Here is a 57,671-nt window from a genome sequence, read left to right on the forward strand (position 1 = left end):
GACTTTCAAATTTTATTGGTTGGGGAAATACTGTTGCCAATTTCTCAATCGTCACAGTTTTATGAAATTGCAATAGCATCAGCAAGATTTCCAGCATCTTGTACTGTGTGGGTATCAGTAGATTCTGAAAGCAGTTTTGGTAGAATTTAGGTAACATTATCATTTGATAGGTCTTGTTGAGAATACCTGACCTATGTTTTTTTACCCCAAAACGGTCACACTCTTATATTTCCTCGGCTTTAGCCCCTTTGTCACCCCTTCAGCTTCATGATTTTTAACCATGCCAGCTTCATCGTGTAGCTGACAGAAGTCTCATAATCCAATAGGCTGATCTTAAAGTGGTTGATTTTGAACTAAGCTCATCTGCACAAAAAAGCTAGGCTTCGTTGCCCAGCATACTTGGATATTTGTGTATAATATATTTCCTGTCTTAATATCATCACTTAATCGTTAACAACTAGCTATTAATACGAAAAATGCCCCTTAAAATCGTCCAGAACTTTGATAGTAGTTTCACTCTTGAAGCACAAGCTCAAGAAACTTTATTCAATTTATTGACCAGCGAGGCTTTCTTAAACCAAATTCGTCAACAGTTACAGTGTGAGCAAATTAAATTTACAGAATTACTTTTCCAACCAGTTCCTTACAGCTTAAGTACTACTAAAGGAATGCCAGCAGAATTTGAAAAGTATCATGAATCTGATGAATATACTATTATCAACGTACCACCAAATTTAATGTTTAGTGCTAAGATTTTTAAACCCAGTCGCCTTTGTGCAATTTACCAAAAAGTGGATAAAGGGTAATTTTAAAGATAGTTTTTTCCTAATTAGCAATTCTTAATTCTGAAGGCAAATACAAATAGTAAGTTTAATATTTGATGTATGGCTCTTGAAACGAATCTTTCTTCTTTGGCAGCCCTAAAATACATTCCTTACATTGACGATCGCGGTCAATTACCTGAACAATTTCAGGGTCAAATCGGGGTCTATGCTATCTTTGACCAGAAAAAAGTACTGCAATTTGTAGGATACTCCCGTGATGTTTACCTCAGCCTCAAACAGCATTTAGTCCGTCAGCCACAGCAATGCTATTGGGTAAAAGTTCAAACTATTGAACGCCCTAGTCGCACAATTTTAGAAAATACTGAAAATGCTTGGATTGCTGAAAATGGCAGTGTTCCTTGGGGAAATGGGGATCAAAAGGAAAAATGGACTCATCCCATTGATGTCAAAGTCGTAATGACACCTGAAGAACAGGCTAGTTATCAAAATCCAGCTAATGATGAATTAGCACAAATAAAAATTCTTAAAAATGTGGCGCGGAGAGTAGAAGCAGAAATTTCAACCCATTTATTAGAAGTGCGTGGTTTGCAAATGCAAATTCGCTTCAATCCGAAATTAAAAGAAGAAGGATTACTAGATTTGAAATGAAGGGTAAGAATTCAAAACGGGCTAAACCTTAGCTCTTTGCTAACAGGAGTCAGAAGGCATAATTTATAAAATATTTGATACCACAAGTACATTCATCCCTTCAACTTATCTCCTGATATTTCCACTATTCTGACTCCTGAATTCTTACAATGAAGGTAGTTTTGGGGAAAACTACCTTAAGAATATTGTTTGTAATTTCCCATGACAATACAGCTGCTGAACGATCGCTATCAAGTAATCCGCACACTGGGCGCTGGTGGGTTTGGTGAAACCTATCTAGCGGAAGATACTTATATGCCTTCAAAGCGCCGTTGTGTGGTTAAACAGCTAAGACCGATTCACAACAATCCCCAAATTTACCAGTTAGTGCAAGAGAGGTTTCAACGAGAAGCAGCTATTTTAGAAGAACTCGGTGGCGCAAATGACCAAATTCCAGCATTGTATGCCTATTTCTCGTCAGGCGGACAATTTTACTTAGTTCAGGAGTGGATTGAAGGCGATACTTTAACTGCAAAAGTTCAAATGCAGGGGCTATTTAGTGAAGGCGCTGTCCAGGAATTATTCATGAATTTATTACCTGTCCTGGATTACGTTCACTCTAAGCATATCGTTCACCGCGATATTAAACCGGGTAACATCATTGTGCGTCATCGGGACGGTAAACCAGTGCTAATTGATTTTGGCGCTATACGCGAGTCGATGGGAACAGTGGTAAATTCTCAAGGCAATACTACCAGTTCGATTGTGATTGGTACACCTGGCTATATGCCGAGTGAACAAGCCGCAGGTAGACCTGTTTATTCGAGTGATTTATACAGTTTGGGAATGACAGTAATTTATTTGCTGACTGGTAAACAGACGCAATAACTAGAAACGGATTCCCAGACGGGTGAAATCGTGTGGCGACAGTACGCGAGTCATGTTAGCCCAATTATGGCAGGAGTAATTGATCGGGCGATCGCTTATCATCCGCGCGATCGCTATCCTACAGCTAGAGCAATGCTGGATACTTTGCAGAGCATAGCAAATTCAATTCCACCGACGTAACCCTTCTTAACTCAACCGAGTATAGTCTCTGCACCCCCACCCCAGACAGCATCTGTCAAGCCACAGTCTAACCCTCAAGGCAGTAGTCAGAATAATATCCTTTTCGGTAGTTTGATTACAGGTGGGCTAATCGGTGCATCTGTGATTATTAGCCAAGTGTTACCAAAATCTTCTCAATCTACAGCAGACAAAACGGTATTACCTTCACAAGCGCCGTCAACTGGCACAAGCCCGGTGATAGAAACTCCTAAATTTATACCAACTACCCCATTTCCAACTCAATCTACATCTTCCCTAAATGCAGATGCTACCACAGATGTCAGTACTTATTTCTGGCTTTCCCAAAGACTTGTAACTGATGCAGATTTGGATGGTAAAGACGGTTTTGAGCTAGATATTATGCGAAATTCGATTTTTGCTAATCACGGTCGCCGTTTTGATACTCCTGAAATACAAGATTACTTTAATAAGCAACCTTGGTATCGCCCTATATATTCACCAAAAGCATTTCCACCTAAATTGCTGTCAAAATTAGAGCAACAGAATGTAGAGTATATCAGCAAATATCAAGTTCGTTACGGCTTGAGGTATTTTAATAAATAAGATTTTTTGAATTATACCATTTTTTTGTAATTAAACCATTTTACAAAATATTTGATATATATATAACGATTCTCCTTTGCATAAACTACTTTTTTAAACCTCACCCCCAATCACTCTCCTTAGCAAAGAGAGAAGAGTATTTTCACGCCTCAAATACGGGGTGAGGTTCAGACTGTATTGCGCCCAAGTGAGAAGCGCAATATTGGTAGGGGCATACTGCTGTACGTCCTTACACACTATACATTTATTGCAAAATATTCTTATAAATGGTATAAATTCTAAGTATATTAGCTGGGACTTATCAAAGGATTTATTGCTACTTATTAGATAATATCTAGGTTAGCTAGTGTAACATACCAGACAGATTACTAGATATTTAATAGCCTAAAATCGCTAGATATTATTGGTTAATCCTAGCGAAGTCTATATGGAGTTAGAGCTAAACTGTTCTTTTCTTACCCAAACTCCATCTCTAGATACTAGGCAGTTTTAGAACCAAGCATTTATATATAATATATAAGATTGCTATCTCGTAGATTAGCAATCCATAAGTTAAAGAAATGCCATTTTTATATTTTCTTTGTTATTTTGTATTTAACGGGACAGTTCTTCCTGATTTGGTGGGCTTAAATAACAATTAGTTAAACAATTTCCCCCCAAAGATGCATGTAAATTATTTGCCTTGTGCTTATTTTTCTTCCTAAATTTACAAGCACAATGCAAATTGGTTAAACAGATTACATGTTAATATTGCCAATCGGCGAATAGTTCATCTACACAAGGAAAACCTTGCCTACGACTATGCTTAAAACAATTAATCAACGTATTTTTCTGCCTGCTTTTGTTAGCCCTTTAGAAGAAAAGAATCAAAAAGGTAGTAAAAAGCGATTTGCTAGACCTAAATTAGATTTACTGCAACCATTACGTCAATGGCTCGACAAAATTGAGATTCAGAATCGGAAATTAGCCAAACTTATTGCTAAAGTAATTCCTGCCCAATGTCCATTTGAGCGCGATCTCATGCTGTTTGGTCGCAAAGTAGGTCACATTCCGCCAATGTGCAAACTTAATCCGCTTTATAACGAACTTGTCTACTTGCGTTTTCGCGCTTTGTGTTATTTAGTAGATCAGTGTGGAGAGGATATTCAATCCTACTGCTGAACATAACTAGATAAAACACAATATGGAAATTAAAATTGAGCATAAACCCACGCAAGAACGCCTCAATGAATTGGGTGTGTTTAAATGGGATATTTGGATAAAGGAAGTCTCAAAATTTCCTTGGATTTATGATTCTCAAGAAACTTGCTACTTTTTGGAAGGCGATGTTCTTGTTACTCCTGATGGTGGACTGCCAGTGCAAATGGGTAAAGGCAATTTGGTGACTTTTCCTGCTGGCATGTCCTGCACATGGGAAATTACAAGCAACGTGAAAAAACATTATTACTTTGATTAGTCAACCGAAAAGATTGATCCCCGTGGTCTAGTTGATGATCCCTAATACCAACATTTCATAACTTAATTTAGATTTCTACTATAAGGGGGTTCGCAACGATTGTCGTAGGATAAAGTGGCAGAATCGGTAAATTCCTTATATCCATATCTGTCGAAACTTGTTACGACTCCATCCCCTAAACAATATTCATAGAAATAAATAGTCTCATTACCTCCAAATTTGGCAGAAAGTTCTTGCCAGATTGGTGGCTAATAACTAAAAATATAGTTGTAAAATTTTGCTGCCTCAGCTTGGTCGTAATTATAACTTCGTTGGGATTGGGAAAAACCACTGTTGAAATTTAGCTTGATATATTTGGCCTAATTGTTCACAAAGACAATCGAGTAATTGTCTTTAGGAAACTGACGAAATGGCCGCTGAAAGGTTTGTGGAGAATATGTATAGCTAACAGTATCGCCATTGGTTTGTTTGGTAATATAACGGCCAAAATAGCGCTCGATTCTTTGAGACGTTTGGTTGAAAACATAGCGTCCCGCCATAGCAGAAGGGCTATAAATACTGTTGATGAGCAAAAATATTCCAGTTAATCCGATAAAAGTTTGGCAGAGATGATGGAATTTCATAGCGATCGCCAACACAGAAAATCCAGAGAGTTCATAATCATCTTAGTGGGAGTTTAGCAGAAAAAGGTTTCGTCCCACTGCCATTTTATTGAGGAAAATCATCAAAAATGTTACTGCATTTAAGTACTTGGCAAGAAGTCGAAGCTTATTTACAGCAGTCAAAGGGGATTATTTTCCCTATTGGTTCCACAGAACAACATGGGCCAACGGGGTTAATTGGCACTGATGCCATTTGTGCAGAAGCGATCGCAGCTGGTGTAGGTGATGCAACTCAAGCGATCGTTGGCCCTACAATCAATGTGGGTATGGCACTGCATCATACTGCTTTTCCTGGCTCAATCAGTCTGCGCCCCAGCACTTTAATTCAAGTAGTGCGAGATTATGTAACTTGTTTAGCCAAAGCTGGTTTTAGCAAGTTCTACTTTATCAATGGACACGGTGGTAATATCGCCACCCTGAAAGCCGCTTTTTCAGAAACTTACGCGCATTTAGAAGATTTGCAGATTCCCAATGCTCAACATGTGCAATGTCAAGTGGCAAACTGGTTTATGTGCGGTTCGGTATATAAGCTAGCTAAAGAATTATATGGGGATCAAGAAGGTTCTCATGCAACGCCAAGTGAAGTAGCACTCACCCAGTACGTTTATCCAGATGCGATTAAGCAAGCATATCTTTCACCAGAAGTTGCAAGCGGACATCGGATTTATAGCGCAGCTGAATTTCGAGTGCGTTATCCAGATGGACGTATGGGATCAAATCCGGCTTTAGCAACGCCTGAACATGGTAAGCAATTTTATGACTTGGCGGTGAAAGAACTTAGCAGTGGGTATTTCGAATTTGTGAACGCACAATAAAAGTCGTAGAAAAACGCTGTAGAGATGCGAGTAAAATTGCGTCTCTGCATAAAATATCTTGAGAATTTAGATACTTTCGAGAGCTTTGAGTACCTCTACTGCTGACTGATATCGTTGACTAAAGTCGAAATGTACCATTCTATTTAAAATAATAACTAACTCGTTCGTAGCATCAGTTAGTTCGCGCCAATGTTGCCAAATCTGTTGATTAGCATCAGCTTCAATTTGAATAATTATTTCACCAATATTTGTATCTCTGCGAAATTCTCTGGGATCTATTCCAGTTAAACCTTGTATTCCCATAATTCCCAACGCATAAATATCGCTGTTGAGTTTTGGCAAGCCGCTCATTTGTTCAGAAGGTGCATAACTAGGAGTGCCAATTGAAATTGTCTGAGCTTCTTGCTGCTGAGGTTGAATCTGCTTAACAGCACCAAAGTCAATCAAAACAATGTGTTGATCTGATTCTCGCCTAATCAAGTTACTAGGTTTGATATCTCGATGGATTACACCATAGCTATGAACAAAAACAAGCACATTTAAAACTTCTTTGAGCATCTCCACAACTTCAGCTTGTTTTAGTCGCTTGCCAGAGGATAGCTCTTTATCCATAGCGTGTCCTCGAACAAATTCTTGGACTAAAGAAAATTGCTGATTTTCTTCAAAAAAAGCTAGCAGTTGGGGAATCTGTGGGTGCTTACCCAAAATTTCTAAAATTTCTGCTTCTGCGTTGAATAAGCGTCTGACAACATTTAAATATTCTGCATCTTGGTGGGGAGGTAGCAACTGTTTAACCACACACTGCGGATTACCAGGACGCTGGATATCATCAGCCAAATAAGTATTGCTAAATCCTCCAGAACCTAAGGGTTGAGTAATTTTGTAGCGGTTGTTTAGTAGTGTGCCTATTGCAATTTCTTGCCCGATGGAATCAGTAATTACCATTGGTGCTTCATTTGAGGCGTTGCCACGCTGCCGTAAAAGACCTTGCAATTCCGCAATTAATTGTTGGTGTTCTTGAACCCGTTGGGTAATTTCTTGTTGCTCTTGCTTGGTTTGATAAGCACTATAGGCGAGGGCACTCCCGGCGGTAAATACTAACCCCAACGCCGAAGGTATGACTGGAAACCATCCAGCTTGGGTAAAAATGAAAAAATTGGCTCCAAATAACACTGCAAGTGCTGTTGTTCCTGCTAATCCTAAGCCTAGTGGATGTTGAATCCGCCATACCAGCAACCCACCAACTACAGTCCATCCCCATATCCAAAGGATTTTACCCCACTCAGGCAAAAACCAAAATAGAGGTTGTTTGTTAAGAACAGCGCTGAGAATTTGACTAACGCTGTGGGCGTGAATTTCAATTCCGGCCTTTTTGCCAGAATTATCTGATTTTCCACTAGCAAATGGCGTATTAAAAATATCATTTAAACTATTGGCTGTTGAACCAATTAAAACGATGCGGTCTTTTACTAAATCTGGTTTAACTTGATTTGCAAGTACTTCTGTAATAGTTACCTGCTGGGCGACCTGATGACCCGAACGGTAGTTAAGTAGGATTTGGTAGCCATTTGTATCCGCTTTCTGATAACCACCAGCGTTACTTTGTAGGGGTTTAAATACGGTATCTCGTAGTTGTAGTTCCTTTTTTGGGGTAAATTCTGGTTGGATGCCTCCAACTTCTAAGTATTTGAGTGCTAGTTGTAAGCTAAAAGAATAAGTACTTTGACAAGAATCAGATTCTTCTGCACTTACCAACAATAGGTTGCGGCGAATTGTAACGTCAGTATCTTCTACGACATCATTAAATCCTACTCGTTCTGCTTCAACTCCCTTTGGGGGCGCTATTCCCGGATTGTCAGAACCAGAATGTTTGCAGATAGGAATGATGATATCGCTCTGTTGTAGGCGTTGCAATAGTTTGTCATGACCTGGCTGTACTGGTAAGTCACGAAAAATATCTAGACCAATAGCTCGCGGTTGATATTCTTCAAGTTTACCTAAGAGCCGGTCTAGAAGTTCACCAGACAGAGGCCAATTCCATTTTTGGATATCTTTTTCAGTTAAAGCAACAATCAACAAACGAGAGTCTGGGCCTGGGTCGGCACGTAATTGCATCATTTGGTCGTAAACCTTCATTTCCAGAGGCTCGAAAACCCCCAGTTTTTGAATGCCCACTAGTAAAATAGTAGCGATCGCACTTGAAATAACAACTGGCTGTCTAAATAAACTTTTAAAATTTGCAACCATGTTTTTAAATAGGTTTTACTTTAAAATATACGTATATTTTTAGCTTAATTTTTATCATTGAAATTATTCTATGCAATTTGCAACTTTTCAAAAAATATAGTAATCATATTTTACTTGTAAAATCTCAAAACTCAGATTCCCGACTTCTGCAAAAAATCGGGAATCTTGTTGTTTATATATGATCAAGTATGTTTATATCTGTTTAAGATAATGCACGATCGCCTCTGCTGTTGGCAAATTAGTTGCTAATAAAACTTGATTAATAGTGCATAATCTCAGCAGTGCTTCTTCATTTGCTTGACCAGTCTGAGGTTGCAGCAAATCTCTCAGAAAAATAACTGCTAAAATTTCTCCTGCTCCTACTAATGAAGCAATTGTTTGATATCCTCCAGAAGTTGGTGCGGGTGTTTGTTGACTAATAGTTATCCCTGCTTGCTGATGTAAGACTTCGCTAATAGATGGCCACGTAATTGTAAAGCTCTGCGAGAAAAACTCCTGATGCTGAGATACCAATTCAGCAAGTTCCGATTTCTTGCTTTCATGAGCAATGAGTACTATATTTCTTTCAATGACCATTTGCGGAGGTTCACTGACATTTATGTCTTCTGGAGTTTCATCAGGTTGAGTTACTTCTACTTCAGAAACATCTTCAATAGTTTGACTGATACTCTCAGAAGATCCACTTTCTATTATTTTCCAAGATTGAATATCAACTAACTCAGAAACTTCACTTTCTTGTGTAGAAACATCATCAACATCTAAACTGATTTCTTCAGTGTTTGTATTAGTCAAATCAATGTATTGATTGCTGAAAACTTCCGGGAAATTATCATCAGGCGCAGTAGATGCTTCAGGAACATCATTGACTGTTTTATCAGCAGTGGAACTAGGTTCTACTTCGTTAACATCTGTAGTGTCTTCTGCTGTAATTGGCGTATTTAAATCTATTGCTTCATCGCTAACATCGTGTGTAACTTGACTTGCCTCTAACAATTGGCTCGATGTTTCTTGCGGCTGAATATCCGCGTATTCAGGAACTTCATTGACCAACTCCTCAACATCTGTACTAATTCCTTCTACGACTGGCGTATCCAAATCTACTGTTTTATCATGAGTAGCTTCTGGAACAGCGCTTTCCTCCTCAGATACTTGGTGGAAAATATCACGAGGCTGTACGAAGGTAACTTCTGCTGCTAGCGCCGCCTCAAATTCTGCATCTTCAGCATCAGTAGCTTCGGGAATAGCAATTTGTGCAGGAACTTCGCCGAAAATATCACGAGGCTGTACGAAGGTAACTTCTGCTTCCAGCGCTGCCTCTAACTCTGCATTCTCATCGTAGGTAGCTTCGGGAATGGCACTTGTATCACGCCGTTGTACAAAAGTAGATTCTGCTGCCAGTGCTGCTTCCAAGTCTGCAACCTTATCATCAGCTGCTTGGGGAATAACACTTTCCTCTTCAGGAGTTTTTATGATGTTTTCAGGTACAGCTATTGATTCATTTGGTTCACTCAAAGAAACTTCTGAGGCTTCGTTGACTTCTGGAACTTCTACTTCCTCACCATCTGCGCTGACTTCTGGTACAACTAATGTATGCAAATCCACAATTTCATCACGAACATTGTGTAGAACTTCGCTGACTGCTTCTGGTGACTCAGTTATGTTTTCAGGGGCAATTATCTCAACAACCGGGATGACATCATTACTTTGAGTAGAAACAACTTCTAAGACTTCGCTGGTTTCTAAAGAAGGAACATTAATTTCAGGTGTTTCTACTTCTTGGCTAACTGGCTGTGGAACTTGGTTGACTACCTGTGGGGCTGGAGTAGCAACGTTGGCGGTACTGATATTTTCAGGCGATCGCGGCCGAGAAAACAGTGAAGGATCTATAATTCTAAAGACTGTTTCTGGTTGCTCATAAACGGGAGCAACTGCTTCCAAAATCAAAACATAATCTGCAATCCGAATAACATCTCCATCGCTCAATGAATATGGTCGATCTTTTTCAGCTTGTTTCCCGTTAAATATTGAGCCATTTCTACTGCCAAGGTCACAAAAGTAGTAATTTCCACCTTTCACAAAAAACTTAGCATGTACCCGACTGATATCAGGGCTGTCTAGGAGTAAATCAGAATCAGGAGAACGGCCTATTAGCCATTCTCCTCTCCTTGGAGTTTCTATGGTAAGGTCAACCTCATTTACTTCACTTAGATTTGGTGAGTAGCTAACTTTTACTTTCATATTAATTTTTGGTTAATTTTATTGATTTCTGCTACCCAGCGCTGACGGGTAGTATGTTCTAAATTTAAAATATCATCTTGTGACCAGTGGAAATGATAAGCAATAAAAGCTACCTCCTCATATAAAGTATCAGAGGGGTAGCTTACGACTCCCCCGCTAGTTCTAGCTCCACTGAAAATTGAGTATTGCAGTGGGGACATTGTGTCGGAATGTGTACATTACCTTGCTGATTGATTCGATTATAAAATTCTCGCAGATAGGCAATGTCATGTAAGAGGAGTCCTTCGAGTAAATCAGGGCTAACAGAGTTGAAACTGCCTAAGCGAGTAATTACCCGTGCAAGCATAACCAAAACACCGTAAGCTGGATTTTCCTGAACTTTGCGCTCTTGTTGCACCAAAATTTCATCTTTGGCGGTGGCTAAACGCATCACCCCATGACGATGTACTCGGTGTTCCTTATCACTCAATCCTCTAGGAAGAGTGAAAGCAAATTCTGTGCAGAGAGTATCCTTTTTACGGGGCATAGGTAATTTGGGAATTGGGGATTGGGGATGAGTCTTTGATACTCGGTGACGAGTCTTTTATACTCGTGAATGAGTCTTTGATACTCGGTGACGAGTCTTTTATACTCGTGGATGAGTCTTTGATACTCGGTGACGAGTCTTTTATACTCGTGAATGAGTCTTTGATACTCGCTAACGAGTCTTTAAACTCCGTTAATGAGCCTTTGATACTCGCTGACGAGTCTTTGATACTCGTGAATGAGTCTTTAATACTTGTAAATGAGTCTTTGATACTCGCTGACGAGTCTTTAATACTCGTGAATGAGTTTTTTCTCTATTCTCTTACTCCCTCATCCCAATCCCCAATGCCTAATTCAATTATGAAGAAGTGCTTCGGGCGAATTTACTGTATCTTCTGGTATGGAAGTTTCGCCTTCCAACCCATTGATTCGACGGTAAAAATCTTGGAGGTAATTTAAATCTTGGGAAAAAAAGTTTTCCACTATTGCCGGAGTCACTTCTGATAAAGCACCCAAGTGCGTAATCACCCGCGACAAGATAATAATTGTGGCATAAACAGGATTAGCTTTAACGCGTGGGTCACGCAAGGGTGCAATCTCGTCTATCGCCGTTGATAACCGCATTACACCTTTGCGGTGGAGGTTGCCTTCCGAGTCTAGATACCCCTTTGGCAGTACAAATTCAAACTCTGTTGGAAACATAATCCTCCTGATTACTTCACGCGTTTAAATTCCTCAAAAGCAACCTCCACTTCCTCAATTTCGATGTCATGGCTGCGGGCGTTGACATCGGCAATTTTGTAACTTGCAGGCCAAGCACCGGCTAATTCAAATCTAGCCACTTCTTGATTTGCCTGATTATAAATAGACAAAGCAACCAGCCTACGTTGCTGTGACCAATTACCCTGTTGGACTTTTTCAAACCACTTCCAAAAATCCATAGAGTTGGTGGTACCTCTACGCAGAATGAGATTACCACTCTTAGGATTGCTAGGAAGCTTAGTTCTCACCACTTGACCTTTTGACTGCCCTTTAGTACCCCAGCTTTGAGAAGTAACTTCACAAATTTCAATTACTTCTTGTGTTCTTTTAAAGCCTTGACACTCCAAAAAGAAACAATTGGCATCGTTTTGACCTTCTAGTGTCAGTTCTAAATAGAACCGATGGGCTGTAAGAACTTCTGGAATTCGGCTTGCGGATTGTACCACTGTTATTCACTGCAAATGCTAATTATTTAATCCGTTTAATTCCTTCGTGAACCAATTCAACAGTCTCATTTGCCATATCACCACCAGAGGCTGTTAAGGTAGGCCCAGTGTATTTGCAGGGATAGCAATTGACAATGTTCCAGCGTGCCTTTTCAGAGCCTTGTTGGTCATAAGCAACCACCGAACCAGTTTTACGATTCTGTGCCCACTGACGAGGATCACCCATGTCTTCGTTACACTTTTGATACCAAGTATAAAGGTCTATATCATCTGTAGCGATGACTTTTACTGTAATGTTGGTAAATTTCACAACGGTTGGTGTAGCTTGGCGCATTAGTTTAGCGCCTTTAGATGAACCGTGAACTTCTTGCGCTGGAGTGTTTTCAACGCCTAGCCCACTAATTTCTTTGATAAATTTATCAGTAATCCCATCAGCCTCGAAGTAAAATTTACAAGAGGTTAAAAATTCGCCTGCCATACTTTTAGACTCCTTTGTGTGTAGTTAATTTGGGAATGGGGAATGGGGAATGGGGAATGGGGAGTTATAAGAATTTTTTCTTCAATGCCCCATACGCTAACTTAGTGTTACTCGCTATCTTCAATGCCATTCCATTGACTGATGCGGAAAACAACAAATTCAGCAGGTCTAACGGGACAAACGCCGACTTCGATGTACAAACGTCCTAAAATTCTGGTTTCTGGTGGGTTCAATTCTTCGTCACACTTGACATAAAATGCTTGTGCTGGAGATGCCCCAAATAAAGCACCTTCACGCCAGATGCGTTCTAAGAAATTACTGACGGTGCGGGTGACACGCGCCCATAAATCTTGGTCGTTGGGTTCAAAAACTACCCACTGAGTCCCCAGTTCTAGGGATTTTTCGATATAGCTAATTAGCCGACGCACACTGATGTAACGCCATTCTGTTTTATCTGGCTCAACTAATGTGCGTGCCCCCCAAATGCGGATACCTCGATTGGGGAAGCTGCGAATGCAATTTATCCCCAAGGGGTTTAATAGCTCTTGTTCGCGGAAGTTTGTGTCATAACCTAAACCAATTACGCCTCTAGGAACTTCATTTGCAGGGGCTTTGTAAACTCCTCTGGTTTCGTCAGTGCGGGCCCAAACACCCATCACATGACCACAAGGAGGTACTAAAATTGGATTACCGCGATCGCGTGGATTCGGTACTTTAATCCAAGGATAATAAAGGGCCGCAAACATGGAACGGCGGTTAAACCTATTCAACCACTCCACTACTTGTTGAGGTTTGACGGCATCCGGTGGCGCATCAAGTACAACCATGCGGTTGGGCGGGTTGGGAATATCGCCACTAGCAGAACCCTCGCACATACTAATCATCAGTTCGATGATGCCATGAACTTGATCTAAATTAAGTACCTGCTCTTGATAAGCCCGCATCACATCAGGACAAGCCAGCATTGTGATTTCATCAATTTCAAAGATACCGCGTACCCCGGTGCGATCGTCTCTAACCCCTTCTAAATTTTGTGAAAATCTATCGGGTGGCGCGGCGACAATGGGCGGCGCTAGTTCATATTGACCATTAACGGGACGACGAGCTAAAGGCTGTCCACTTTGAGTTATGTCTTCTACGGTGATGTACATCGAATTTCTCAATGCCGCCACCGCATAAGTTGCTGTTTGACCAGCAGGCTCGCGGTTCATTGTCAAGTTCTCGTATTGTTCTAAAAGTTCATCTCCCCGACGAATTTGAATAGTGAAATATTCACCCGTATTTGGAGGCGCTTCTCCTTCAGTACCTTCGGGTAGGGCGCGGGGTGAACCATCAATAATGACGAGATTTACTAATCCGCCTGCTGCTTGTTCAGGACGCAAAGTAAAGCGAAGGGCTGGACGATTACCTCTAGAGTTGATTCTGAGGGTAGCCGGTTCTGCAGTTGCCGGTCTGGGTGCGCCTGGTAACTGAGTCCCGATGCTTGTTACCCAGCAACGGCCGCCACCATTCATAAAGTAGCCGTAGACTGAAAAGGGTAAATAGGCGTTGAAGTCGGTGAAGCCGTCAGAGTTGTCACGGGCAAAGTAGGTTAAATATTGCGTCCAAGTGGTTACTAGCATGGGTTTGTATAACTCAGCCCCACCACGAACGTCTTCTGTAAAGCCTACAAATCCGGCAACTGCCGTGCTAACACCTTCAATTGGTCGGCTACCCCGGTCAATTTCTTCAATGTAGACACCAGGAGCAAAGTAATCAAGTCTAGCCATGAAAGTTTCTCCAAGTCAGTAAAAATCAAATTATTCAGGAGTTAGAAATATTTCTTTGAAAGTATTACTTTGGTTATCTACCAATGCATTGACGTTTTGAGGTAAATAGCCAGGATGATTCAGAGCCAAAACATAATTACCTAAATGAAGGTCTTCAAAGAAGAACAGCCCTTCTTTAGTGGTTAATATGGACTTTTCAGTTCCCATCACAGCAACTTCTGTCGCTACCAACGGCAGATTTGTCACCGCGCTTTTGACAATACCCGCGATCGCAACTCGCCTGGTTAATACTAAACTGTCACTATCATGAGACAATTGATTTCGCAAATTGAAAATCCGCTCCCAAACCAAAGGCACTGGAGTGGGTTGTGGCTCGAAGGGTATTGTAACTGTCAAATATAAGGCTGAACGCAATGGAACATTGAGAGCGCTCCATAAAGAGCCAATCTCAATTGGTGGCTCTAGGGCAACTGTCATGTTCAAATTACCATAGCCCCGTAATTCAGGAACCAAAAACTCCTCTTCTAAGGTGCGATGGCGCAACAGCACGGTCAATGCCTCACTGATAAAGTGATGCTCACCTAAAGCTGTTCTATCCCAGGCTGTTAACAATAGCGAAACATCAAACCAAGCCGGTGCCCAATTTACAGTGGCAGGTTGTAGAGCGCGTGTTAGCTTGCGTTCAACTTGCCTACCAGAATGTTGTACCTGCTTACTCTCACGTATATCAAAAATGTATAAATTGAGAGTCGGGCCTGCTCCCTCTTCCCTTCGATTACCAGGATGGCTAAAGTCAATTTGCTCCGTACTGGTAAGTGAGGTTCCTCCAGCTAGAATTTCGGCTAAAGTTTGAAGAACGAAGATAAGCATGAAGATGTTTTGCTGGTAGCTAATCCACTGGTAGCTAATCCAGATGCATCTAGAATATATGTCTCAGTCTTCTAAAGTTAATTAGACTTTTGTCGATATTTTTTAGATGGAGCATTGGTTATTTTCCCTGTCCCATCTTCCTCATCCCCATTCCCTGCCTTACCCAGAATAATGATTGGGAAGGCTAGAAAATATTAGCTTTTCAATAATCCGAAAAGCAGCAACTTCAGTTTGTAGATTAGTTTAGAGCAGTTCTTACAGCAGAAATCATGTATTTGGACTACATCTGTCGTCGAGGCGCAATGCTTTGTGCCCCTACTACCTGGTCTATTTACCTGAAAATTGCAATTGTATGCGCTACATTTTTTTGCCGGGTGGGACGAAAAGCCTGCCTCAGTTGTCCACCAGACCAACTTTGATGGATGAATAGCAAGCTACGCGTAAGTATCTTTAAAAAGAACTTTAGCCAAGGCTTGAACGCTTTAGCGCTCACTACGAACCAAGCATTGTTGCCTTGCTAGAGTAGTACTTGTTTAAATATTACAAACAATAAATACTACGTACTTGTATATACCTAGAAAAATAGGAGATCCCTGTGAATATAAGCTTAATAATTCTTTGGATGAATTATCTAACAAGATAACTTAACAAAAAAATAAACATTACTGAGGCTGCATAATTTTATACTGATCAGTGGAAAAGTAAAAACATTTGGTTGCAAAAAGCGAGTGAAGCTATGACACTAGGCTTTTCTGTGCAAAAACTAGACAATGACTCAAATTATTTGAGTTCCTCAGACATCCAAAACTTTTGCCAGCTAGAGTCTGAGCAGTTAACTAGTCAATATCCAATTTTTTTCGTTCGTATTGTCTATCATGATTGCTTGCTAAAAAATCATCAGGAGGTTATACATTATGCTCAAGATCAAGCTCCTTTTTCCCCAAAAACTTTAGCTTATTTGCGTTCAGAAACATGGCTGACAGATTTTCCGCCTGCTTTTACTTTAAATGAATTTAGATTAAGCGGCTTTTCATCAATTTCTTACCTTTGCCCTATAGCCTATAGAAATCAGAAACCTGAATACATTCAAATCATTACTCATGAACCTCTGTCAAAGAGTTTGCAATTGTACGTAAAACGCTCTGCTATACTTCTGAGTAAATATGTAGATATTTACTTGAACTATGGAAGACAAAAAACGGAAATTCAACTCCTCGAAGATATCCTGCATAGAGTAGGACATCAATTGCGTAATTCACTAGGACTTATAGGATTGTATGCACATAATTTATGCTTAGGATTGGAGGACAATCCTTGGCAAGAACAAGCAACAATTATTGGCGAAAGCATACAAGATTTAGATACTAATTTAAACGAGCTTATTGATTGTGGACAAAGTGCAAAATTAAGGGTAACATTTCAAGATTTAAGAAGTTTGGTTGTTGAAAGCATCACAAATCTCCAACCTTTAATTAATCAGAAAAAAGTCAAAATATTCATTCCTGATACATCGACAACTCTGAAAATAGACAGACTACAAATGAAACAAGTTTTTGACAATATTCTGAGTAATGCTGTTCATTTTAGTCCTAATTCAGGAACTATTACTTGTAGCTGGCAAATTTTTCAAGATGAAGTTTTAATTAAAATCTCGGATCAAGGGCCAGGATTATCTAAAGAAGATTTACAAAAGGTATTTACACCATTTTATTCCCAACGTCGAGGAGGTACAGGGCTAGGTTTAACTATTGCTAAAAAAATTGTTTTAGATCACCAAGGAAGTATCTGGGCGCAAGTTTTGTCAGAAAGAGGAGCACAATTTTCTGTAATCTTACCTCGACCAAGGAGCGGAAATTAATTCATAATTCATAATTAAGAATATGGCTAATGATAATAAGAAACTTTCGGTTTTACTTGTAGATGACGAAGAACGCTTTCGTCAAGGTTTACGTACTCTGTTGAATTTTTATAGTATTAATTCTGCGTTACCTGTAGAAGTGATAGGTGATGCAGATTCTGTGGAGCAGGTTTTAAAGTTTACAAGCCAGAAGTGTCCAGATTTAATTTTGCTGGATATGCAATTGAAAGGATGTGATGGAATTACAGTTTTGGCACGTCTTAAGGAGACTGCTTACACTGGGAAAGTTTTAGTATTGTCGGCTCATCAAGAAGATGACTGGATTTTTAGAGCGATGCAGGCGGGAGCCGCAGGTTATGTGTTTAAAAATCGTTTAGCAACACAATTGTGTGAGGCTATTGACACTGTAACTAGGTCGGAAATTTATCTACCTTCAGAGGTTGCTAGTCTATTTTTCCGGTTTTTTCAGGCTTATTCAGATTCTTGTGTAAAAGCATGTCATGAAGTGCATTTAACCGAAAGAGAGCAAGAAGTTTTATATTGGTTAACTCAAGGTGCTTCTAATGAAGAAATCGCTAAACATTTATATGTAACAGTCGCTACTGTTAAGGCGCATCTCACAAGTATTTTTGAAAAGTTGAAGGTTACTAGCCGGACTCAAGCGATTGTGGCTGCTCTTAAGTTAGGATTGGTTCACGCTTGAACACGACAGAAGTAATTGGTGCAATTCACGAAACTCTTTGTATATGTCCTCATTTGAATCTTTTTATCAACAATACCCCTGCTCGTACAATTCTCCCTTAAATTGCGATCGCCCCTTCCAAACGGCACAGCAAATCAAGGGCGCTAAGTTTTGCTTGGAATGTGGTTTTCCAGCAACTTTACCACAGGAGGCTGAGATTAAAGGGAATCAGGGGACTTATCAAATAGCTAGTTTTATCGGTGTGCGGGGTTTAGGCCGCTTATACTCAGGTGTTAAACTTAAGGACAAACAGCCTGTAATTATTAAAGAATATCTATTACCCAATCGTTGTTTTAATGAAAGCGAAACTCAAAAGCGGAAAGAAACTTTCAAACGAGTGGGTGGAGTAAGTTTAGCCGATAGTCGAATTCAAAACTTCCGTCTTGTGGAAACTAAAGAAGCGATCGCTGATGAAAAAGGAGAGCGCTGTTATCTAATTACTCAAGGTATAGAGTCATCCCAATCTTTAGCTAAATATCTGATAGAAAAGGGAGCAATGACATCTTCTGATGTGCGTGAGGTACTAAATCAAGGTTTACAAACTCTCCAGTTTCTCCACACTCAAAAGCTGCGTTTTCCCTCCAATCAAATACAGATGGGTATCACTCATGGCAACATCAGTTTAGATAGTACTTTAATTAAACTAGAAAAAAATCAAAAGTTCTCTATATACTTTAGTGATTTAGCTATCTGGGAAAATTTATTTATTCCACCCATTATTACTCAACCCGCACCCGCCAGACCCGAACAAGATTTAGAATCATTAGGATTGCTAGCCTTTTCTTTATGGGTAGGGCAGACAACTAATTATCTATCCAATCAGCCTCTCGATCCTAGAGATAATCAACAATGGCCAGATACTGATAGCCATTTAAAGCAATTTATTTATCGGCTACTTGGACTGGAAAGTACTTTCGAGAATGCGGAAGCCGCACGTAAAGCATTACTAGAACTTCCCAAAGAAGATAATGGCAAAAGTTCAGTGCGTTCGCCAGGTTCTCAAGAAATAAAAAAGCCTTTGCCAATGCCCTTAATTCTACTAGGCATTCTAGCTTTATTACTACTTAGCGGCGGAATATTGTATTGGCTTTTGGGCAAGAAAACAGGTAGTACTAATCAATATATACAATGGTCTAGACTTGTGCGGAATTTCTCAGAAGTTCCCAACGTTCCTTCTGGACGATTTACTTACACAGGAGAAAAAGATAGTACATGGAGTTATGTTTTAACGCAACCAGTCGATAACAGTCGTTTAAGAGATTTATTGACCACACCAAAGCTAGATGCAACAGCAACATTTAACTATGAATCAGTTTTGTCATCAAATCTAAATAATCCCATTAAAAGTATCGAAGAAGTCCAAACAAGCAAAAAGGATTTTGCAATTACTAGTTTGGTAGAGAACATCACAGATAAACTTGCTAAAAAAACATTTGCTTATGATGGTTTACTTGTTTTTGTAGCATTTAATAAAAGAGACTCAAATCTGGCTAATGCTCTTGGGGGGCAAATCAATCTTGAACAATTGCGTCAAATTTACACAGGTAAGATTACTAATTGGCAGCAGATTAATCCGAAACTTCCAAATCTACCTGTGAAACCTTTTGCCCCTACTGAACCAGAAGCAGTCAGTAAATTTCAAGAAATAGTCCTCAAAAATGCTCCTCAGGACGAAGCTTTATTTACTGCAAAGGTTACTAAACTTGATACAACAAAAACCCAAAATCTAATACGCAGCGAGACTCTACAAGGGCGAAGCACTGGTATTATTAGTTTTGGAATTATCAGTAAAACTTCGAATCAGTGTACTGGGTATCCTCTAGCGATCGCAGATGATAAAAGGTCAGCGATTCAACCTCTATTTCAAAGGCGCGATCGCCGCTCTATAAATCCTTCAGATGATTTATGTCAACATGATGATTATTATGTTGATGTCACAACTTTCCAAAGCTATCCTTTGGGATACCCTATTTTTGTAGTGTACCCTAAAGACAGCACCCGCCTGCCTGGTGGTTCTACATTTGCCCAGATGCTAACCACTCGTCAGGGTCAGTGTTTACTTAGTAAAGTAGGTCTTGTAGCTTTACAACCTATGCCTGATGATATAAATTCCTATGCCTGCAAATCGGTGCCCTAATCCCAGTTGCGAATATTTTAACCGCGCCCTGCCTAACAATGCTAAGGTTTGTCCCTGGTGTTCAACTCCTATAGGTAATGTAGTTTCTCCTACACCACAACCGCCTAATCAACCACCACCTATTCAACAACAACCTAGTCAACCACCACCTGTTCAGTATCAACGGCCAGCAACCGATCAACCTAACTACCAGGTTCCTCAACAAGCTCCTGTTGATTATTCAACAGTCTATCAGCCACGGGTTTCTTATCCGCCAACACCGCCTGTTTATACCCCCCCGCCTCAAAGAGCGCCAGTCTTAAAGCTGGTTCATAGCACGGGAAGAGAATTTAACCTCGTTGGCGAAGGAGGTTATATTGGCCGTCGCAGTCAGAGTCCAGGAATAGCGCCGCCAGAAATTGACTTAACCGGCATTCCCAGTGAGGGAATAGTCTCTCGTCGTCATGCGCGAGTCGATTGGGACTGGTCGCAAAACGCATATATGATTGTTGATATGAGTACAAATGGTATTTATTTAAACAGCAATCCTCTAACTCCTGGTATGCAATATCGTCTGCTTAATGGCGATTCAGTAAAATTTGGTCAAGATAACCTAGTAAATTTCACTGTATATATAGTGTAGTAAAAAACTAGCTTTATCATGAGTATTCTCTGCGTACCTTTGCGCTTACCTCTGCGCCCCTAGCCTGCGGGAAGCCGTTCGCGTAGCGTCTCGTAGAGAAGCGCCTTTGCGTTTAAATTCTAAAATCCTTAGTTATTCACAAAGGACAAATGAGCAATGTATTTCGGGAATTCCTGCAAAAAGTAGGCAGTGGAAACCACACAGCCGAGAATTTAACTCGCGCCCAAGCAGCCACCGCAACTAAAATGATGCTGCTGGGTGAAGCGACACCAGCCCAAATCGGAGCGTTTTTGATTGCTCATCGCATCAAGCGCCCCACAGGGGAAGAGTTAGCAGGAATGTTAGATGCTTATGATGAACTAGGGCCAAAACTGCAACCAATAGCCTCTGGGCGGCCAGCGATCGCTCTTGGCATCCCTTATGATGGCAGAACACGCACAGCACCAATTAGTCCAGTAACAGCTTTACTGCTCGCCGCAGTTGGACAGCCAGTAATCATGCACGGTGGCGATCGCCTACCAACTAAATACGGCTTACCCCTGATAGATATTTGGCAGGGTTTAGGAGTCGATTGGACTACCCTACCACTGGCAAAAACCCAGCAGATATTTGAGCAAACGGGAATCGGCTTTATTTATCTACCTCAGCATTTCCCTTTGACTACAAGTATTTGGGAATACCGCGACCAACTTGGCAAACGTCCGCCCTTAGCGACAATGGAGCTAATTTGGTGTCCTTATGCTGGGGATGCTCATGTAATTTCTGGGTTTGTCCATCCGCCGACAGAAGGGATGTTTCAGATAGCTCTAGGGCTGCGAGGAGTAACAAAATTTACATTAGTGAAAGGATTGGAAGGTAGTTGCGACTTACCGCGCGATCGCACTGCAATCATCAGCTTATCTGCATCCATAGCATCCCAAGAGGTAGAACGATTACACCTCGTACCGCGTGATTACGGCTTTACTACCAAAAACGTGCCCCTTGGAACTACTGAAGAACTGGTGGCGGAGATTCAAGAGGTTTTGGCAGGTAAACCAGGTGAATTGATGCAAACAGCCTTGTGGAATGGGGGATTTTATCTATGGCGGAGCGGTATTTGTCCAAATATGCCAGAGGGTTTAGCTAAAGCAGAAGAATTATTAACCACTGGGATGGTAGCAGCTAAACTCCAAGAACTGATCCAATTAGTAAATTCCGTATCAGCAGATGTACCCTCTAGGGTGTCAACGACTTCTCCAAAATAGATTTTTGTTGCAACCAATCCTGACCCACTTGGATACTGATATCTGAGCCAAGGTTGCCAGTGCTTTCCACGCGCACTTCGCCAAATCCTAAAGTATTGCGAATGGATTCGGCACTGTCACCATCTCCTTGTTGGGCGACAATGTGAGTTACATCTAGAGGTTCACCCCATGCCTTGGCCACATAGATGTTCCGATATCCAGATTTTTCCAAAGCTCTAATTAACGGTCGCAAGTTAGAGCGATCGCCACCTGTACTATCTTGAATTGCTACACGTAAAGAGCTTGGGTCAGTTGTAGTTGCCAACTGTTCCTCTTCTGATTCCAAACCAAAGTGTTGAGCCATCAGTTTGGCAATACCATTTTTGCTGGGCAACCAATAGCTAGCACCGAACTCGCCTTTCTCGCTAAAGCGACCAGGCAGCATTAACATTTGCATATTAGAGCGATTTGTCCGCACTCCAAAACCCATCAGCGCCACTAACTCTTCAACAGTCAAGTTAGTATCAATGTGGTCTTTCACTACATCCAGAACTTTTGGTAATTGAGCGACAGTAGTTGGGTTGAGTGTTTGATCCATCAAAGCACGCATGACCATTTGCTGCCGTTGAATCCGACCAATATCACCGAGTTCATCATGGCGAAAACGCAGCAATTGTAGTGTTTGATCGCCGTTGAGATGCTGTTTACCGGCTTTCAAATTGATGTACAAATGCTGAGAATCATCTTGGTATTTCATATCTTTGGGGACGTATACTGTCACACCACCCAAAGCATCAATCAGCTTGCCAACTCCTAAAACGTTAATTCGGACATAGCGATCAATTCCTGCTCCACCTAAGAGATTACTGACGGTTTTTGCAGTCAAAGCTGGCCCACCTTCAAGATTGGCAGCATTAATTTTTTTCACTCCATACCCCTCTATTTCTGTGCGGGTATCTCTGGGAATGGAGAGCATATTTATTTTTTTCGTCTCTGGATCAAATTTGACCAAGAGCATGACATCGGAAAGACCATCAAAGGAGTTTACTTGGGGCAGGTATTTGAGGTTTTTGGTTTCTTCAGGAGGGTTTTGGATATCTGGCGGAAGTACGCTCATGCCCATCACCAAGAGATTTACCGGGCGGGTTAATTCTGAAAATCGCAGCACACCTCCAGAAATGCGATCGCTATCGAAGACTGCTTCATCCTTTGGACTTAGCTGGGCTTGTTGCAAAGGCGTGCTGCTCAAAGATACTGCCAAAAGCGCCCCCGCAGTTGCTGACACCATCGCAATACCACTCATCCCCACCCAAAACCATAGCCAACGTCCTGATTTCGAGTTCTGAGAAATTTTTCTACTGGACTTTAAGGCTTTTCCTGACTGGTTTTCTTCCGCCGAACTTCTTTGAATGGTCACAGACTTCCTCACACTTACTCACTAATCAAATTCGGTAAATTTGTAGACTAAAAACATCCAAACAAATCAACCCATAATAGCTAACTCTTAATTATCAGTGCTAACTTTTTTAATGTAGTGTCAACCACAACACTTATAGCAGCATTTATCCTTCTTTTGGGCCAACCTAGAGATGTTTTACTGAAGTATGGCAATAATAAACTGGATTTGACTAGATATATGAATAAATTAACTGTAAATTTTGAGAAAATCAGTAAAAACACTGGCAATTTGTCACCTTAAAAAATTAAGATAAATACTTGCCAAGTACTCGTTCTGCTAAATTACTAAACCCTGGCAAACGACCAGATTTGCCCTGCATCAGGCGCAAAATCAACCAGGCACTGACTAAAAAGTAACCCGACGTGAGAAAACTATTCAGGATAAATAGACGTAGCGGAAAAAAATCTGAAGTTGCTGCTCCCGTGGTTAATAATAAATAACCCAACAGCCAAGTAAGTGCCAAAGTAATAGACAAACGACTAATAGCAAGTTGTTCCCGACTACCCTGCCCCCGATACAGAGTCCACAAGGATGGAAAAAAGCCGATAATTGGAACTAAATGTAAAAGCAACTGTGTTTTGGAGATTGGGGAAGGTGGGGCCCCCTCTGGGGATAAAGGGTAATGGGGATTGGAGAAGGTGGGGCCTCCTCTGGGGATAAGGGGTAATGGGGATTGAGGATTATTATTCTCCCCCTGCTCCCCTGCTCCCCTGCTCCCCTGCTCTCCTGCTCCCCACTCTCCACTCTCTTTCGGTTCAAAATTATTCATTGGGGTTAGTCTAACTCCTAAACTAGAAGGATGAATAAGACTCATATAGTTAGAGATAATAAACTGTAAAGAAAGATTTAACTTAGTTCTATTCCGCAATCAGCTCAAAATGCAGACACGCAAGCTACTCGACTGGTGGCAAACATTCACTCCAATAGCGCGAATCGTGGCGATCGCGCTATTCATTCCGCTGCTAGTTCTCAATGGTTGGGCAATTTCGGTATTTTTTGATTATTTCCATTCTCTCATAGTCATTTTAGTCGGAGCCTCAGTGCTAGCATTTCTGCTCAACTACCCCGTGAGTTGGATGGAACATCATGGTGCTAGACGAGAGCAAGTCGCTATTTTAGTATTTCTCTTGGCTTTATCGATTTTATTGGCGTTGGGTGTGACACTTTTCCCGTTGGCCCTTAGCCAAGCTGAACAACTGGTGGCTCGCTTGCCGGAGTTGATCGACTCTGGACGCTCTCAGTTAATGATATTAAATGAAAAAGCTGAGACTTATGGTTTACCGATTAACCTCGATGCACTGGTAGTGCAAATCAATGATCGCGTCAAAGGACAATTACAAGCGATCGCTGGACAAGTTTTAAATCTAGCAGTACTCACAGTCACTAGTCTGCTAGATATTCTGTTGACGATGGTTTTGACTTTCTATCTTTTACAGCATGGGGGCGAACTCTGGCAAAGTTTAGTGGAGTGGCTACCTAATAAATTTCGCGATCCTTTCTCCAAAACAGTCCGCCTCAGCTTTCAAAATTTCTTCATCACCCAGTTAATTTTATCCACCTGTATGGCCTCAGCCCTCATTCCTACCTTTTTGTGGCTGAAAGTACCATTTGGGCTACTATTTGGCTTAACTATTGGACTGATGGCTCTCGTCCCCTTTGGTGGTTCTGTAGGCATCGCCCTGACTACATTATTGGTAGCGTTGCAAGATTTCTCAATGGGTGTGAGAGTGTTGATTGCAGCGTTAATTGTACAGCAAATACTCGAAAACTTAATTGCCCCCAGAATTTTAGGCAGCTTTACAGGTTTAAATCCAGTTTGGATTTTAATTTCGGTCTTAACAGGGGCAAGAATTGGCGGACTATTGGGTGTAATTGTGGCAGTACCCACCGCTGTTGTGATTAAGACTGCTTTAAGCGCTTTGCGTCTTGGCAGTGAGACAAACGACAGCACCACTGGGGACATAACTGCACCTGTTGCAGCAAACGAATTGCCAAAAGCTGATGCCAACAAGACTTTGAGCATTTCTGAAGCGACATTACCCTAATGGCAGCAGGCAGAAGCCTCCTCATTGTGGCTCAATGATTGAACCCATAAACAAAACTTTTCCCGTCTGATTATCCCTGATGGCACAGAAGAAGGGACGATCAACAATCATTCGGAATGGTTCTGGTTCATCTCTAAAAGATGTTGTTACTATTCCCACTGAAGTAGCCGCAGCCGCTTCCGTTCCTTCTTCGTTCACTTCCACAAAAGTTTTATGTTTAACTTGGCTAATGGCAAAATTCTTACCCATGCCAGAAAAATTAGCTTTGTTGCTGAAAGCCACTTCCATGCCTAAAGTTTTCAAGGCATCATTGAGTGTAACTTCGTAATCTGTTTTGAAGCGGGGTAGGCGAATAAACCCTTCTTGTTTCTTGAACTGAGCCATCCATTTTTCCCAGTTCTCAGCATTCAAGTTTTGATAGAAGCCTTTGAGGTTAGAGTTTTGTTTGGGCAGGAAAATATAAAAACTGAGTTTACCATCTTTACCGTAAGGTAAACTAACTGCCTGAAATTGTTCGCTTTCATAATATCTATAATCACCCTTCTGTGACATCATTGGGTGTTGCTTTCGTCTGCCAGATGTGATGTAAAAAGGGTATTGAGCAGTTTGATTTTTATCAAATTCGTTACTCCAATTCCCTTTAAAATATATGGCATTGATCAGAAATAACACCTGGTTGGGTTCAATCTTTTCAACTATTTTATTAATTTTGCCATTAGTACTTTCTTTTACCCAGTTATTGATAATACTAGATGCGGCGGCATCTTTAAAGTTTAAATTGTTCACCTTGGCTTGATAGAAATCCTGGGTTCTCTTGAGGAAGTCTGGCGCAAAGCTAACATCTTGATTTGCCCAAAGTGAGTTAGCAATTTTTAGTTGCACTTTCGCATCAGAATTGTCTAAAAGCTGCTTTAATGCCGCCGCGTAAGAAGAGTTAATTTCTGGTAGATTCATCCCCTGTAATTCTAGGGTTTTTGCCATTGCTTGTTGAGTCGAGCCGCTAGCGCCGTTGTAGGTCATAGCAAGAGCGATCGCAACACTCGAAGGTGAGATAAAAACATTCTTCTCACCCCGATCATTTTTCAGAACTTCTGAAAACAGTTTGAAGCCAAACTTATTGCTAGACTCAACTATTTTTGTATCAGTGTTGGCTGTTTTTTTTTGCAATGGAGTTTCAGGCTGAGGTACACTAGATTGTGCAAGGGCATTTTTGCTATTCTCAAGTTGAGAACACCCTAATACACTGAATAGAACAACACTTGCAGCTGCCAGAGCATAACGTCTGCCTAGACTCACACCATAACGTCTTTGCAGGAAATTTTCTTTCGCATCACTAAATTTTTGCCGATTCATTCTGCTACCTCACTTGCCAAAGATTCCCGATCTGTGCTCATGGTTGACGCAGAAACTGTGTCAATGATTAACTATTGCATTTGCTCCAATAGAAAAATGGGACTGTTACAGAAACTGTAACAGCCAGTTATTCGCTTAGAGGAATTCAACACAACTTCTGAGAGTTGCTAATTCCTAATTGAGGCGGCTATGCAGACGAATTATGAAAAATTGTGATTTTTAGGAATTTTCCTATTTATCAACCTATTTATCAATAAACGTATTGTAAGCTACGTAATCATAAAATAACCACTACTGTTGGGTTTTGATAGATAAAATGTAGCGATGTTTACGACGGGCTACGCCTACGCTCGTTTGTATACCATAGACTCTGCCCTCTTTCCTTTTAGGAAAGAGAGAAGTGCTATAACATTTCTCAGATGTACGGCTGTGCTGCCTTATTTCAATTGATAGGTACACTCCACCAAGCTAAACTATAGGGTTGAGTCGCTTCATTGATCTTTTGACGAAACTGGACACGTATTTTGTAATTGCCAGCAGCAGGAACGGGGCAGAAAATATGTTCTACACTATCGATTTGGCTGATTGAGGAGCAAATAGCACCAGAATCGGAATTTTGAGCATCAGCTTTTACCAGATAGAGGTCGAGATTATTTAAACCGCGATCGCGAAAATTTTCGCCTACGTCATACTGCTGGTTTTTATTTCTATCGTTGAGTTCCACTAATCGATTCCAATTCAGGGTGACAGCAACAAAACTCTCCTGCTTTAAAGGTTTTGCTAATATATAGTCAACAAATGCTTCAACATCGATTGTGCGATAATCCCAACCAATAGCTGGCACCGCAGCTGATGCCTGCCATTGACCAGCACTAAATTGCTGATAAGCACGAGATACATTCAAATGACCCGCTCCCATTTGAGCATCCAAAGGAATCTTTGGATCTTTGTAAGCATCAGAATCTAGCCAGTTTTGATTTTGTTTATCAATTAGTGTTCGGGTCATTCCCAACCGCAAGCCATCGCCGCTATCTAACATTTTGTCTGCTGAATTGAGCAACACAGCTTTCATCACTTGATGACGCCGAGCATCGATGCTCCAGTGTGGTTGTTTTGTCCGCGTCTGTCTATCAGCAAATTCTTGTAACAGAGCAACAGTAGCAGTAACTTGAGGCGTTGCAAAACTTGTACCTGTAACCTTATTCAATTTGCCATCAGGATTGAGCAAAGGAATATTATTACCAGGAGCAACTAAACTGATAGCACGTCGCCCACCAAGATTAAATTCCCTTCCAGCTAGCCTTCCACTCACTCCTTGGTTAGCACCCGCCAGATTAGCCACGTCTACTTTGTTAAAAACTCCCCCTCGGCGGGATGAAAAAGCCACGTTTATTCCGTTAAAATTGTCTGTAGGAATGGGAATACCGCCCTTACCTTGGTTGCCTGCGATCGCATACAAAACATCATGAACGCGACTAGACCAGTCAACACATAAAGTTAGTAAAGCATTGCCGTCTAAAGTAGCCTCTGGTCGAGGATCGCGGCTCAGAGGTTCACCAAAGCTAAAGTTAATGGCACGGACATCGCCAGCATTTTGTAACGCTACGTGCTGGGCTGATAAGCACTCTTCCGGCTGACCCATGTTTTTAGTCGAACCCACCGCCGACGAATACAATCGTGCTCCCGGAGCGACTCCCGGCAAAGCCTTGTCTTGGCTCACCATGACACCAGCGACATTGTAGGCGTGGGAGTCAACACCGCTATTAGACTTAGCTGGGCCATTGCGTAAGAATACTGCCGCTAAAGATATGGCACGGTTTTTAGAAACCGCCTTATCCCACCCAAACATTCCCGGTCGGCCAATTTCCACTTGACCAATAGCAATCTTACGGCCGATTAAATTATAAGGAGCTTGGTGTACCTTCAAAGCATCAATACCGTTAGTTCCTAGCGCAGATTCTAAAACTGAAGCAATTACCGGCGCACTCAGGCAAGAAGCACTTAATCCCCAAATTATCCAGGTTAGTTTTTTAGTCATTTGTAATTTGTAATTTGTCATTTGTCATTTGTCATTTGTCTTGGGCATTGCCGCACCCTCTTATAAAGAAGTATTGAGCATGGATTCTCCTTGTGCCCAGTCCCTAGTCCCCAATACCCACCCCTTAAAAAAGCCGGGATCAAAATTATTAGTCTTGCTCAATGCTTTGTTACAATGCGTACAGACGAGGACGCTTAAAAACCCACTAGCCATGACCCAAAACCTATCTCAAAAGCCCATTGTAATTTCTCCATCTATCCTATCAGCCGATTTTAGTCGTCTGGGCGACGAAATCCGCGCCGTAGACGCAGCTGGAGCAGATTGGATTCATGTTGATGTAATGGACGGTCGTTTTGTACCTAATATTACGATAGGCCCTCTGATTGTGGAGGCGATTCGTCCGGTTACGACCAAACCGCTGGATGTCCACTTGATGATTGTGGAGCCAGAAAAGTATGTAGAGGGATTTGCTAAAGCTGGTGCCGATATTATCTCCGTACACTGCGAACATAATGCTTCTCCACACCTGCACCGCACCTTGGGACAAATTAAAGAGCTTGGTAAAAAAGCTGGAGTTGTACTTAATCCTGGTAGCCCTCTAGAGCTAATTGAACACGTTCTAGATTTGTGCGATTTAGTACTGATTATGAGCGTCAACCCTGGCTTTGGTGGGCAAAGGTTTATCCCTGGTGTGTTACCCAAAATCCGCAAGTTGCGTCAAATGTGTGATGAACGCGGTCTTGACCCTTGGATTGAAGTAGATGGAGGATTGAAGGCAAATAATACCTGGCAAGTTTTGGAAGCGGGGGCTAATGCAGTTGTAGCTGGTTCAGCAGTATTTAACGCTAAGGATTATGCTGAGGCTATTACAGCAATTCGCAACAGCAAGCGTCCTAGCCCAGAATTAGCCAAGGTTTAATTCATTTTTGGATTAACTATTGTCTGGTGAAAAAGAATGTAGAGACGTAGCAGTGCTACGTCTTTGAAAGGGTTATGGATAACGCATATTTAATTTCACCAGATGTCTATTCTTTACAAAAAGTAAGGTGGGCTATTTGCCTACCTTATTTTTATTTACCCATAAAAAAACTGGAAGCTATTCAAGTTTTGAACTTCCAGTAGTTAATATATAGATTGAAAGTTTAGAAACTAGAGATAATCCAGGTTGGGAGGACTAGGATTACAATAGTTGAAAGAGAAGCGTATGAGCTACTAGTTCTACCATCCACAAGAACGATTTAACCGTAACTTTTCTATTTTCGTTCCTGTTATTGATGTTAAGCGTTTGCTTTATTAACTAAAGCAACACCAACCACAGGATAGAAAGTTTTATAAGCATTACTCGCACCGTCTGCAGTCGGTGAAAGCTGTCTAAAGTTTGGATTGGGGGAATCCACCTCTCCAAATTTTCTTTGCTCAGACTTTCTCAAAAATAGAACCACCAGTAGCAACGGTTGAATCATTAGTCTTGGTGTAGGAGTTATTTACTCCATGAAATACTGACTACTTTTGTAATCAGTTTGATTTATTTCATAGTCAGAACTAATCATTGATTTTATTTTTAAAATTAACTGGCTTGCTAATCACCTCTATTTTTGTTTAAGTTGTAGTTGTTATTAGTTTACCAATACTGTCAGTATATATGTGCCATTTTGGCAGATTTTTGTAAAAAATTATCAAATTAATGACCACTATAGAAAACCTGCCATGCTAAAAATTTTAAATTCGCATAGCAGGCTCTCAGATACTCAATTAACTCTAGGACAGAATCTATTGATTCAAAATACTTTTTAATTGAATCCACAGGATTTCAAGGAAATATCTTGAGTTTTCTCTGGTTTTAATGGCGATTTTCTTGATTGATGTTCGTTAATGTGCTGCCCTAATCTCTGATCTAAACTACCACTACGAATTTCTGTTTTTTGCTTTCCAACTACTTCTAGATAAGCGAGGTCTTTAATTTTGCTTAAGCAGGTTGATGATACATTACTATCAGACCTGGAATCATTAGTATGTTTCAACATTTTTAGATTTTCGTTTTGCTGTTGTTTTGCCCTGTTGGTTTGAGAGTTTTCTTTAAGCAATCGATTGTAGGTGCGATATGGAATGTAATGGAGAGGATTATAACCACCAAATCGCAGCATTAAAACACATGCCCAGGAATACTTTCCAGCAAGAATTGCTTCAACTACTTTGTCAAATTGTTGAGCCTTTACTGTGTTATCTAAGTTGTTACTAATACCAGCAATGTCTTGGTTCATCATAGTGTTTAGTTATCTTGGATGAAGTAAACTAGTCCAGTTTCTGCGATTGTTGGTGTTTCAATTGAGGTATACAGACTGCATTAGCCTTTTTGCAGCTGTTGAATCGCTTTTGGGAAATTATCAGCAATCAGGCGATGTTGGATGTTTATGAAGGATAAAAATTTATTAACAGCCGCGTATATAACTTTCCCAAACTCTGATTGGCTCCGGCAGCTTTAAGCGTTAAAGAACCAGGCTGAAACTTCTCTGCTGTTTGAGCCTTACCTTGGCGCTGTTGAGCAGAGTTTTAGTGATTTTGGCTGATAACTCCCCTAATAAACTAGTTTTGGCAAGAGCTAGCTCGTAGTAGGGATACAAATTATATAGATTCATTCCTAAACTGTCCCCTTGGCTTGAGGTTTCGGCTGCATTTGACCTGATGATTTTTTCCATGAACTGACCTTTAATTAAAAACAATCAAGTTTTTAATCAAGTAAGTTTGTTGGCTGTTAAGTCCTGATTATCCAGATTCCTTCCAATAAATGGAGGAAACTTTGCTTATAGCTTGTTAGTACAGTGAAAGGTAAAAATTTATCTTTCGTCTTGTCATCTGACTGATAGGACAAAAGCCTTAGTGTAGCTCTTGGTAAATGCAATTTTATCTTCTGAAACTTTCTCAACTCCTAATTAAATAAGTTCTCTCTGTTCACAAGCTTGTATTTCTTTCTACTGTTGAATTAGGCATTTTCCGGGAAATTTGCAGATTTTTTTTAAGCTAATGGAGAAAAATTATTTACTTTTGAGCGTTAACAACGCTATTCGTATTTATACTATTTTTTGACCTTAATGTCATCTACTAAGCTAGCAGATTTATAGGTTAAATTTACTGAATGTATTCCGATACTTACTTGTGCATTGTGCAAGTTTTAGTTTTGTCCTCCTTTGCTATTCTTGAGGGGTCTTACCCCCCACCCAATCCCAATTTAAAACCTTTATTATTGTCGAGTCACTAGAAAATATTACCATTAACTAAAATGTAAAACAACTTCTCCAAATAGTAGAACACAAACAATAAAAAACGTTCGCAGCTATAGGATTGAACATATTTTTTGAATAGGTTCAATTAGATAATAATACTTGTTAGCCTTGTAGTTCTTGATTTACAACAACTACAGCTTTATTGTCTCTAAATACATTGCTGTAACTTGAGCATGAATATTTTAGAATTATCAGTCAGTAATCCTAAATAGCCGAGTTCTGAATAAAATTACTGGTTAGAGACAATATATATAGATAGTTTTAATGCTCATCAACTTAGCCAAGTGAAATAAATGTAAATGGATGCTTTTACTAAAAAAGATACAGCAGGTTAAGTCTGTACAATATTAGGAAATTTAGTAATAGAGATAAAGCTAGTTAACACAGAAATTGGTAAGTTAATTTAGCAATAAATTCTTTGTGTATTAATATCTAATAAATTTATAAATTTGAGATTAATAAATGTAGTGGCAGTTGGGCTAAATGGTAGTTAAAACCACCAAATTTCCATAAGTTTGTGATGAGTGCCTTACTCAACAAGAATACTTTGATTTAGAAAACTGCGCTGTTAAGGCAATATGGTATATACCCAAAACTAAGAAGCTGATGGCAAAGACATTCAGTATTTAGCTGATAACAACCTAAGTATAGTTTCAAACTCTGGATGCGAAAGCCACGCCTTGCCTATGGCTGGATCAGAAATCAATATGCGATCGCCTTTAACTCTCTAGACAACTACATATAATAATGAATCACTTGCCAACGAGCTATCCAGGGGCTATAATATGAGTCCAGCTTACTAAGGCTCGTCCTGACTAATCGCGCTTCGTATCTTAAAGTTTGGCCTGCTTCTGTTAAACCCTGGAGAAATGCACCTGTAGCTAAGTTAAGCAAAGTGTAGAGGTTCAAGCGTATGCCGCAGTATTGGTTAATTATTGCCAAGTACGCAGCGCCACAATCTGTTAAATGAAAAGATAGGTACGCCATAACCTAACTTTTCATTGTGAACATAGTCTGGAAAATATTAGCAATATTTATGCCTAAAGCCAGTAATATTTGCATTTTTTGAAACAGTAGTCTTGAATTCTCAATGCTTCAACTCTTACCATTACTAAAATTTTCCTTCACTTCCGGAAACACTCGGAAAATAAAACCACAAATCTAGACTCTGCTTTATTCAGATGAAGACGAGTTGAATTTGGCAACGCACATACTAGTTCAACGGGTCGCGTCCAAAATTCCCCAACTTCTTGAGGAGACGCTACGCGAAGAAGCTTTAGCTTGTTGGAGACTGGGAACTGGAAAAGAGTCTTTTTCTCAATTTACTTGGGGTTGAATCACCATCAAAATTGTCCCAGTTCCTAATTTCCAGTTTAAGAGGCTTGCTGTTTAGTGATATTTTGCCCTGTTAGATCCCCTCAACACTAATACGGTTGGGATAAAGGTTTTTGATGACACGCTCTAGATTGTAAAGACGGCGATTCATCGCGTCTCTTGCCTTAACTGAACCGTATTGCCCTCAACACTCCTTTTGTAGGGTTAGGGAGAATTAATCCTTACAATGAAGCGTGTGATCGTTTGTAGGGATGCACAACTAGCTGTACATCCCTCGTTTGTTGTATCAAAATGAGAACTGTTTTGATAGCTAATCAATTAATAACTAAGTAAATTCCCCAAATTGCCATTGGTCGCAGGTACGTGCTGGCACGAAAAGTACCAGATGCGGTGATAGCTTCAGGTGTGCGAAATTGCAGACCGTTGTTATAAATTTGCTCTACCACAGCTTGTGTCAACCTCAACGCTTCATCCTTCATTCCCATTTGCACGAGAAAAGCTGCCAGCCCAAAGTTTATCCCCGTCCAAACTTCTAAAGGATGAGTAGCTTTGGGATTTTCTGGTGAACCGTCAGGACGAACACCATTAGCAGCACCAAACTCACCATTGCAGAATTTCAAAAAGCACGCATCATAAACAGTTTTTAGGGCAGAAAGGGCGCGATCGCTCGGTACAATATCAGGTAAGTCCAGCAGACGAGCATAAAACTGGCCGCACAATTGATCTGCCATTACCACATCGGAACCACTTTCACTATCAAGTTTGTAATGTTGGCCATTCCAAAGTTTTTCTTGGTAGATAGGAAGAGATTGTTGTAACCAAGTTTCATAGGTGGATTTTTGAACCGCCAAGCCGCCAAGGTCGCCAAGTTTGTGAGTTAATAAAATATCGCTAATTGCAATTGCAGCTTCCAGCGCCGCCAACCACAACCCACCACAATAGGCGCTGACACCCTGTAACCGCCAATCATCAAAGGTTTGGTCAGGCGCACCAGAATTTTCGGGAATCCCATCGCCATCAAGGTCAAAAGTTTTCAGGTAGTCGAGGGTTTGCACGATCGCATTCCAACAATCTGCTAAAAATTCTACATCGTCAGCACCAGTGAGCAGAAAATCACGGTATACTTGCAAAACAAAATCACTACCTAAATCCTTCCACAAGTTGCAGTCTTGATAGCTGGTGTAGTTGGTTTTCTGCCAAACGTGTTCATTTGGTGCGCCTAAATCGTGGGGTGTTGCACCTGCAACTTTACGAACTGCGATCGGGCTTTCTGCCTTAATTGTCATGTAATAGCCAATTATTCGCGGAGTATCATCACTTTGAGGAATCGCGCGTGCAAATGCCCGAATTACTGACTTTTCTAATTCTGGAAACAGCATCAGCAGGGCAAAAGAGCCATACAAGCGGACATCTAGACTTTCATACCAACGATAATCTAAGCATTCCAGCACTGCAAACTGACCGATGAGGTCAATTTCTGATGCAGCAGTCCAGAGAGTACCGCCGCTAGTAAGGTCATAAAGCTCATTAAATAGAGCCATTTTAAACCAGTCGGGTAAATCTTCCCGGTCGAGAATCGGTTGTTGCCAACTTTGAATTTGCGATCGCCAGCTTTGGTATTCTTGTAGTGCAGTAGATGCGATCGCCCAAGCATTGTTACCATTTTTACCAAAAAAGTCTGTATATCTGCGGTAATAGTTAACTCCAGCTGCAAATTCTGTGATCGGCAAATCCCAAGCGAGAGCAAAGGGAATTTCGAGAGTTTCGCCTGGTTGAAGAGTAAAACGGAGTGCGATCGCAGCCCCTAATTGTTCACCTGCTCCTACTGGATTTGCATCTATATAATTGGGCAAAGAACCATCTTTTGCAAAACTTTGCCACACCTCCTCACCCGTTCCGTCAGGATTCCATCGGCTGTGGTGAAATACTTCTACTTGGGGCTGCTTCAGCGTCGCAATGCACCAAGTTCCATCGCCTTCCTGCAAAGGTTCACCACTATCAACCCGACCGAAAACACAGCCAAACTGTTGTGGATTTTCAACTATTTGGTTATAGTTCCCTTGACTTTCGCCCCAGCGTGGTTGATATTCGTAAACCGGACTACCATCATCGCGCACCCGCACTTTCGGAGATTTGAGAGCATTGGTAAACCAGCCCACCATATTTTGCCAAGTGAGCATGATACTGAGAGTAATCGGTGCATCTGTGGGGTTATGGGCATTCCAGAGGAATATTGCCACTGGGTAGCTAGTTTCTTGGTAATTACCTGCCCAAATTGGGGAAAACTGCTCACAGATCAACTGTGCTTGAAATACATTTTCATACACAAACCAGCTACGTGGGTATAGCGCGTGATAATTCCCTATTCCCTCAGTAGCGGGAAGTGTTGGATACCACTGCCAAACCTTGAGAGTGCGATCATCGGGTGCTTGCGTAGATAAAGCGTAGGCTTGAGAAGATGTACCATTGGATTCAAACACACTGAATTGACAGGCGGGAACGTTTTTGAAAGTATGCTCACCGCCGTCGATGTGCCATAGATTAAAATCTCCGCGTGAAGAACGACCGATGCAACCTGCACCAAAGCCACCTAAAGGCATACCATGCCAAGGGCCATCATCGATATTGCTAGCGTAGCGGACAGTATAAGGTTTGTCCCAGCCTAAACCGATGGGACGGCTCCAAGTGCAAGAGGGAATTTTTGGGGAGAGTTGATTTGTCATCACCTGATGTTACAGCGTGCAGTTACGTCAATGAAGACTAGCGCAATGTGTGATTTTTCTCAACGTAGAAGCACGGTATTGTTCAAAGGGGATAAAAAAAGAGGACAAGGGGAAACTTCTGCCCTTGTCCTCTTGTGTTTGAGATGAGACTTATTGCATAAGTTGGAAAAAGGAGAAAAGGTTCTGTATTGTCCCCTTCCCCTTTAACCTCTACCCTTTTCCCCCCTCTTGCAAAAAGCACTTTTGCAAGAGGTCGTACTTGGATTTACATCTTGGCTTCCTTGTGAACCGATCAGGAAGTAATTTACAAGCCCATTGAGTATAAAATTATCCGGTCATGCAGATGATCGGGCAAAATATGCTTCAGAAACGCTCCGATTTTGGCATCTTGTCCAACAAGATAGCGTGTCTTTGGTTGCTTTGCAGTGAGCGCATGTACAACAGTCTGAGCAACAATATCCGCAGAAATTCCCCTAGATGCGAGAATTTGCATTTTCTTGCGCACAATATTCATCGCCTGTCCGTAAAGATTTTGTGCAGTTTGGGATAGATCCTGCTGTGCTATTTCCGATTGACTTAGGGACTTTTCCCAAATTGGAGTAGCGATCGCCCCAGGTTCGATAATAGAAACAGAGATTCCCCAAGGGCGTAACTCCATCCGCATCACATCAGTGAGTGCAACAAGGGCAAATTTGGAAGCATTGTAAGCTCCCAAGAACGGAGCCGGGCTTCTACCAGAAATGGAACCCATATTGACAATTCGACCCCGACTCTGGCGTAATAGACTCAGAAACCCTTGTGTCACTGCTAATTGTCCAGTGACATTAACCTGCATCTGGTGTTGAAATTCTGCGATCGCTAATAATTCTAAGGGGCCAGGGACAGCAATTCCGGCATTATTCACTAAACCAAAAATCCCCGTACCACCGACTGCATTTGTTACCTTTTCAACCGCAGCTGCGATCGATTCAGCGTCAGTAACATCTAGAAAAATCGGAATGAGCCTTTGTGACCCTTTTTGTTTAAGTGTTTGAGCATCAATGTCTTGACGCACTCCAGCAAAAACAGAGAAGCCCAACTGGTCTAAAAGCAAAGCACACGCCTGACCAATTCCTGTTGAGGCTCCTGTAACCACTACTGTACGTTGATTTTTTACAACCATTGACTTTCTTTTATGATAGGGCTGCCTTCACGAGGTAGGAGGTAGAATTAATCCACACTTAAAAGCGTAGAACTTAGGTTGTGGAAGCTTTGTAGCGCGTTGCGCGTCTCGATACAATTCTCTTTTAAAACTGGGTAATAACCCAGAACTAAAGTTTTCATACTTCTTTCCTCCTGCCTCCTGCCTTCTGCCTTCTGTGATCAATCTTTGCAAGTGCCAGCACGAAGGCAATCTTCGGTTTGGTCATCTCTAGCCGATATTTGCCAGGGCGGTATGCGCGACTGAGCATTTGTACTGTAAGCAATTAGAGCAGCTATTGTGAAAAACTGGTTTTTAACAATTGTCACTTCACTACTACAACTATTGCCTAGCTCAACATTGCCTAAATAAACAGGCAATGACATTAGGGCAATGCAAATTGTCCGGTTCATACCCAACCTCAGCTAAAAATTTCCGATTACGCTATGTATAGATACCACCTTGATGAACCGGATTTTCCCAACTGAGTATTAAATGTTGATGTTGTGTGAATTTACTCAGTGCTACTGGCCGCAGAGACGTAATTTCTAAATTATCGGTTCCACCTTTTTTTAGGTTAGGTATTGCCTACAAGATGGCTTCCTACTACTTTATGCAGATGCAAACCCAAAAAACAGGACAAAAAACCCACAGCAGCCAAAAACATATTTTGGTAGCTGCATTCCCCAGATAAAATAGTTAACAAATGTTGCCTAGTAGCTAACTCATGACACCTTCACAAGACGTAGATACTGTAAACGTTCCCAACCTTGACTCCGAAGGATATGGCAACTCAGACACCGATCCTCTTGATGAGTTGCCTGGTGAAATCGAAATGTCCCTTTTCGACCACCTAGAAGAGTTGCGACAGCGGATTTTCTATTCGCTGATTGCCGTAGCAGTGGGTATTATCGGTTGTTTCTTTGCCGTTAAGCCAATTGTCCAGCTACTTGAGGTTCCAGCACAAGGAGTAAAATTTCTCCAACTTGCACCTGGAGAATATTTCTTTGTCTCCCTGAAAGTTGCAGCCTACACTGGCTTAATACTTACTAGTCCTTTTATTCTTTACCAAATTATCCAGTTTGTGCTTCCAGGATTAACTCGCCGTGAACGCCGCATAGTGGGGCCTGTGGTTTTGGGTTCGAGTGTGCTGTTTGCTGCTGGGTTAGTATTTGCCTATTTACTGCTGATTCCCGCAGCTTTGAATTTTTTCATTAGCTACGGAGCAGATGTTGTTGAACAAATTTGGTCAATTGATAAATATTTTGAATTTGTGTTGCTACTGTTATTCAGCACTGGTTTAGCATTTCAAATTCCCATCATCCAACTCTTGCTCGGTAATTTGAACATTGTCTCGTCTGAACGGATGATTTCTGGTTGGCGTTACGTGATTATGGGAGCAGTGGTTTTAGGAGCCGTCCTGACACCTTCTACTGACCCCTTAACTCAAAGTCTCTTAGCAGGAGCAGTTTTAGGGCTTTATTTCGGTGGTGTGGGACTGGTTAAGCTCACAGGTAAATAATGCGATCGCATTGCTGCAATTTCAAAATCAAAAAAATCTCATCTTAGAAGTAAATGAGACAAGTTACTTATGATGACTTTGAAAAAGTTGAGATTCATATTGGCAAAATCATCAAAGTCGAAGAGTTTCCCAAAGCGAAAAAACCAGCTTATAAATTGTGGATAGATTTTGGTGATTTGGGCATCAAAAAATCTAGTGCCCAAATTACTAAGCTTTATAAGCAAGAGGAACTAATAAACAGATTAATATTAGCTGTTACTAATTTTCCACCCCGTCAAGTAGCCGATTTCATCTCCGAAGTTTTAGTCTTAGGAGTGGTTTTAGACGGTGGAGAAGTTGTGTTAATTCAACCAGATAGAGATGTAGCGGTGGGCAAAAGAATTTTATAGCACTTTATGGTATTTTTTGAAAGAAATACTGTAATTACGGAGAAAACTATTCATTTTAATGCAATAGTGGGTCATAATATCCATTCCGAAGAACGTTCACCCAAATCTAGAGGGATGCTAACAGCTTTGCCGAGCCTGGGGCGATCGCGTGTTTGGCTAATAAATGTTTGTACTTGCGTTGACCCACCCAAGGCATGAAGATAATTAGCAATGCTGTCAAGATGCTCTTGGTACTCTGCCTCGCTCAACGGAAAAGAAGCTTGCTCCAAGTATTTCCACATTACTTGCAAAAATATCTTTCCCTGTGCCCGCCGTAACTGGACATCATAAGAATATCCCCACTTCTCAAGCAACATCTGACGTAATTCCTGTCCTGTCATAGCTTTTCTCAATCAGATTTTACATTTAGTTATGATGTTAAGTTCCGTGACTCCAGTATGATAAGGATATAAAGAAATGTAATGCTAACAGAAAAGATGCTTTTTATATCTTGGAACAAAGAAGTATGGCATCGTTGTGAGCGCTAACATTTCGACTTAGACAAGAGTTCCTCAAGTACAGTACTTTTGTCAAAATGCTTAACAAAATACACAAAGAGCGCGTAGATTATGGCTCAATTTTCTGAATCAGCAGACGTGCCCGATATGGGGCGTCGTCAGTTCATGAATCTGCTCACTTTTGGGACTGTCACTGGAGTGGCTCTGGGTGCATTGTATCCCGTTGTCAACTACTTTATTCCACCCGCAACAGGTGGTGCTGGTGGCGGTACAACGGCAAAAGATGAGCTAGGTAACGATGTTAGCGTCGCTAAATTTTTAGAAAACCGGAATGCAGGCGATCGCAACCTAGTCCAAGGGCTAAAGGGAGATCCTACCTATATTGTGGTAGACAGCAAAGAAGCAATTAAAGATTATGGCATTAACGCCATCTGTACCCACTTAGGTTGTGTCGTCCCCTGGAACGTTGCAGAGAACAAGTTTAAATGTCCTTGTCATGGTTCTCAGTATGACGAAACTGGTAAAGTTATTCGGGGCCCAGCACCTCTATCTTTACCTTTGGCTCATACCACTGTAAACGACGACAAAATCGTCTTGACCCCTTGGACTGAAACCGACTTCCGCACCGGTGATGCAGCTTGGTGGGCTTAATAATTTTTTCCTTAGTCCTTAGTCATTCGTCCTTTGTTCAGGGCTTAATGACTAATGACTAATGGCCAATGACTAATGACTAATTCAATCGTTGCCCTTATTAGAGATGAGAAATGTTTTCTTAAAAGCGAGGTTCACTCGCAGCGCTAGAGCGATTGTAAAAACATTGCTCATAGCGATCGCTACTGTGACATTTTACTTCACCAGCGATTTAGCCCTTCCCCAATCCGCTGCCGCCTATCCCTTTTGGGCACAGCAAACCTATCCTGAAACCCCCCGCGAACCAACAGGGCGGATTGTTTGTGCCAACTGTCACTTAGCAGCCAAGCCGGCAGAAGTGGAAGTTCCCCAATCGGTGCTACCTGACACTGTATTCAAAGCTGTAGTGAAAATCCCTTACGATCTGAGCGCCCAGCAAGTTGGTGCCGATGGTTCTAAGGTTGGCTTGAACGTCGGTGCTGTACTGATGCTCCCTGAAGGCTTTAAGATTGCTCCCGAAGATCGTCTTTCCGAAGAACTTAAAGAAGAAGTTGGCGATACTCCCTTCCAATCCTACAGCGAAGACAAAGAAAACGTCGTCATCGTCGGCCCCTTACCAGGTGAACAGTATCAGGAAATCGTCTTCCCTGTTCTTTCTCCAAACCCCGCAACTGACAAAAACATCCACTTCGGTAAATATTCAGTTCACTTAGGTGCTAACCGAGGACGCGGACAAGTTTATCCCACTGGTGAAAAGAGCAATAACACTGTTTACAATGCTTCCGCTACTGGCACAATTACCAAAATTGCCAAAGAGGAAGATGGAGACGGTAACGTTAAATATCTAGTCAACATCCAACCTGAATCTGGTGATGTTGTCGTTGATATGATTCCTTTGGGGCCAGAACTGGTTATTTCCGAAGGGCAAGCGGTTAAAACTGGTGAAGCTTTGACCAGCAACCCCAATGTCGGTGGATTCGGTCAAGCAGATGGAGAAATCGTACTTCAAGACGCCTCTAGAGTTAAATGGATGATTGCATTCATCGCTCTTGTAATGTTAGCTCAAGTTATGCTTGTGCTGAAGAAGAAGCAGGTTGAAAAAGTCCAAGCTGCTGAGATGAATTTCTAAACTCTTTGCTAAATCATTACTTACGAGACAGGCATATTGCCTGTCTTTTTTAATGTTAGTTACACAAAGCCTAGAAATTTGATGCTTATACCAATTGATGTACTATATCATCTACATTTAGAATTAAATAGTCCTAAAAGTATTGAAATCAAATTTTCATAAGTTATCCATTTTGAAAAAGTTAATTTCACTCTAATTTGCTTGCTTAATCAAGCAAATAGTTATATCTTACAAGTGGTTTAATCATCACTATATAAAACACAATTGATGCTTGCTGTTCGAGGAATCACCTCGTTCTCGGTAGTACAAAATTTTACTTCTACAGCACAAAAATTTTATGGCTAACTTCAACGTCACTAACACCAATGACAGCGGTGCAGGTTCTCTGCGAGACGCGATTGCACAAGCTAATAACACGAATGGCGCAGATACGATTAGTTTTACTGATCCGATATTTCAAGATAGCATTGCTGATACCATTATCCTTACTAGTGGAGAGTTAGAAATCACCGATACACTTATCATTAATGGCACAGGCTCAATCAATGTTACTGTTAGTGGTAACAATTCTAGCCGTGTATTTAATGTCAATAATCAAGACAGTAATAATCAAATTACAGTAGAGATTACTGGACTAACAATTACTGGCGAAACTAGTGTTGATAACGGTGGCGGCATCCTCAACTTAGAAAACCAGGCAATCAGCAGCAGTATTTCTAGTAGCAATTCGACCACTGAAGGAAGCAGTGGTGCGATCGCTAGCAGCAGTATACTGACAATTAACAACACTGGTGCAGCTACAGCCACAGCCACAGCAATCTCCACCGATGGCAATATATTTGTGTCTGTTACAGATAAAATCGCTAGCACTGCCTCTGCTTCAGCCTCCTCCTCAAACGGAGTTTATACTGTCTCTGGCAATAACACGCTCAAAAATGGTGCTAGTAATGATCGCTTGATTGTTGACTATTCGACAGGCGATAATCTCCTCTCTGGTGGCGATGGCAACGATACTCTCACAGCTTCTGGTGCGTCTGGTAAGAAGACACTCATTGGTAATGATGGCAATGACTACCTCACAGGCGGCAAAGGTAATGATAGCCTTTATGGTGGAAATGGTATTGACACCTTTGCTTTCAATAGTTTCAATGAAGGCATTGATACTATTTATGACTTCAACGCGACTAATGAATTGATTCAGGTATCGGCTGCTGGCTTTGGTGGCGGGTTGTCAACACCTTCACTTAATGCTAGTCAATTTACCATTGGAACATCTGCAACCACCGACACTCAAAGATTTATCTACAACAGCACTACAGGTGGACTGTTCTTTGATCAAGATGGCAGCGCGTCTGGGTTTACTCAGGTACAATTTGCACAATTATCTGGTGGATTGCCAATAAGCGAAAACAATTTTGTGATTATTTAATCGGAATTAGCGCTCGATTAAATAGAGCTAACATTAGCAAAATCTTAAAGCGCACAGCAAATAATTAATTTTGACAGCATTTGACAAACCCTTACACAGGCTAAGGTTTGCTCTGTTGTCGGTAAAATAAACGAACGCTCGTCACTACTAATATAGGGTGAGCAATGCTCACCCTACTGCTGTTGATGATTTTTTGGGAGCCTATAGCGGACGATAGACGCGATAGTTGATTTCGGGGAAGATATTATCCATTAACTCGACTTTTTCTAGCCAACCACTATCAATTTTGCCGATTTTAACGTCTTCATAAAGCTTATTGAACCGCATCAGGTGCGATCGCGTCCGTCTAATTGCATAGGGTACCATTGTTCCCGTCCGCATAATAAAAGCCCAGTCGGAAGATTGTGCTAATAGCAGTTCTCGCGCCGCTTGGTTAAGCGCTTTCCACTGTAATTCATTTTCTGGTTCCAAATGCGATATTTCAATCATCCGTTCAGCAGCTTTGTGCAAATGGGGGTAAATCCACGCATTCGTTTCGTTTAACCAATACTCGTGAAAACCTTTGAAACCCCAACTTGATTGCGAAGGACGACAGACTTGCTGCGTTGGCTGATCTCGCAAATAGTCTGCTAAATGAGTCATTTGATATGTTTTTTGGTCATACCATGACTTGCGGAATAGGTAATCGATGAACCAGGGGCCTTCATACCACCAATGTCCAAATAACTCTGCATCATAAGGTGAAACGATAATTGGCGGGCGCTGCATTATACCATAGAGATGCTCAGATTGCCGCTCTCGGTTATACATAAAGTTATCAGCGTGTTCTGCTGCTTTTTCCCTCGCCCAATAGGGATCGTAAAGTGCCTTATCTGAAAGTCCTAAGCCACGCCCCGTAATTTTGTGATACTTAATACCCGTATTTTTCCGTTGACCATTGGGCATGATGTAGGGCTTGATATACTCATATTCTGCTTCCCAACCCAAATCTTTGTAAAATTCCCGATATTCCGCCGCCCCAGGATAGCCCACCTCAGAAGACCATACCTGTTGGGAAGATTCATGATCTCTTCCAAAGACCGCAACACCAGTTTCTGTATAAATTGGGGCATAAGTGCCGAAGCGCGGACGGGGACGGGCGTAAAGGATGCCATGCCCATCTGTGAGGAAGTAGCGTAACCCAGCATCGGCTAGCATCCGCTCTAAACCTTCATAGTAAGCACATTCCGGCAACCAAATGCCTCTAGGTGCTTGTCCAAAGGTTTGCTCGTAATGTTCGCAAGCTACCTGAATTTGCGCCCACACTGCTTCTGGATACATCTTCATCAACGGTAAATAGCCGTGAGTAGCGCCGCAAGTGATGATTTCCAGGTTGTTAGTGTCTTGGAACTTCTTAAAAGCTGTCACCAAGTCACCATTGCAGCGTTCCCATAACTGACGTGCTTCGCTAAACTCAGTGACGTAATGTTCGGCTAAATAACGAAGATGCCCGTTGTTGATATTATGTTCTGCTTCTAGTGCTATAAGTTCTTCTAGTTGGGTTAAGTGTGCTTCATAGCGTTCTTGAAGCAGAGGATCACGAAGCATAGACACTAAAGGTGGTGTCATACTCATCGTGATTTTAAAGTCGATACCGTCTCGCTTTAAGCCTTCAAATACTTTCAATAATGGAATGTAGGTTTCTGTGATGGCTTCATAGAGCCATTCTTCCTCCAGCACATAGTCACTTTCCGGGTGACGAACGAAGGGCAGATGTGCGTGGAGTACAAGCGCGACGTAGCCGATAGCCATAGTGATTTTGGGGTGATACTTGTAAGTTGAAGGTTGAGAGGTTTGGCTGAAATTAACAATATTTTAAGACTTATGGGGATCGTAAGAGCAGTTTTCAGTTGAGTTAAATATAGTGTGTGTAAGGGCAGACTAATGTTATGCCCCCAGTGCGTCTTGTTAACTAGCTTTGAATCTCTGTAAAACTTGTCTATTTGTTTATTGTATTATCCTGTACTTAAAATATTTACTTAGGTTCAATGCTTGCGGCTCGTAAACATTCTGGCAATTTTCAGCCTGTTGGCATTCCTGTTCTAGTTGCTGGTTCGTTTGCTGCAACTGTGGTTTTGCTTCTTATGGCAATATTCTGGGTTAAAAAAGCGTAATTTACCAGACAAGATAGCTTTTCTATTTGTATCCATGCTATCGTCACCAACTTTTACATAGAAGTACGTAAGTACAGCCCGTTGTAGACATCGTACTCCTTATTCCTCATCCCGATATAATTCCTGCAAGTCCTGTAACTGAGTCTTGCGGGAAATCCGGCGATATTTTTTACTTTCTAGCTTGGGTTCGTATTGACTCTGCCCTTTACCTTTGCTTTTGCTTTTTAACTTCATCGTAGATTCTGGATCGGCTTGTTGGTGCAGCTGTGTTTGATGAGCGATCGCAGCATCCAAAAATTCTAAATAATGTTCATATCGTTCCCAGTCTCCCCGCACCGCACACTCAGGTTCGTCTCGATGTAGACAATCACTAAACCGACAGCTAGCAACTGCTAACCGCTTTCTTGCTTCTGGGAAATAATGGATTAATTCTTCTGGTATACAATCCATGTCAGGCTGATTAAAACCAGGAGTATCTGCAAGCAAACCACCGCTAGGCAACTCAAATAATTCTATATGGCGAGTCGTATGACGACCACGAGCTAGTTTGCCAGAAACTTCTCCCACTCGCAGTTTGGCAGAGTCAATCAGCGAATTAATCAGGCTGGATTTACCAACACCGGAAGGCCCAGCAATTACAGTAATTTTATTGCTCAAATACCTGGCTGCTTGGTCAGTATTTATACCATCTTTAACGCTGATAAATATTGGTTCATAGCCCCAACCAAGGAGGCGATCGCTAACTTGTTGCTGTTCCTGCGGTGAAATTAAATCACTTTTATTCAAACATAAAAGTACATCTAAGCCTGTAGACTCAGCTTTAATTAGAAACCGACTCAGTTGATAAGGTTCCAAAGGTGGATCAGCAACGGCGAATACCAATAGGATTTGGTTGACATTAGCGATCGCGGGACGATCTAATTCGCTTTGGCGGGGTAAAACATCAGCGATCGCACCCCGTCCCCCAGCCCAATCTGGCTCTTCTACTACAACGCGATCGCCTACCATCACCTGTTGCCCGATTTTTTTCAGACGTGTTCTTCGGGTACAGAGGAGTAGAGGGGGAAGCGAGGGGGCAGGGGCGCAGAGGGGCAAAGGAACGTTTAAATTCAGTTTCTCCTTTGCTTCCCTGCTCCTGTGCTCCCCATCCTCTTCATCCATCTGTACTCGGTAAAAATTAGCCTGTACAGCTACCACCGTACCCAACAACTGTCCAGTTGCAACAAAATTTTCCCCTGTCATTGGCCATTAAGTGGACGGCGCACTAACAGAGAAAAATAACTAGTACAGTCTGTAATTTGTTCCACCTGATAACCTGCCATTGTCAGACTATCAGGAACCTGCTCAATCGGCTCACCGGGGTCTAGCCAGACTTCTAGCAAACCTCCCAATGGCATTTTCTCCAGACGTAATTTTGTCCGCACGAAATTAATTGGGCAAGGGGTGCCACGTAAATCAAGTTGAGCATCGGGAGTTAAAACAGAAGAGGGCTTCATTACTTAAATAAATTTCCCAAGAATCCTTCTAGACCGCCTTTACCAGTGCGATCTCCCTTAATTTTAGCCAGCTTCTCCAACAGTTCCCTCTCCTCTGGGGTCACTTTATTGGGAATATCAATTAATACCGTCAGCATGTGATCTCCACGACTTACGGGATTACCTAAGCGGGGTACGCCACGATTTTCCAACTTCATCACCGTATTTGGCTGGGTTCCAGCTGGAAGAATCAGTTCCACCGGCCCATCTACCGTATCTACCTCTAACCGGCAACCTAAAATCGCTTGCAGGTAGCTAACTTTGATTTCCGAAAGAATATTAATGCCATCCCGTTGGAATTCTTCGTCCTCATTCACGAACAAGTAAACGTACAAATCCCCAGGAGGGCCACTACGTTGACCAGCATCGCCTTCACTAGAAATCCGCAAGCGTGTGCCATTATCCACCCCAGCTGGAATGGTAATTTTGAGTTTCTTAGTGACTTGATTTGCGCCCTTACCATCACAGGCATCACATTTATCTTCAATTACCATCCCTGTCCCATTACAGGTGGGACAAGTCGAGACTTGGGTGAAACTGCCAAAGGGTGTTCTGGTAACACGGCGGACTTGACCCGATCCGGTACAAGTAGAACAAGTCCGGGGGCGGGTTCCAGGTTTCGCACCAGAACCGCTACAAACTTCGCAATTTTCTAAATGGGAAATGCGAATTTCTTTTTCGCCGCCAAATACCGCTTCCCGAAAGTCTAATTTCAGGTCTAGCCGCAGGTCATCGCCCCTCGCAGGTCCACTGCGCCGTCTTTGTTGTGTGGGACTACCCATACCGCCAGCAAAGCCACTAAAAATGCTTTCAAAGATATCGGCAAAACCACCCATATCGCCGACATCTTGAAAGCCCGCGCCAGCAGCACCTGATACACCGTCTGGCCCAAAGCGATCGTAACGAGCGCGGGTTTCTGGTTCCGAGAGTACCTCATAAGCGCGGTTAATTTCTTTAAAGCGATCCTCCGCCCCCGGTTCTTTGTTCACATCTGGGTGATACTTCCGGGCTAAACGGCGATAGGCTTGTTTGATTTCTTCTTTGTCGGTGTCACGAGAGACACCCAGGATTTCATAATAGTCGCGGGCCATATAGCAAAGGTAAAAGTTAGAAGGAAGAAAGCAGAAGGCAGTAGAAAGTCACAGTCACTTGCTACCCTACAGAAAAGTGTTTTGCCTACAGATATGGAGGAGCAACACAGTAACCTTTAGAGAGCAGCTTGCCGGAGGATAGGCAGAAGATAAAATTAATTTTTGTTAATAACTGATTTTACCCTTTACCTTTTACAAAAATCACCGACAAATTTTGGGCAACAGGTGATTTCCTCGTGGGAGACGACAAAAGCTATAGAAGTTACGAGCAGGGGAAGCCTCTGCTCAGACTTCTCACTGCCGAGTCGGCTGTCTCTTTTACAATTGTGCTACGTAGGAGAGGAAAACCCCGCCCATCAACCAGAGGGGCTAGCCGCACCATTAGGTGTGGAAAACCACCCTTATGCTTTGAATTAGATTTGAACTGGCATACTGCCTAGCCCAAAGTAATTTGCTTCTACAATCTAGCAAACCGCTGAGGTCTTGTGAAACTTCGCTAAATATTTAAATATATTAAAATTTCTTAATAAAAATTTGCAAATTAGGGGGTGGGGAAAGGGCAGGGGAGCAGGGGGCAGGGGGCAAGGGAGAGAATAAAGAATTACCTTTTTATTATTTACTCTTTCCCCTCTGCTCCCTGCTCCCTGCTCTCTGCTCCTCTGCCTCTTACCCATACCCCATCTCTAATCTATCGCCTCATAATCAACCTGGGCAGTACTTTCTTCGTCAAAATCAAAGTTGAATTGTGGTATTAGTGTCCCATTTGGTGAGTCTACTTCTGGAGTCAAGAGACTAACTGAAGCCTCCTCAATCTCATCTGTTTGGCTGTTAGCTCGGTTATAGACATCAGCACCAATTGCAAACAGGGTTTGTTGGAAGTCGTCTAAGCGCTGCTTAAATTCCACAGTGGAGATGCTGGAGTCAATCATTGCAGCTTGGAGTTGTAAAACTTTTTCACTAGCCAAGGTTTTCATCTGGTCGCCGATAAAGTTGCTATTATCCTTGATGGTGGATTCGTAACTGAATAACAGATTATCTGCTTGGTTTTTGAGTTCAACCAGTTCTTTACGTCTTCTATCTTCCTCGGAAAACAGTTCGGCCTCTTGGCGCATCCGTTCGACTTCGTTGGTACTCAAACCACCTGTATTGGTAATCCTGATACTCTGTTCTCTTCCTGTACCTTTGTCTTGGGCGGAAACCTTCAGTATGCCGTTGACATCAATTTCAAAGGATACTTCAATTTGTGGTACACCACGGGGTGATGGGGGAATTCCTGCTAGTAGAAACTTGCCGAGACTTTTATTATCTCGTGACATTGCCCGTTCACCTTGGAGGATGTGAATTTCTACCGAGGTTTGCCCATCAACTGCTGTGGAAAAAATTTGTGACTTACTAGTAGGAATTGTGGTGTTGCGTTCAATAATTTTGGTGAACACTTCACCCAAGGTTTCAATTCCTAAAGACAGAGGAGTTACATCCAAAAGTAAGAGATTATCAACTTCGCCACCCAATACCCCTGCTTGAATAGCCGCTCCCAATGCTACGGCTTCGTCAGGATTGATAGAGCGGTCGGGAGCTTTGCCGTTGAAAAACTTAATCAGCGCGTTTTGGACTGCGGGAATACGGGTAGAACCACCTACCAAAATAATCCGATCTATGGCTTGTGGTTTGAGATCCGCATCTTTGAGCGCTTGGATCATTGGTTCGATGGTACCTTCAATTAAATTAAGTGCCAGTTCTTCAAATTTAGAGCGGCTGAGTTCCATCTCGAGATGCTTTGGCCCGGTGTCATCAGCGGTGATAAAGGGCAAGTTGATGGAGGTATTCGTCATGCTGGAAAGTTCAATTTTTGCCTTTTCCGCTGCTTCCCGCAGGCGTTGCAGTGCCATCTTATCTTGGGAAAGGTCGATCTTTTCTTGTTGCTGGAAACGTTCCATCATCCAACGCACGATCGCATTATCAAAGTCGTCTCCACCTAAGTGGTTGTTGCCACAAGTCGCTTTAACTTCAAAAACGCCATCCCCAAGTTGCAAGATCGATACGTCGAAGGTACCGCCTCCTAAGTCGAATACTAAAATTAGCTGCTCTTGGTCTTGCTTTTCCAATCCGAAAGCTAAAGCCGCAGCTGTTGGTTCATTGATGATTCGCAGGACTTCTAATCCAGCAATTGTGCCAGCATCTTTAGTTGCTTGTCTTTGGGCATCTGTGAAATATGCTGGTACGGTGATCACTGCCTGAGTAACTTCCTCACCCAAAAAGTTTTCCGCATCCTGCTTGAGTTTTTGCAGGATCATGGCGGATAGTTCTTGTGGCGTGTAATTTTTTGAGCGAATTTGAACATCAACGGTATCGTCTCGACCCTTGACACAGTTGTAGGGGACGCGATCGCGTTCTATGTCAGTATCTTCCCAACGCCGCCCGATAAATCGTTTAATACTGTAGATTGTGTTTTCGGCATTGGTTACGGCTTGGCGCTTTGCCAATTGACCAACCAAGCGATCGCCACTCTTGCCAAATCCCACAATACTTGGAGTCGTTCGTCCACCTTCAGAATTGGAGATCACCAGTGGTTGACCGCCTTCCAAAACTGCGACGCAACTGTTAGTAGTGCCTAAGTCGATCCCAATAACTTTTCCCATATTCGGCAGTATTTTTACTGATTCTTTCTGGTGTAATGTGTCGCGGACTAACTTTTTTACTCCGAACAAAGGCTAGCGGATAACGTCTGTGGAATCCCTGTTACTGGTAGCAAGAGAGAAGTTTAAACACAGAGAGTTATCCAAAGCCTTGTCCAAGTTTTAGGTACGCGATGCTCATCCTTGCTAGAACCCAGGCACTTTAGGTCAGTGAGGTGAGCAATTACAGCTTAACTGTTGGCTGAACTCGACTGATCTTCTGGTGCAGCAGGGCTATCTTCCTTGGGAGCAGCCACTTTAACCATTGCATGGCGTAGCACACGTTCGCCCAAGAAGTATCCGCGCACTAACTCTTCTAACACTGTTCCTTCAGGATGTTCATCCGTAGGTTCCCGCATTACTGCTTCGTGCAGGTTAGGATCAAATTCTTGACCTTCGGGACGCATTGGGGATACACCTAAGCGCTTCAAGCTATCTACTAATTGTTTGTAAACGCCTTGGTAACTTTTGTGCATGGTCATTTCGCCATCAGATTGCGGTTTGAGGTGCGATCGCGCCCGCTCAAAATTATCGACCACTGGCAGCAATTCCAGAATCGTGTTCCGCTTCATTAGCGTCTCTAACTCTTCTTTTTCTTTGCTAGTACGTTTCCGGTAATTCTCAAAATCAGCGGCAATCCGCATATATTGAGTACTACGCTCTTCTAGTTGCGTTTTTAGAGACTCGATTTGTTGAGTCAGTTCTGCCAAAGCTGCTGTTTCCACTCCGGTTTTCTCGGTTGCAGCGACGCTATTTTCTAGATTGGGATTAGCCGTATCCCCGGATACATTTGTTTGGGCTGCCACTTGCTCTGTCACCTCGCTACCAGATTCATTGAAATTTACTTGGGCTGGGAAGTCACTCTTCATTGCTTGCTTTACCTCTGTTGGTTCACCCAATTGCTGGCTTGTATTGTTTATCTGTTTATTTTCATCGATCATTGTCTGTTCATTCCAGATGCTTTTTATGGCAGTGTATCTCCACAGCTTGCAACCGTCGTCATCCACGGCTTGCCACTGGGGCTGATTTTGTTGCCAACAAGTTCCTGGAAGTGATGTAACCGTCCTCTTATTGTGACAAATGGTGAACACCTTAGCCCAGATGCCACTAAGGCGGGAACCCGAACGAGTAATTTGCAAATGTTAGCTCTGAGACTGAAACCTGGGAAAAGTCTTTTTCCCAATTTGATTGGGGTTTGAATCTCCATCAAAATTGTCCCAGTCCTCAATCCCCAGTTCAATTCGCCCTTGGTGTCTTTTAAAGAAACAACCTAACTTAGGACTTTTTTGGGAAATGAGAATTCTGTCTCACAGCCTGGGAATACTTTAAGCAGAGGTTTCCCCAAATCAATTGCTCATTTATGACTTACTCGTCACCACAACGGCGCAGTACCGCTCTAACTACCAGAACAGAGTTTTCGCCCTTTGGCAACAAGCTAGTGCAATCTGGCTATGTCAATACCGAACAGATGAGGCAGGCATTAATTGAAAGCCGCAAATCTGGCAGACCCCTAACGGAAGTACTAGAGTCAATCACTGGGCAACAACTATCACCTGAGTTGCTCAGGCAATACAAAAAACAGCAACTATTTGAACTTAAAATACTATACGGTGTAGAGTTCCTCGATCCTGAAGTCAGCTCCATTGGCAACACGATGATGGGGAACCTGATTGAAACCCTCATCCCAGTGGATATCTGTCGTCGCCATCGTTTAGTACCACTGTCAAAACACGAAGACCAAACCCCGCCCTCAGTTTTAGTGGCGATGGTTGCTCCAGATAATCTAGAGGCTTCCGATGACCTGAACCGCATCTTGCGCCCCCAAGGTTTGGCGTTGCAGCGCATGGTGATTACCCAGGAAGATTACCAACAGCTAATCAACCAATATCTGGATGAAATGGCTGTTAAGCAAAAGCACCTAGAACAAGAAAAGTTTACAGATATTAATCAGGATTTAGAAAACCTCGGAAATCTCGATCTTTCGGATGCTCCTGAAGAAATGGAGGCTGATCTAGGTGCGGCGATGAAGGGTGCAGAGGATGCCCCAGTCATCAACCTAGTTAACAGAATCCTGGCTAAAGCCTTGCATGAGGGCGTTTCTGACATACATATCGAACCGCAAGAAGAAAACTTACGCATTCGCTTTCGGAAGGATGGCGTACTGCGCGAAGCTTTCGATCCCCTACCGAAAAAAATCATCCCGGCAGTTACAGCCCGATTTAAAATCATCTCCAATCTAGACATTGCCGAACGCCGTTTACCCCAAGATGGACGCATCCGACGTTTGTTTGAGGGACGTAAGGTGGATTTCCGGGTGAATACCTTACCCAGTCGCTACGGGGAAAAGGTGGTGCTGCGGATTTTGGATAACTCCTCCACCCAACTGGGATTAGATAAGTTAATTACCGATCCAGAGACTTTGAATATTGTCAAGGATATGGTGAGTCGTCCCTTTGGTCTAATTTTGGTAACTGGGCCAACTGGTTCGGGGAAAACAACCTCGTTGTATTCTGCACTCTCGGAAAAGAATGATCCCGGAATTAATATCAGTACTGTAGAAGACCCAATCGAATACAGCCTTCCAGGGATTACTCAAGTACAGGTAATTCGGGAAAAGGGACTGGATTTTGCTACCGCTTTGCGAGCTTTCTTGCGACAAGATCCAGATGTGTTGCTGGTGGGTGAAACGCGGGATAAGGAAACGGCAAAAACAGCAATTGAAGCTGCCTTGACCGGTCACTTGGTATTAACTACCTTACATACCAATGATGCCCCAGGAGCGATCGCTCGTTTGGGAGAAATGGGGATTGAGCCTTTCATGGTTTCTAGTTCCCTAATTGGCGTTTTAGCTCAACGTTTGGTGCGGCGTGTATGTTCTGAATGTCGTGTTCCCTACACTCCCACAACCGAGGAACTAGCTCGTTATGGTTTATCAGCTTCCGCAGATGTGGGAGTCACCTTTTACAAAGCTAACACCTTGACATTAGATGCGATCGCAGAAGCCAAAACCAAAAATCAGCTTTGCTCAAAATGTAATGGGATCGGCTACAAAGGGCGTTGTGGTGTTTATGAAGTTATGCGAGTCACCGAAAACCTGCAAACTCTCATCAACGAAGATGCACCCACGGAACGCATTAAGGAAGTGGCAATAGAAGAGGGGATGAAAACCTTGCTGGCTTACAGTTTGGACTTAGTGCGAGAAGGTTCCACCACCCTAGAAGAAGTAGAACGGGTGACGTTTACTGATACTGGTTTGGAAGCCGAGTTAAAAGCCAAACGCAAGACTGGTCTTACCTGCCGGAGTTGCGATGCCACATTGAAACAAGAATGGCTGGATTGCCCCTACTGTATGACATCTCGGTTTTAAGGTTAGTCATTAGTCATTGGTCACTAGTTGATGCTTAATAACTTTAAACAAATGACATAGACGCTTCTGCGGCTTCCCGCAGGGTAGGACAACTGACAAAGGACAAATAACAAACATAAAAAGGAAGCAGAACTATGGAAATGATGATTGAAGATCTGATGGAGCAGTTGATTGAATTAGGTGGCTCGGACATGCACTTATCCGCAGGTTTGCCCCCTTACTTCCGTATCAGTGGCAAACTCACCCCCATCGGTGAGCATATATTGACAGCCGATCAATGTCAAAGGTTGATTTTTAGTATGCTCAACAACACCCAGCGTAAAACCTTAGAGCAGAACTGGGAGTTGGATTGTTCTTATGGTGTTAAGGGTTTGGCTCGCTTTCGGGTCAATGTCTATAAAGAACGTGGTTCTTATGCTGCTTGCTTACGGGCATTAAGTTCTAAAATTCCTAACTTTGAAAAATTAGGTTTGCCAGATATCGTGCGGGAAATGACAGATAAACCCAGAGGGCTAATTCTCGTGACAGGCCCGACAGGTTCTGGCAAGACAACTACCCTCGCGGCAATGATTGACTTGATTAACCGCACCAAGGCAGAGCATATTTTAACGGTGGAAGATCCAATTGAATTTGTCTACGAACCAATTAAAAGCTTGGTTCACCAAAGACAATTGGGTGAAGATACTAAGAGCTTTGCTAATGCTTTGAAAGCAGCTTTGCGGGAAGATCCAGATATTGTTCTGGTGGGGGAAATGCGCGATTTAGAAACAATTTCTTTGGCGATTTCGGCAGCAGAAACAGGACATTTAGTATTTGGTACTCTCCACACTAGTTCTGCGGCACAGACAGTTGACCGGATTATTGACGTTTTCCCCCATGAAAGACAAACCCAAGTGCGGGTGCAGTTGTCTAACTCATTAGTGGCGGTATTTAGCCAAACTTTGGTATCCAAGAAAAACCCTAAACCTGGTGAATATGGTCGGGTGATGGCTCAAGAAATTCTGATTGTCACTCCTGCTATTTCCAACTTGATTCGAGAAGGTAAAACATCTCAGATTTACTCAGCTATTCAAACTGGCGGCAAATTGGGAATGCAAACTCTAGAGAAGGTTTTAGCCGATTTTTACAAAGCAGGAACGATTTCTTTTGAAGCCGCGATGTCTAAGACTTCTAAGCCAGATGAAATCCAACGTCTGATCGGTACTTCTGCACCGCCTCAAGCAGCAGGTGCGAAATCTGGTATGGCTGCCAAAGCGCATTAGAGGAATTGGGGAAATGACGGGGATGAGGGAGTAGAGAGGAAGTTGCAGTAATTCTTTCCCTTGTGCCCATTGCCCCATGCCTAATTAAATAACCACTATTTTGAATTTATATTATGCCAACCTACGTTGCCCGTATTCGGGATTCTCAAGGAAAACCCCGAACAGAAAAAATTGTTGCTGAATCCTTGACGCAAGCTCGTACTAATCTTAGAGATCAAGGTTTTGTAGTCCAAGAACTCAAACAATTTCAAGGATTTCAGGTAAATTTTGACTTGAAAAAAATCCAGAATTCCTTTGTTAAGGTTTCTGTGAAAGACAAAGCCGTTTTTTCCCGTCAATTTGCCGTTTTAATGAATGCAGGGGTTGCGATCGTTAGAAGTCTGGGGGTACTTTCCGAACAGTGTAGTAATACCAAACTGAAACAAGCCCTTGTGGAAATTAGCAATGATGTTCAAAGTGGAATGAATCTTTCAGAGTCAATGCGGAAGCATCCTGACTGTTTTGATGGATTATATGTGAGTATGATTCAAGCTGGCGAAGTTGGTGGTGTTCTAGACGAAGTATTGAATCGTTTAGCTAAGTTGTTAGAAGATGTTGCCCGCCTACAAAACCAGATTAAATCAGCATTGTCTTATCCAGTGGTCGTGGGTTTTATAGCAGTTGCTATCTTTCTCGGTATGACCATTTTTCTCATTCCCGTTTTTGCGAAGATTTTTACAGAAATTGGAACTGAATTACCAGCTCTAACGCAATTTTTGATGGATGCTAGTTTATTTTTGAGAAGTCCGAAGGTTTTCGTGCTTATCGCTATTCTTGTAGGATTGAAAATCGCCTTTACACAATACGGTAAAACTCCTGTTGGTCGCATAACAATTGATCGTCTTTCCCTCAAAATGCCGTTGTTTGGTGACTTAATTCAAAAATCTTCAGTTGCCCGCTTTAGCCGGACTTTTGGTTCTTTGACTCGTTCAGGTGTACCAATTTTAACTTGTTTGGAAATTGTCCGAGATACATCAGGGAACCAAGTAATTGCCAATGCCATAGACGCAGCTCGCATGGAGATTCAACAAGGAGGTATGATTAGCCTTGCTTTACAAAAAGATGCCGTTTTTCCGGCTATGGCAATTCAGATGATTAGTATCGGAGAAGAAACTGGAGAATTAGATGCAATGTTAATGAAGGTTGCCGATTTCTATGAAGATGAAGTTGAGCAAGCAGTAAAAGCAATGACTAGTATTTTGGAACCAGTGATGATTGTAGTTTTAGGGGGAATGGTTGGAACCATTTTGCTAGCGATGTATCTGCCTATGTTTGCAGTATTTGAAAAGATGGGATAGAGGATTAAAAGTTAAGAGCTATAAGCTATAAGTTAGAAATTAAAACTTTTTATTTCTAACTTTTAACTCCTAACTGATTAATTTTATTCTTAACTCCTCACTATTTAATCAACTATGACTGTGCAAAAATCTCACTACGAAGCGAGTTTGGCAGAGTACAGCAATCATTTAGCTGCGATCGCCTTACTAAAGCAATATCGGCCATACTTGGAGATGATTCCCAGTCTGCGCCGTCCAGATGAAAGTGTTATCACTATACCCTTGCCAATTGTCCGGCTTCGCAACACTGCTACAACAGCCCCACAAACAGTTTGCTTACCCTGTGATGTGGCAATTTTAATGTGCGATCCAGAGTGGAAAGTCAAAACTGGAGCCGAAATTTTAGTCTTTATTCATCGTGCTAACGAAGATTTTTCTGATTTGCTAGGACGTTGGAGACAAACCCAAGTTTGCCTAGACAATGATTATGAGTGGTTAATGCCTCTCCGCCACAGTCATATTTTGAGCGAGGGAGCTAATATTATATATCCTTTGTTTGTCATTTTTAGTGAGACTTTAGAACACATCCAAAGAGGACTTGTGGGAGCCGAACTTCCATTTATTATGCAAACACCAGATTCGCTGCTTGAAGAGAATTTCACACACATTTTCTCTTCAGAGATTCCCCCAGCTTAGAAAAAGCTAGCAGTTAGGAGTTATACCAATTCTGTATGAAAATACGCCAAACTATATTAGGACTTACGTTTAAAAATCTTTGCAACACATGAATCGGCTGTAAAGGCGTACAGTTGTACGCCCTTACCTAGATATCAATACCAGCTCTTTTGTGAAATGGTATAACAGCTAGGGTATTGAGTTTTAAGGCACCTCAATGGGAATCAAAGTATTTTCTGGCAAATAGTTGGAAAAACGCCCTTCATCCGCAAGTACCAAAATCAGGCGTAGGGAATAATCTGGCGGAACTTGTAAGTCTGCCCACGGTACTGCCAACTCTAAACAACTATTTAAAGCTACTTGAGCGCGACTAAAACGGGGATGCCATTGATAATTGTCTCCAGCTTCTCGAAATTGAATCGATTGCGTCAGCAAGTTAACTTCCAGAAGATGGTGGAAATGGTAATTAAGTGGGGCTGCATCTGGTACATCCGCCAAGGGAATTGGGCTGTTAACCATTGTTTTTTCTGGATAGAACCACAGCAAATTCAATTCTGCTGGAAAATTCCGCCCTGGTGCAACGCCACCTTTAAAGTCCAGCCGTAAATAGAAATTGAGGTGATCCACCCCATACCAAAGTCGCTGGATGACGCT

At 42.0% G+C, this 57,671-nt stretch carries 51 protein-coding genes and 1 pseudogene (1 of these 52 running past the window's edge); 23 read left to right on the plus strand and 29 right to left on the minus strand.

Translation table 11 applies throughout. The features are described from left to right. Positions 1-476: 476 nt before the first annotated feature. The 5 genes and pseudogenes from H6G97_RS04560 to H6G97_RS04580 all read left to right on the plus strand — a co-directional run bounded on the left by H6G97_RS04560 (position 477) and on the right by H6G97_RS04580 (position 4,539). A complete protein-coding gene (locus tag H6G97_RS04560) occupies positions 477-806 on the plus strand; it encodes a hypothetical protein (protein ID WP_190939522.1) in 330 nt (109 codons plus the stop codon). A gap of 78 nt (positions 807-884) precedes the next feature. Further along, positions 885-1,433 carry a GIY-YIG nuclease family protein gene (locus H6G97_RS04565; RefSeq protein ID WP_190939523.1) on the plus strand — a complete coding sequence of 183 codons (549 nt, stop codon included), beginning with the start codon at positions 885-887 and terminating at the stop codon, positions 1,431-1,433. 201 nt (positions 1,434-1,634) lie between these two features. Continuing rightward, positions 1,635-3,083: pseudogene (locus H6G97_RS04570) on the plus strand (protein kinase domain-containing protein). An 801-nt stretch (positions 3,084-3,884) separates the two neighbouring features. Further along, on the plus strand, positions 3,885-4,244 hold the full coding sequence (locus tag H6G97_RS04575) for a Mo-dependent nitrogenase C-terminal domain-containing protein (RefSeq protein WP_190939524.1): 360 nt from the start codon (positions 3,885-3,887) through the stop codon (positions 4,242-4,244). A gap of 22 nt (positions 4,245-4,266) precedes the next feature. Beyond that, positions 4,267-4,539: a cupin domain-containing protein gene (locus H6G97_RS04580; protein ID WP_190939525.1), complete on the plus strand. Its 273-nt coding sequence runs from the start codon at positions 4,267-4,269 to the stop codon at positions 4,537-4,539. Between the two features lie 359 nt (positions 4,540-4,898). Here the strand turns inward: H6G97_RS04580 and H6G97_RS52215 are convergent, their stop codons facing one another. Then, positions 4,899-5,162, minus strand: coding sequence for a hypothetical protein (locus tag H6G97_RS52215; protein ID WP_242054805.1), 264 nt, complete (start codon positions 5,160-5,162; stop codon positions 4,899-4,901). A gap of 107 nt (positions 5,163-5,269) precedes the next feature. Between H6G97_RS52215 and H6G97_RS04590 the strand changes: the two genes are divergently transcribed. Continuing rightward, positions 5,270-6,016 (plus strand): creatininase family protein, encoded by a 747-nt coding sequence (locus H6G97_RS04590; protein WP_190939526.1) that lies wholly within the window; start codon positions 5,270-5,272, stop codon positions 6,014-6,016. A gap of 66 nt (positions 6,017-6,082) precedes the next feature. On the opposite strand, the gene H6G97_RS04595 is transcribed toward H6G97_RS04590, so the two are convergent. The 9 genes from H6G97_RS04595 to H6G97_RS04630 form a co-directional block, all read right to left on the minus strand. Then, positions 6,083-8,263, minus strand: a complete 2,181-nt coding sequence (locus H6G97_RS04595) for a CHASE2 domain-containing serine/threonine-protein kinase (protein WP_190939527.1) — start codon at positions 8,261-8,263, stop codon at positions 6,083-6,085. A gap of 192 nt (positions 8,264-8,455) precedes the next feature. Further along, entirely contained in the window at positions 8,456-10,501 is a 2,046-nt protein-coding gene (locus H6G97_RS04600; RefSeq protein ID WP_190939528.1) for an FHA domain-containing protein, read from the minus strand. Continuing rightward, positions 10,498-10,701 (minus strand): DUF6760 family protein, encoded by a 204-nt coding sequence (locus tag H6G97_RS55315; RefSeq protein ID WP_313931140.1) that lies wholly within the window; start codon positions 10,699-10,701, stop codon positions 10,498-10,500. Before H6G97_RS55315 ends, H6G97_RS04600 begins: the two co-directional genes overlap by 4 nt. Next, positions 10,644-11,027, minus strand: coding sequence for a phage tail assembly protein (locus H6G97_RS04605; protein ID WP_190939529.1), 384 nt, complete (start codon positions 11,025-11,027; stop codon positions 10,644-10,646). The genes H6G97_RS55315 and H6G97_RS04605 overlap by 58 nt, the downstream gene beginning before the upstream one ends. Positions 11,028-11,380: 353 nt before the next feature. After that, positions 11,381-11,728 (minus strand): hypothetical protein, encoded by a 348-nt coding sequence (locus H6G97_RS04610; protein WP_190939530.1) that lies wholly within the window; start codon positions 11,726-11,728, stop codon positions 11,381-11,383. A gap of 11 nt (positions 11,729-11,739) precedes the next feature. Further along, on the minus strand, positions 11,740-12,234 hold the full coding sequence (locus tag H6G97_RS04615) for a phage tail protein (protein ID WP_338421579.1): 495 nt from the start codon (positions 12,232-12,234) through the stop codon (positions 11,740-11,742). Between the two features lie 22 nt (positions 12,235-12,256). Then, on the minus strand, positions 12,257-12,712 hold the full coding sequence (locus H6G97_RS04620) for a phage tail protein (RefSeq protein WP_114082349.1): 456 nt from the start codon (positions 12,710-12,712) through the stop codon (positions 12,257-12,259). A gap of 107 nt (positions 12,713-12,819) precedes the next feature. Then, positions 12,820-14,481, minus strand: coding sequence for a phage tail sheath family protein (locus H6G97_RS04625; RefSeq protein WP_190939531.1), 1,662 nt, complete (start codon positions 14,479-14,481; stop codon positions 12,820-12,822). 30 nt (positions 14,482-14,511) lie between these two features. Beyond that, a complete protein-coding gene (locus H6G97_RS04630; protein ID WP_190939532.1) occupies positions 14,512-15,351 on the minus strand; it encodes a Pvc16 family protein in 840 nt (279 codons plus the stop codon). Between the two features lie 715 nt (positions 15,352-16,066). Between H6G97_RS04630 and H6G97_RS04635 the strand changes: the two genes are divergently transcribed. The 5 genes from H6G97_RS04635 (at position 16,067) to H6G97_RS04655 (ending at position 21,954) form a co-directional block, all read left to right on the plus strand. Next, on the plus strand, positions 16,067-17,209 hold the full coding sequence (locus tag H6G97_RS04635; RefSeq protein ID WP_242054806.1) for a sensor histidine kinase: 1,143 nt from the start codon (positions 16,067-16,069) through the stop codon (positions 17,207-17,209). A 22-nt stretch (positions 17,210-17,231) separates the two neighbouring features. Continuing rightward, positions 17,232-17,912, plus strand: coding sequence for a response regulator transcription factor (locus tag H6G97_RS04640; protein ID WP_190939533.1), 681 nt, complete (start codon positions 17,232-17,234; stop codon positions 17,910-17,912). 43 nt (positions 17,913-17,955) lie between these two features. After that, positions 17,956-20,088, plus strand: a complete 2,133-nt coding sequence (locus tag H6G97_RS04645; RefSeq protein WP_190939534.1) for a substrate-binding domain-containing protein — start codon at positions 17,956-17,958, stop codon at positions 20,086-20,088. Further along, complete coding sequence (locus H6G97_RS04650) at positions 20,066-20,710, plus strand: FHA domain-containing protein (RefSeq protein ID WP_190939535.1); 645 nt, start codon at positions 20,066-20,068, stop codon at positions 20,708-20,710. Before H6G97_RS04645 ends, H6G97_RS04650 begins: the two co-directional genes overlap by 23 nt. A 149-nt stretch (positions 20,711-20,859) precedes the next feature. Next, a complete protein-coding gene (locus H6G97_RS04655) occupies positions 20,860-21,954 on the plus strand; it encodes an anthranilate phosphoribosyltransferase family protein (RefSeq protein ID WP_190939536.1) in 1,095 nt (364 codons plus the stop codon). Here H6G97_RS04655 and H6G97_RS04660 read toward each other — a convergent pair. Then, a complete protein-coding gene (locus tag H6G97_RS04660) occupies positions 21,926-23,350 on the minus strand; it encodes an LCP family glycopolymer transferase (RefSeq protein WP_190939537.1) in 1,425 nt (474 codons plus the stop codon). The genes H6G97_RS04655 and H6G97_RS04660 overlap by 29 nt on opposite strands. Before the next feature lie 286 nt (positions 23,351-23,636). Further along, positions 23,637-23,978: a hypothetical protein gene (locus H6G97_RS04665; protein WP_190939656.1), complete on the minus strand. Its 342-nt coding sequence runs from the start codon at positions 23,976-23,978 to the stop codon at positions 23,637-23,639. Between the two features lie 292 nt (positions 23,979-24,270). Between H6G97_RS04665 and H6G97_RS04670 the strand changes: the two genes are divergently transcribed. Next, positions 24,271-25,437 carry an AI-2E family transporter gene (locus tag H6G97_RS04670; RefSeq protein WP_190939538.1) on the plus strand — a complete coding sequence of 389 codons (1,167 nt, stop codon included), beginning with the start codon at positions 24,271-24,273 and terminating at the stop codon, positions 25,435-25,437. A 21-nt stretch (positions 25,438-25,458) separates the two neighbouring features. Here H6G97_RS04670 and H6G97_RS04675 read toward each other — a convergent pair whose 3' ends face one another. Then, positions 25,459-26,790, minus strand: coding sequence for a serpin family protein (locus H6G97_RS04675; protein WP_190939539.1), 1,332 nt, complete (start codon positions 26,788-26,790; stop codon positions 25,459-25,461). 442 nt (positions 26,791-27,232) lie between these two features. After that, positions 27,233-28,828, minus strand: coding sequence for a S8 family serine peptidase (locus H6G97_RS04680; RefSeq protein WP_190939540.1), 1,596 nt, complete (start codon positions 28,826-28,828; stop codon positions 27,233-27,235). 211 nt (positions 28,829-29,039) lie between these two features. On the opposite strand from H6G97_RS04680, the gene rpe reads away from it, so the two are divergent. Continuing rightward, positions 29,040-29,747, plus strand: a complete 708-nt coding sequence (gene rpe / locus H6G97_RS04685; RefSeq protein ID WP_190939541.1) for a ribulose-phosphate 3-epimerase — start codon at positions 29,040-29,042, stop codon at positions 29,745-29,747. A 358-nt stretch (positions 29,748-30,105) separates the two neighbouring features. Here the strand turns inward: rpe and H6G97_RS04690 are convergent, their stop codons facing one another. The 7 genes from H6G97_RS04690 to H6G97_RS04720 form a co-directional block, all read right to left on the minus strand. Next, complete coding sequence (locus H6G97_RS04690; RefSeq protein WP_190939542.1) at positions 30,106-30,291, minus strand: hypothetical protein; 186 nt, start codon at positions 30,289-30,291, stop codon at positions 30,106-30,108. Between the two features lie 327 nt (positions 30,292-30,618). Beyond that, the gene (locus H6G97_RS04695; protein ID WP_190939657.1) at positions 30,619-31,089 is read right to left on the minus strand and encodes a HetP family heterocyst commitment protein; all 471 of its coding nucleotides are present in this window, start codon (positions 31,087-31,089) and stop codon (positions 30,619-30,621) included. A gap of 225 nt (positions 31,090-31,314) precedes the next feature. Continuing rightward, positions 31,315-31,524 (minus strand): hypothetical protein, encoded by a 210-nt coding sequence (locus H6G97_RS04700; RefSeq protein ID WP_190939543.1) that lies wholly within the window; start codon positions 31,522-31,524, stop codon positions 31,315-31,317. Positions 31,525-32,844: 1,320 nt separating this feature from the next. Then, the gene (locus H6G97_RS04705) at positions 32,845-33,096 is read right to left on the minus strand and encodes a cysteine peptidase family C39 domain-containing protein (protein ID WP_338421580.1); all 252 of its coding nucleotides are present in this window, start codon (positions 33,094-33,096) and stop codon (positions 32,845-32,847) included. Positions 33,097-33,758: 662 nt separating this feature from the next. Continuing rightward, on the minus strand, positions 33,759-36,167 hold the full coding sequence (locus tag H6G97_RS04710) for a GH116 family glycosyl hydrolase (RefSeq protein ID WP_190939544.1): 2,409 nt from the start codon (positions 36,165-36,167) through the stop codon (positions 33,759-33,761). A gap of 304 nt (positions 36,168-36,471) precedes the next feature. Next, positions 36,472-37,329, minus strand: coding sequence for an SDR family NAD(P)-dependent oxidoreductase (locus H6G97_RS04715; protein WP_190939545.1), 858 nt, complete (start codon positions 37,327-37,329; stop codon positions 36,472-36,474). A gap of 200 nt (positions 37,330-37,529) precedes the next feature. Then, positions 37,530-37,760: a hypothetical protein gene (locus tag H6G97_RS04720; RefSeq protein ID WP_190939546.1), complete on the minus strand. Its 231-nt coding sequence runs from the start codon at positions 37,758-37,760 to the stop codon at positions 37,530-37,532. 314 nt (positions 37,761-38,074) lie between these two features. On the opposite strand from H6G97_RS04720, the gene tatC reads away from it, so the two are divergent. Continuing rightward, on the plus strand, positions 38,075-38,869 hold the full coding sequence (gene tatC / locus H6G97_RS04725; RefSeq protein WP_190939547.1) for a twin-arginine translocase subunit TatC: 795 nt from the start codon (positions 38,075-38,077) through the stop codon (positions 38,867-38,869). Between the two features lie 53 nt (positions 38,870-38,922). After that, positions 38,923-39,258, plus strand: a complete 336-nt coding sequence (locus tag H6G97_RS04730; RefSeq protein WP_190939548.1) for a tRNA-binding protein — start codon at positions 38,923-38,925, stop codon at positions 39,256-39,258. A 71-nt stretch (positions 39,259-39,329) separates the two neighbouring features. On the opposite strand, the gene H6G97_RS04735 is transcribed toward H6G97_RS04730, so the two are convergent. After that, positions 39,330-39,638, minus strand: coding sequence for a DUF3067 family protein (locus tag H6G97_RS04735; RefSeq protein WP_190939549.1), 309 nt, complete (start codon positions 39,636-39,638; stop codon positions 39,330-39,332). A 228-nt stretch (positions 39,639-39,866) separates the two neighbouring features. Between H6G97_RS04735 and petC the strand changes: the two genes are divergently transcribed. The 3 genes from petC (at position 39,867) to H6G97_RS04750 (ending at position 42,943) form a co-directional block, all read left to right on the plus strand. Further along, positions 39,867-40,406 (plus strand): cytochrome b6-f complex iron-sulfur subunit, encoded by a 540-nt coding sequence (petC, locus tag H6G97_RS04740; RefSeq protein WP_190939550.1) that lies wholly within the window; start codon positions 39,867-39,869, stop codon positions 40,404-40,406. 106 nt (positions 40,407-40,512) lie between these two features. Next, positions 40,513-41,514 carry a cytochrome f gene (petA, locus tag H6G97_RS04745; protein ID WP_190939551.1) on the plus strand — a complete coding sequence of 334 codons (1,002 nt, stop codon included), beginning with the start codon at positions 40,513-40,515 and terminating at the stop codon, positions 41,512-41,514. A 337-nt stretch (positions 41,515-41,851) separates the two neighbouring features. After that, positions 41,852-42,943 carry a calcium-binding protein gene (locus H6G97_RS04750; RefSeq protein WP_190939552.1) on the plus strand — a complete coding sequence of 364 codons (1,092 nt, stop codon included), beginning with the start codon at positions 41,852-41,854 and terminating at the stop codon, positions 42,941-42,943. Positions 42,944-43,144: 201 nt separating this feature from the next. Here H6G97_RS04750 and H6G97_RS04755 read toward each other — a convergent pair whose 3' ends face one another. The 4 genes from H6G97_RS04755 to dnaJ form a co-directional block, all read right to left on the minus strand. Then, the gene (locus H6G97_RS04755; protein WP_190939553.1) at positions 43,145-44,734 is read right to left on the minus strand and encodes a glycoside hydrolase family 57 protein; all 1,590 of its coding nucleotides are present in this window, start codon (positions 44,732-44,734) and stop codon (positions 43,145-43,147) included. A 461-nt stretch (positions 44,735-45,195) separates the two neighbouring features. Next, complete coding sequence (rsgA, locus tag H6G97_RS04760; protein ID WP_190939554.1) at positions 45,196-46,338, minus strand: small ribosomal subunit biogenesis GTPase RsgA; 1,143 nt, start codon at positions 46,336-46,338, stop codon at positions 45,196-45,198. Then, entirely contained in the window at positions 46,335-46,592 is a 258-nt protein-coding gene (locus H6G97_RS04765) for a sulfurtransferase TusA family protein (protein WP_190939555.1), read from the minus strand. Before H6G97_RS04765 ends, rsgA begins: the two co-directional genes overlap by 4 nt. Next, positions 46,592-47,722: a molecular chaperone DnaJ gene (gene dnaJ, locus H6G97_RS04770; protein ID WP_190939556.1), complete on the minus strand. Its 1,131-nt coding sequence runs from the start codon at positions 47,720-47,722 to the stop codon at positions 46,592-46,594. The genes H6G97_RS04765 and dnaJ overlap by 1 nt, the downstream gene beginning before the upstream one ends. A gap of 162 nt (positions 47,723-47,884) precedes the next feature. Here dnaJ and H6G97_RS04775 point away from each other — a divergent pair, with 162 nt between their 5' ends. Further along, entirely contained in the window at positions 47,885-48,139 is a 255-nt protein-coding gene (locus H6G97_RS04775) for a hypothetical protein (RefSeq protein ID WP_190939557.1), read from the plus strand. Positions 48,140-48,405: 266 nt separating this feature from the next. Here H6G97_RS04775 and dnaK read toward each other — a convergent pair whose 3' ends face one another. Both dnaK and grpE read right to left on the minus strand, forming a co-directional pair. Then, on the minus strand, positions 48,406-50,361 hold the full coding sequence (gene dnaK, locus H6G97_RS04780) for a molecular chaperone DnaK (protein ID WP_190939558.1): 1,956 nt from the start codon (positions 50,359-50,361) through the stop codon (positions 48,406-48,408). Positions 50,362-50,588: 227 nt separating this feature from the next. Beyond that, entirely contained in the window at positions 50,589-51,338 is a 750-nt protein-coding gene (grpE, locus tag H6G97_RS04785; RefSeq protein ID WP_190939658.1) for a nucleotide exchange factor GrpE, read from the minus strand. Positions 51,339-51,757: 419 nt separating this feature from the next. Here grpE and H6G97_RS04790 point away from each other — a divergent pair, with 419 nt between their 5' ends. From H6G97_RS04790 to H6G97_RS04805, 4 genes are all read left to right on the plus strand, one after another. Next, complete coding sequence (locus H6G97_RS04790; protein ID WP_190939559.1) at positions 51,758-53,764, plus strand: GspE/PulE family protein; 2,007 nt, start codon at positions 51,758-51,760, stop codon at positions 53,762-53,764. A 134-nt stretch (positions 53,765-53,898) separates the two neighbouring features. Further along, entirely contained in the window at positions 53,899-55,026 is a 1,128-nt protein-coding gene (locus tag H6G97_RS04795) for a type IV pilus twitching motility protein PilT (RefSeq protein ID WP_190939560.1), read from the plus strand. 113 nt (positions 55,027-55,139) lie between these two features. Next, on the plus strand, positions 55,140-56,363 hold the full coding sequence (locus tag H6G97_RS04800; RefSeq protein WP_190939561.1) for a type II secretion system F family protein: 1,224 nt from the start codon (positions 55,140-55,142) through the stop codon (positions 56,361-56,363). A gap of 114 nt (positions 56,364-56,477) precedes the next feature. After that, complete coding sequence (locus H6G97_RS04805) at positions 56,478-57,038, plus strand: hypothetical protein (RefSeq protein ID WP_190939562.1); 561 nt, start codon at positions 56,478-56,480, stop codon at positions 57,036-57,038. A gap of 183 nt (positions 57,039-57,221) precedes the next feature. Here H6G97_RS04805 and H6G97_RS04810 read toward each other — a convergent pair whose 3' ends face one another. Further along, positions 57,222-57,671 carry the final stretch of a glycoside hydrolase family 57 protein gene (locus H6G97_RS04810; protein WP_190939563.1) on the minus strand. It continues 1,785 nt past the right edge of the window, so 450 of the gene's 2,235 nt are visible here — the last part of the coding sequence; the start codon falls outside the window, past its right edge; the stop codon is at positions 57,222-57,224.

The organism is Nostoc flagelliforme FACHB-838, from assembly GCF_014698065.1.
Lineage (GTDB): Bacteria > Cyanobacteriota > Cyanobacteriia > Cyanobacteriales > Nostocaceae > Nostoc > Nostoc flagelliforme_B.

Bases quoted from the DNA above. Each gene is read 5' to 3' on its own strand.
- H6G97_RS04675 (WP_190939539.1), bottom strand. From the start codon at position 26,790: ATGAATCGGCAAAAATTTAGTGATGCGAAAGAAAATTTCCTGCAAAGA.
- petA (WP_190939551.1), top strand. From the start codon at position 40,513: ATGAGAAATGTTTTCTTAAAAGCGAGGTTCACTCGCAGCGCTAGAGCG.
- H6G97_RS04565 (WP_190939523.1), top strand. From the start codon at position 885: ATGGCTCTTGAAACGAATCTTTCTTCTTTGGCAGCCCTAAAATACATT.
- H6G97_RS55315 (WP_313931140.1), bottom strand. From the start codon at position 10,701: ATGTCCCCACTGCAATACTCAATTTTCAGTGGAGCTAGAACTAGCGGG.
- H6G97_RS04580 (WP_190939525.1), top strand. From the start codon at position 4,267: ATGGAAATTAAAATTGAGCATAAACCCACGCAAGAACGCCTCAATGAA.
- rpe (WP_190939541.1), top strand. From the start codon at position 29,040: ATGACCCAAAACCTATCTCAAAAGCCCATTGTAATTTCTCCATCTATC.
- H6G97_RS04755 (WP_190939553.1), bottom strand. From the start codon at position 44,734: ATGGCTATCGGCTACGTCGCGCTTGTACTCCACGCACATCTGCCCTTC.
- rsgA (WP_190939554.1), bottom strand. From the start codon at position 46,338: ATGACAGGGGAAAATTTTGTTGCAACTGGACAGTTGTTGGGTACGGTG.
- H6G97_RS04560 (WP_190939522.1), top strand. From the start codon at position 477: ATGCCCCTTAAAATCGTCCAGAACTTTGATAGTAGTTTCACTCTTGAA.
- H6G97_RS04800 (WP_190939561.1), top strand. From the start codon at position 55,140: ATGCCAACCTACGTTGCCCGTATTCGGGATTCTCAAGGAAAACCCCGA.
- H6G97_RS04715 (WP_190939545.1), bottom strand. From the start codon at position 37,329: ATGGTTGTAAAAAATCAACGTACAGTAGTGGTTACAGGAGCCTCAACA.
- H6G97_RS04645 (WP_190939534.1), top strand. From the start codon at position 17,956: ATGTCCTCATTTGAATCTTTTTATCAACAATACCCCTGCTCGTACAAT.
- H6G97_RS52215 (WP_242054805.1), bottom strand. From the start codon at position 5,162: ATGAAATTCCATCATCTCTGCCAAACTTTTATCGGATTAACTGGAATA.
- H6G97_RS04590 (WP_190939526.1), top strand. From the start codon at position 5,270: ATGTTACTGCATTTAAGTACTTGGCAAGAAGTCGAAGCTTATTTACAG.
- H6G97_RS04790 (WP_190939559.1), top strand. From the start codon at position 51,758: ATGACTTACTCGTCACCACAACGGCGCAGTACCGCTCTAACTACCAGA.
- H6G97_RS04600 (WP_190939528.1), bottom strand. From the start codon at position 10,501: ATGAAAGTAAAAGTTAGCTACTCACCAAATCTAAGTGAAGTAAATGAG.
- H6G97_RS04575 (WP_190939524.1), top strand. From the start codon at position 3,885: ATGCTTAAAACAATTAATCAACGTATTTTTCTGCCTGCTTTTGTTAGC.
- H6G97_RS04620 (WP_114082349.1), bottom strand. From the start codon at position 12,712: ATGGCAGGCGAATTTTTAACCTCTTGTAAATTTTACTTCGAGGCTGAT.
- H6G97_RS04695 (WP_190939657.1), bottom strand. From the start codon at position 31,089: ATGAACCAAGACATTGCTGGTATTAGTAACAACTTAGATAACACAGTA.
- grpE (WP_190939658.1), bottom strand. From the start codon at position 51,338: ATGATCGATGAAAATAAACAGATAAACAATACAAGCCAGCAATTGGGT.
- H6G97_RS04795 (WP_190939560.1), top strand. From the start codon at position 53,899: ATGGAAATGATGATTGAAGATCTGATGGAGCAGTTGATTGAATTAGGT.
- H6G97_RS04690 (WP_190939542.1), bottom strand. From the start codon at position 30,291: ATGATTCAACCGTTGCTACTGGTGGTTCTATTTTTGAGAAAGTCTGAG.
- H6G97_RS04680 (WP_190939540.1), bottom strand. From the start codon at position 28,828: ATGACTAAAAAACTAACCTGGATAATTTGGGGATTAAGTGCTTCTTGC.
- petC (WP_190939550.1), top strand. From the start codon at position 39,867: ATGGCTCAATTTTCTGAATCAGCAGACGTGCCCGATATGGGGCGTCGT.
- H6G97_RS04640 (WP_190939533.1), top strand. From the start codon at position 17,232: ATGGCTAATGATAATAAGAAACTTTCGGTTTTACTTGTAGATGACGAA.
- H6G97_RS04630 (WP_190939532.1), bottom strand. From the start codon at position 15,351: ATGCTTATCTTCGTTCTTCAAACTTTAGCCGAAATTCTAGCTGGAGGA.
- H6G97_RS04735 (WP_190939549.1), bottom strand. From the start codon at position 39,638: ATGACAGGACAGGAATTACGTCAGATGTTGCTTGAGAAGTGGGGATAT.
- H6G97_RS04595 (WP_190939527.1), bottom strand. From the start codon at position 8,263: ATGGTTGCAAATTTTAAAAGTTTATTTAGACAGCCAGTTGTTATTTCA.
- H6G97_RS04730 (WP_190939548.1), top strand. From the start codon at position 38,923: ATGAGACAAGTTACTTATGATGACTTTGAAAAAGTTGAGATTCATATT.
- tatC (WP_190939547.1), top strand. From the start codon at position 38,075: ATGACACCTTCACAAGACGTAGATACTGTAAACGTTCCCAACCTTGAC.
- H6G97_RS04650 (WP_190939535.1), top strand. From the start codon at position 20,066: ATGCCTGCAAATCGGTGCCCTAATCCCAGTTGCGAATATTTTAACCGC.
- dnaK (WP_190939558.1), bottom strand. From the start codon at position 50,361: ATGGGAAAAGTTATTGGGATCGACTTAGGCACTACTAACAGTTGCGTC.
- dnaJ (WP_190939556.1), bottom strand. From the start codon at position 47,722: ATGGCCCGCGACTATTATGAAATCCTGGGTGTCTCTCGTGACACCGAC.
- H6G97_RS04655 (WP_190939536.1), top strand. From the start codon at position 20,860: ATGAGCAATGTATTTCGGGAATTCCTGCAAAAAGTAGGCAGTGGAAAC.
- H6G97_RS04750 (WP_190939552.1), top strand. From the start codon at position 41,852: ATGGCTAACTTCAACGTCACTAACACCAATGACAGCGGTGCAGGTTCT.
- H6G97_RS04700 (WP_190939543.1), bottom strand. From the start codon at position 31,524: ATGGAAAAAATCATCAGGTCAAATGCAGCCGAAACCTCAAGCCAAGGG.
- H6G97_RS04705 (WP_338421580.1), bottom strand. From the start codon at position 33,096: ATGGCGTACCTATCTTTTCATTTAACAGATTGTGGCGCTGCGTACTTG.
- H6G97_RS04710 (WP_190939544.1), bottom strand. From the start codon at position 36,167: ATGACAAATCAACTCTCCCCAAAAATTCCCTCTTGCACTTGGAGCCGT.
- H6G97_RS04805 (WP_190939562.1), top strand. From the start codon at position 56,478: ATGACTGTGCAAAAATCTCACTACGAAGCGAGTTTGGCAGAGTACAGC.
- H6G97_RS04670 (WP_190939538.1), top strand. From the start codon at position 24,271: ATGCAGACACGCAAGCTACTCGACTGGTGGCAAACATTCACTCCAATA.
- H6G97_RS04765 (WP_190939555.1), bottom strand. From the start codon at position 46,592: ATGAAGCCCTCTTCTGTTTTAACTCCCGATGCTCAACTTGATTTACGT.
- H6G97_RS04625 (WP_190939531.1), bottom strand. From the start codon at position 14,481: ATGGCTAGACTTGATTACTTTGCTCCTGGTGTCTACATTGAAGAAATT.
- H6G97_RS04610 (WP_190939530.1), bottom strand. From the start codon at position 11,728: ATGTTTCCAACAGAGTTTGAATTTGTACTGCCAAAGGGGTATCTAGAC.
- H6G97_RS04605 (WP_190939529.1), bottom strand. From the start codon at position 11,027: ATGCCCCGTAAAAAGGATACTCTCTGCACAGAATTTGCTTTCACTCTT.
- H6G97_RS04720 (WP_190939546.1), bottom strand. From the start codon at position 37,760: ATGAACCGGACAATTTGCATTGCCCTAATGTCATTGCCTGTTTATTTA.